Raw genomic sequence first — 57,129 nt, forward strand, 5'->3', positions numbered from 1 at the left:
TAAAGCAATTGCCAGTCTGCGTCCATCTAGGTATCCATTGGGTGAGGTAGGAAAAGGACAAGAGATTGGTGGACTTCATAAAGTTGTTGAACAAATGGGTGGAACAAATAAAGCAATTGCCAGTCTGCGTCCATCTAGGTATCCATTGGGTGAGATAGGAAAAAGACAAGAGATTGGCGGACTCCATAAAGTTGTTGAACAAATGGGTGGAACAAATAAAGCAATTGCCAGTCTGCGTCCATCTAGGTATCCATTGGGTGAGATAGGAAAAAGACAAGAGATTGGCGGACTTCATAAAGTTGTTGAACAAATGGGTGGAACAAATAAAGCAATTGATAGTCTACGTCCACCTAAATATCCTTTCGGTGAAATAGGAAAATCTCTAGATAGCTATAAGAGCCTAAGTCTTAACAATATAGGTTGGGTGCTACCAAAACCAGCTATAGAGCAAGCTTCAAGGTATTCTAATGTTGACCGCGTAAGGAATTCCTTTAAAAAAATACCTAGAAGCCAATATGATATTCTTCCAAGGATTACAGAGGATAGCAGTTCCAATGAAACTGAGTGGGTAGTGAGGAATAAGGAGACAAATGATACAGTTCCGTTTGATGATGTTACCTCCACAATTGGTATTACTGATATCATAGAATCTTTATCCATTGATGAAGTATTTGCATTCTACGATTTTCTAGTCAAATACCCTATGTTAGGTCTAAAGCATGAAGTAGGGAGGAAAATTTTTGATGAAATAGGTAAAGTGAGTCTTACTGAATTTCAAGGGAAGACTCTATTCAGAGCAAGAAAAAGGAACTGCTATGAGAGGCACGCTCCATTTACCGAAATGGAGATGTTCCAAGCTCCGCACGGCTTACCTGTTCAGGGAAGGTTCAACGTCACGGGACACGGTGAACTTTATGCATCTTCATGTGAGGAAACTGCGCTAGAAGAAGTGGATACAAAAGAGGAAGACGATAGATTTGAGATTATCGAATGGATTCTTAAGGAACCGGTTAAACTTATCGACCTTTCTGGCTATGATTCTGCATTATCCGAATACAGTAGCTATGAAAGTATGACACCGAACAACCAAGAATATTTGATACCAAACTTTTTATCTCAGTGTGTCAAAGCTAACAATATAGCAGGTATTAGGTTTAATAGTGTAAAAAAACCTTCAAACAAGAATTATGTCTTCTTTCACTTTCAGCAGAATTGGTTTGAGAAAGTGAATATAAAGATTGGTGTCATGAGCTACGCTTTTCAAAAGCAGAGTCACAATCAGTAACCTTATCTTATCGCATGTGGTGGCTGTCCCCAAAAAAAGTGACTACTGCTTGGGGCGTATGAAATTTGATCAGTATTATAACACCAGGCTAAGAAGTACCCTATGTATAGCAAGTAAGAATTAATAGGAGGGATGCTGTCCCTCTTATATTTGTATGTTATTTACATACCATTATCTAAAAAGAGTAGGTGAACAACTCTTTTTACTAAAGGAGTTTTACTATGATTAAGTTTGGAATCATCGGAACCAATTGGATTACAGAACGATTCTTAGATGCCGTCAAAGATTTAGAGGGTTTTTCATTATCCGCTGTCTATTCACGTACAGAGGAAAAAGCCGCAAGCTTCGCATCAAAATTTGGTGCAGAGCACACATTCACAGATTTAGAGCAGATGGCACAAAGCGATTTTGTTGATGCAGTGTATATCGCAAGCCCGAACGCTTTGCACTGTGAACAAGCGATCTTGATGATGAACCATGGCAAGCATGTCCTATGTGAAAAGCCACTGGCATCAAACACAAGAGAAACGAAAGCCATGATCGAAGCATCTGAGAAAAATAACGTGCTGCTGATGGAAGCGATGAAATCAACGCTTTCCCCTAACTTTAAAATCCTGCAAGAGAACTTGCACAAAATCGGGAAAGTCCGCCGTTATCATGCGAACTTTTCGAAGTATTCGTCCCGCTATGATGCGTATCGAGAAGGGACCGTATTAAATGCATTCAACCCTCAATTCTCGAATGGTTCACTAATGGATCTCGGCGTCTACTGCATCTATCCCATGGTCGTCCTGTTCGGTGAGCCGAACAGCATCCAGGCATCCGGGATTGTGCTGGATTCAGGAGTAGATGGCTCCGGCAGCATCCTCGCCCAATACGAGGACATGGAGGGGATCATGACTCACGGAAAAACCCAAAACTCATCCCTTCATTCAGAAATACAAGGGGAGGAGGGGAGCATCATCATTGATGGAATCTCTACCTTGACGCATCTTGAAGTGAGGTATCGTGATGGGGCATCAGAAGTGATCAGCACCGTACCTGAACATGCTGAAATGTATTATGAAGCGGAAGAATTCATTAAGTTGATTCAGGAAGGAAAAACGATGTCGTCGGTTAATTCGTTTGAGCATTCTTTGGCTACAGCTGAGATTTTGGAAGCGGCTAGAAAGCAAATAGGGGTTGTGTATCCGGCGGATCATAGCTAATTATTGTGGTGCCTCCGAGTTCCTTAACATCATAATAATAGAAGGAGACATTATTAAGGCGCCTCGCCCCCAATCTTTTACATTAGTGAAGCAGTGGGGGCAGGCACCGTTTTTTTGTATCTGATTTTAGAAGGTTACTTTTTCACATTAGAAACGCCTGTAGACAGGCCACCCCGGCAGAAAGCACGACAGGAATTACTTTGGCTAGCGTCCAAGTGCGCATTGTGTCAAATAGTGGGTCGAACGGGTTCTTCGTCGGAGAAGCCAAGTAGTGAACCCAGCGATCTGTACGACTGCGCTTCATTTCAAATTCAGGAATGTCCACCTTGTATTGATCTAATTTCGATTTTAGATGTTCGTTTGGGTCATAGGGATTTTTCTTCATCCATCGGCACCTCCACTTCTTCTTTCAGTTTCTGAATCGCTTTATGCAATCGTGATTTGACGGTTCCTAAAGGAATATCAAGAATGGTTGAGATCTCTGTTTGTGGAAGGTCGTGGTAGTAATATAAGAGAATCACAGCCCGGTGAAGCTCGGGCAGCTTAGCTACGGCCCCCTGAATGGTCATTTTGTCTTCTGCTGAGAAGGAGTCTGTCGTTTGGGGTGCCAGAAAAGGCAGAAGGGACTGCCACTTCTTACGGCGGTTCAGCTTATTGATCATAATCCTGTACGCAATCTGAAAAAGGTACGCTTTGACGGTTCCGCGTTCAGCAGAGTACTGGAGCTTATGAATTTGAAGTTTTACAAAGGTATCTTGAACAACATCAACACTGACATTCTCATCTCTGGTATAGCGGAATATGAAAGAGTACAAGGGTTCCCTGTACAACCTATAGAGGTGCTCCAGTGCTTCTTCTTCTCCATCCTGGTACGCAGTCATCCATTGTTCGGCCGTTCTATTCAATGTTTTCTCCAAAGCGGGCGTTAATCGTTTTTAATGTGATCGAAAGTCTGAAGAACAAGTAAAGGAACGCCACAATCGTCCAAGCCTGGGACTGGTTCGTAAAAAACTGGACGTAGACATTCTCAACCGATTCACCTGATGAAATCAGTAAATTGAGAGCCTGAACGCAAATGACGGTGTAGATGACTAAACAGAGTGTCAACGTATCAAATACATTCCACCTCAAGAAAATCTTCGTTTGATGATAATCTATTTTTCCGTTTTTTCTCACCAAATGCTTTCTTTGCATGGGAATCATTATGGACAAAATAACCACCATCCAAATTCCTACGACAATCAAAGAGACAATCCAACCAGTATCCATCTCATGCACCTCCAATGAGTCTTTACTAACTATACCAATAACTTACATCTTTAGTTCACATAAAAAGAAAAATATGGATTTGTGATTTCTCATCTGATGAAAGAAGGAGCTCGGCGAAGTCGAAAATCCATTGATCAAGGTTAAAGGAAGGAATTCTCTCCAAAGGCGAGAATGGTACCCTTATAGGGTGAGAGTAAATATGGAATTGATTCTGTTATGCAGCATCCTTTTTGTACTTCCATCTCTTTGCTCAAAGGCGAGTGTTCCCTATACATAAAACAAAGGAGTGTGTCCTACATGAGGGAAGAATTGTTCCAGCGCCACACAGATATTCGGTGTGTGCTGAGGGAGATGTACCGATTAAGACGTTTTATGAAGGAATCTTCCGTGAGGTCTTCATCTTTTTTCATCCTTTTATCAAACCTGTATCGATTGATCCGGAATTATTTTACCCTGATACCTATCCGGATAAATTCCAGATCATCGAGCATTGTGAACGGGTGAAATGGAGTGAGTTTCTGTCCCTTAGTGGCATCAACAGTTATGAGGAGTTGGACGTTGCCCTTCGTACGAGCATTCTGGGGTTGAAAAAAGAGTTCGCGGATCAAAGGTTGGCGGATAAGATGAAAGAGACGTATGAGAGGTATAACCTCGCACCTCCAGCGGAAGGGCTTCTACCTGATTTATTGGTCAATAAGGTGTTGGAAGCTGTAAGGAGTCAGGGGGAGGACTGGATATGGGTCGGGGACGAGTTCGGGACGGTGAGGAAGTTAGAATACATCTTGGACTTGTTGGACGAGGATACCTTATTAGGAAAGAACTTCTTCACTCATGATCATTCAATGCTTATAACGACGCATTGGGACAGTCATTTTTCTATGATTTGTGCGAATGACCGAAATCGTATCGAGCAGATGGTCAATGAGTGTGATTTAGAAGGGTTCTTTTGCAACGATGAGACGAAACTTTATTGGAGTGTACATGCTTTACATGATCGCTAGGTGACACGATTCATTTATTAGGCTGTTAATACTTTTATACGTTCAGCGACTCCTGGTATTTCCTTTGTAGACTCCATCAATCGCTAACGCATCTTTTCTTCTCCCTTCAGTTATCCGGGAACTTTCTTAATTTATTTGGTAAGCCGAAGTCGTGATAAGTATTTTTCAGCATCATTTTTTGCAGATGAATAGATATCAGTGAATAAAGGTGCCAGCTAATGCTCAGTGGATTGACGTTCGTTGTACCTCAATTCATCTTAAAAAACGACATACAAACACTTAATCGTCAAAAATATGAATGAAACCTCTCAATTAAGGGTATAGATAGGAGAAACCTCTGCCTGAATCATGGCACTAACAAAAGCAGAACGGTATTCACTAGGAGGGAATTTCTCATGGCTGATGAAAACATAAGCAAAGGTTTAGTTGATGCTGCGTTTAAAAAGAAACAGCAAGAAGAAGAAGAAGAAGAGAAGAAGGCACAAGAAGGAGAAAAGGCGGGCGAAGGCGATATTATTACGTTTGAAAGAGATGGACAAACGCTTGAAGCGATCGTCACTTCTACGAATCCAGCAAACTCCGTTGTTTGCGACCTGACTATCATGGAGGATTTCCATGAGCGCAATTTGGAGCACGAAATGACGGTTGTGGCTCATAAAAACTATAAGGTTAAAAAACGAAGCGAAAAATAAGCTCGTGACCCAAATAAAAGAGCAGCGCACTTCTTTAAAGTGTGGTGCTCTTTTATTTGGGTTTGTGCATGGAACTACCCAATCGACTGCAAAATGTTGTACTCTTACATATAGAGAAAAGTTCAGAGGTGAGAGATATGAAGAAAGTAACAGCATTAGGGCTGATGATTGTATTAGGTGGGCTGCTGACAGCCTGTGCCGGAACGTCCGAGCCGCCGGACGGTTTTATCACGATGAACAAAGAACAAACGGAGCTTGCGATCGGCTCGTATGAGTGGACGAATGAAGGACTGTTTAGTGAAAGTACAGCCAACGTGGATGCAGGGACGCCTTATCAGGTGGCTGAAAAGGTTGAATCTGCTCCAACTGGCGGTGATCAGACAGCTGTGATCACGTTCAGTACTGGAAAAACACCGGAGCTCTCTGCTTTTATCTGGGACGAGGAAGGCAGACAGGAGGAGCTTCCGATTGAGAATGACCAGGTGACGCTTCCGACGGAACCAGGCAGGCATGTGATGGAAATGTTTGCTGAATGGGAAAATGGAAGTGCTTCGTACACGATGCCTGTACTGATTCAATAGAGGATGAAACCTTATGCCCTTTCCAATCGTAAAGTAGGTAACAATTTTTTATGAGGGGGAAGGGCATGAGTGGAGGCATGTTGCTGCTGATCATTCTGGGATTGCTCGGTCTGCCCATCTTATGGGGGATCGTCCGTGATAAGCTCGGGTGGAATACCAATCGGTTCTACGGAGATGAAATGAACAAGAAGAAGAATAAGGGCAGGGAAAAGGTGTATGAAGAGAATACGAGGCAGGCTGGACCTGGAGATTACCCGCCGTCTGGTGGAACAGGAATCTGATCGTCTGGTCGATGAATCGATCGCGGTGCACCGCTGCTTTTTTTACAAAAATAAAACCCGTCTACTCTTATTAAAGAGCGGACGGGTTTCTTCTATATTACTATTCTTCCACTTCAGTCTTCAACTTCGTCAAAGGCTGTGGAGGGCATGATTTCTGTGTGAGACGAGATACGATGATGATCGTGAGTAGACCACAGACCATCGCTAGTGTACGGAATGGGAAGAGGACGACGCCGTCTTCAATCATTGGATAAGGCAGGAATGCCGGTAGCCCAAGAGCGGGTTCTCCTCCACCGAAACGTAGGAGGAAGGAAACGGTCAGTCCTGCTACAGCTCCGTACGTATTCGCTTTTTTATCGAACAAGGCCGTCGTCAGCTGAGGGAACAGCATACAGTAGACGAGGTCTGCACATAGATACCAAAGTGTGTAGACACTGTCGATATTCAAGGCGACGATTGTCGCGGCTAGTCCCATGATGATGATGGACACACGGATCGTGCGTTTAATGTCTCGACCTGTCGCTTTCGGTTTGATAAGCGGACGGTAGATGTTCCAGGCAGCCATGGATGACGCGGACAGGATGGACGAGTCCATCGATGACATCACGGCTGCGGCTACGGCACCAAGTGCAATGATGGCAATGCCGTATGGTGACATGTAGTTGATGACGTAAGCGAGAATTTCGGAAGCGGCGCCAGGGCCTTCGATTCCGTAGCTCGCCCAGTCAGCTGAGAATCCTGCGACACCGATCATGACGGCTGGTACAGCAAGGACGATACATAGGATACCTGCTGCGATCGACAACCACATCGCGGTTTGTTCATTTTTCGAGGAAAGGACACGTTGGAAATAGACCTGCCACGGAATACCACCGAAGATCAGCAGCAAGGCATAATCCCACCAGTTCCAGTAATAATTTCCCCAGTCCGGGTGATTCCAGCCATCAAGGGGCGGAAGAAGGTTCGCAAACCCGGCCATTCCATCTTTGTACGCGCCCCATGCTTGATCCAGTCCGCCGACTTCAGCAAGGGCGAATGGAACAACGAGGAACATACCGATCAGAATCATGATGATTTGGGCCACGTCTGTGAGAGCGACGGACCACATGCCTCCTACGAATGTGTAGGCAACGGCGATAATTGCGGAAATGATGATGGATGTATTGAAATCGAGTCCGAGAATCAGACCGAATGTAGTTCCGAGTGCGACGAGAATGGCGGCACTCCAGAATAGTTCTCCGAGTAGGGCGGGTAAGTATAGAACTCCGGCCACTTTTTTACCAAAACGGACCTCCAGCGGGTCGAGCATGGTCGTGAATTCGTGCCTTCTCATCTTGCGGGCGTAGAAAATACCTCCAATGATCAAGCTGAGTCCGTATCCCCAAGGGGCTTGGGCCCATACGATCCCTGATGCGAATGTCGTTTCGGCTGTACCTGCGATGTATCCGCCACCGACCCAAGTTGCTGTCATGGTGAACATCGCGACCCAAAGCGGCATTGAACGGCCGGCGACCATCATATCCTTTGCGCTGTCTGATTTTTTTCCAGCGGTGATCGAACCGATATAAAAGATGATGGCGTAAGAGATGAACATGAAGGCTAAGGCTCCCCAGTTCACATCGTTACCGGAAAGTCCGACATAAATGGCGACGATGAGGAGTAAACCTAAGAATCCGAATAATCCTGCTTTTCCTTGACTTTGCTTTTTCTCTGGCTTCTGCACCGAATCACTCCTTATGTTTTATAGTTTGGTTATCGATCTGTCCTCGGTGAGGGCAGGTCGTTTTTTTACGTAAGTTGTGTTGTAGAACCGGTTCTTGTTAATCGCTTTAATACGTTTAAAAAATATTAAACAGAACAACACTTATATACGATAACGTAGAATGAGAGTTTGTCAACAGGCTAACCGGTTAAATAGGAGAAAACGATGTGGGAAGATGCAATCAAAATTGGGATAGATGGGAAAGAAGAAACTATAAATTTAAAGTTTTTCCCTAAATCGACAAATTTCAAACAGATTTTTCAAAAAATAGGGTATATAAAATGGCAAGGCACATCCTATGAGAAAAACCTATGATAAAGCCGTCGGGAAAAATGAGAGTAAATGGACGAATCAAAAAAGGAGGCACAATGATGAAACAAATGTACATCGATGGAGAATGGGTGGACGCCCAATCGAAAAAGGTGAGAGACATCATCAATCCCTTTAATCAGGAAGTGATCGCCCAAGCGGCGGAAGGGGATGCTGAGGATGCAAAGCTTGCGATTGCTGCTGCGAGAGAAGCGTTCGACCATGGCGAGTGGAAGGATACACCAGGAGCTGACCGCGGGCGGAAGGTCCTTCGTATCGCCGAGCTGATCGAGCGGGATAAAGAAGAACTTGCTGAGCTCGAAACGCTTGATACCGGTAAGACACTGGAAGAAAGCCGTGCAGACATGGATGATATCGCAGGCGTTTTCCGATACTTCGCGGGTCTTGCGGATAAGGATGGCGGAGAAGTCATCGAATCCCCGATTCCAAACAGTCAAAGTAAAGTCGTCCGCGAACCGGTTGGTGTCTGCGGTCAGATTACCCCATGGAATTACCCTCTTCTACAAGCAGCATGGAAAATCGCGCCTGCCTTAGCAGCAGGAAACACGATCGTATTGAAGCCTAGTGAAATTACGCCCCTCACGACTGTAAAAGTGACTGAGCTCATGGAGGAAGCGGGATTCCCGAAAGGTGTCGTCAACCTGGTGCTTGGGCCAGGGGCAACGGTCGGGAATGAACTTGCTGAAAGCCACGATGTCGATTTGATTTCGTTCACAGGAGGCATTGAAACAGGGAAAAGAATCATGCAGACGGCAAGCGGCAATATGAAAAACATCGCGCTTGAGCTTGGCGGAAAGAATCCGAATATCGTCTTTGCTGATGCGCATTTTGAAACAGCTGTCGACCAGGCGTTGAACGCCGTCTTTTTCCACGCTGGACAGGTGTGTTCGGCCGGAGCGAGGTTGATTGTCGAGGACTCCATCCACGACCGTTTTGTAGAGGAGTTGAGGGTTCGAGCTGAGCGCATCAAGCTTGGGAACGGTCTTCATGAAGACACCGAATCCGGACCTCTCATTTCCGCCGATCACCGGGAGAAGGTCGAGAATTATGTGGAGATCGGGAAAAAAGAAGGTGCCCATCTGCTTGTCGGAGGCGCACGCCCTGAAGATCCGGAGCTTCAAGATGGATTTTTCTATTTGCCGACGATCTTCACAGAGTGCACGACGGATATGAGAATCGTCCAGGAGGAAGTGTTCGGTCCCGTGTTGACGGTTGAGCGTTTTCAAACAGAAGAAGAAGCCGTAAAGCTTGCGAATGATTCCATTTATGGACTCGCTGGTGCGGTGTTTACGCAGGATATTGATAAAGCAGAACGGGCGGCTGCTAAGATGCGCATGGGAACGGTTTGGATCAACGACTTCCACCCGTACTTCGCCCAAGCGCCGTGGGGTGGATACAAGCAATCCGGAATCGGCCGTGAGCTCGGAAAGCCGGGACTTGAGGAATACACAGAAACGAAACATATTTTCCGTAACGTGAAGCCTGAACCGATTAATTGGTTCAAGTAAGAGTAGACTACAAAAGAATGAAGGAGGATTTTTATGAAAGAAGCATATGATATTGTCATCATCGGTGCCGGAAGTGCGGGGTCGGTCCTCGCTGGTCGTTTGACGGAGGATGGTAAAAAAGACGTACTTGTACTTGAAGCGGGACGCAGTGACTATGCTTGGGATCTACTTATCCAGATGCCGGCAGCCCTGCCTTTCCCAGCGGGTAAATCCCTGTATGATTGGGATTATGAATCAGATCCTGAGCCCTACATGAAAGGGCGTCGGATCAAGCACGCCCGTGGAAAAATGCTTGGTGGATCAAGCTCGATCAATGGAATGATCTATCAGCGCGGGAATCCGAAAGACTATGAGCGCTGGGGAGCGGATGAAGGGATGGAAGACTGGGATTTCGCCCACTGCCTTCCTTATTTCAAACGTCTGGAGAATGCGCTTGGATCTGATAAAGACGATCCGTATCGCGGTCACGATGGCCCCATTAAACTGGAGCGTGGACCCGCGACGAATCCTTTGTTTGAAGCATTCTTCGAGGCAGCTGTTGAAGCAGGCTACTATCGTACGCCAGATGTGAACGGGTTCCGCCAAGAGGGCTTTGGACCTTTTGACAAACACGTCTATAAAGGGCGCCGCATGTCTGCATCCCGTGCGTACTTGCATCCCGCTATGAAACGGGACAACCTTACTGTGAAAACTCGTGCCTTCGTTCAGCACATCGATATCCAAGATGGGAAGGCACGAGGGTTGACCTTTAAGCGAAATGGCAAAGAGCATTATGTGAAAGCGGGCGAAGTCATCCTTTGCGGCGGTGCAATCAACACGCCACAGCTGCTCCAGATTTCTGGTGTCGGGGATGAAGAGCACCTTCGATCTGTAGGCGTGACGCCGAAAGTCCATCTTCCTGGTGTCGGGGAAAACCTACAGGACCACCTTGAAGTGTACATCCAGCACGAGTGCCTGCAGCCTGTTTCAGAGCAGCCGAACTTGAATAAGCTGAAGATGCCATGGATCGGGTTGCAGTGGTTGATCGGACGTAGTGGCCCTGCTGCAACGAACCACTTTGAAGGAGGAGGATTCGCCCGTTCGAACGACGACGTCGATTATCCGAACCTGATGTATCACTTCCTCCCGGTAGCAGTGCGCTACGACGGGCAGAAAGCGCCCGTCAAGCACGGCTTCCAGGTTCATATTGGGCCGATGTATTCTGATGCTCGTGGTTCATTGAAGATCAATTCCAATGACCTGAAAGCCTATCCGAGCATGGTGTACAACTACCTTTCAACAGAGCAGGATAGGCGTGAGTGGGTCGAAGCTGTACGCGTGACGCGAAAAATCATGTCACAGCCGTCGATGAAGCCTTATAACGGGGGAGAAATTTCACCTGGTCCATCCGTCCAGAGTGAAGATGAGATTCTCGACTGGGTGGCAGAAGATGCGGAAACAGCCCTGCACCCAAGCTGTACGGCGAAAATGGGACCGAAGTCTGACCCGATGGCTGTCGTCGATCCGAAGACGATGAAAGTCCATGGTGTAGAGAACCTGCGTGTCGTTGACGCGTCCGCAATGCCTTATGTGACAAACGGAAACATCCACGCGCCTGTACTGATGCTTGCCGAAAAAGCAGCAGACATTATTCGTGGCAGAGAGCCACTTGCAGCCGATCACCTGGATTATTACAAGCATGGTGTTCACCCGGCTGATGCTGGAACAATTCAAGGGTAAAGAGAAAAGATCATAAGCATCAACACGAAAGCAGGGACCTGTACAAGTCCCTGCTTTCGCTTTATATTAGAATGAGAGCGTATTAATCAAATTGAATGCATTAAACGTTTAAAAGGTATGGAAGAGAGAGGAGGCGGTTCTTTGAAGAAAGACCCAAAGGAACGGATAGAGGAAGCAGAAGGGGCCGTCGTCAATTCGATTGCTGAGACGATGGACCTTTATGGCATCACTCCTTCAACAGGAAAATTATTCGCCAGGATGTATTTTAAGCAGGAGCCGATGACGCTTGATGATATGAAGGATGACCTCGGAATGAGTAAGCCGAGTATGAGTATTGCGGTCCGCAACCTCCAGGAGGTCAGCATCGTTCATAAAGTCTGGCAGAAAGGGTCCCGCAAGGATTCCTATATGGCTGAGAAGGACTTCTTCAAGTATTTCTCCCGCTTCTTCGGAAACAAGTGGGAGCGCGAAGCTAAGCTGAACTTGTCTGCCATCGAGTATGCCGAGAAGATTCTCGAGCAGGTGATGGAGGATGAGGAAGCGGACGAAGAGACGATTGAACGAGCGAAGACGAATTACGAGCAGCTGGAAGACTACCGCAAGTACTGCAGGTGGCTCGAGCGTTTGTCGGATTCGATTGACTCGGGTGAGATTTTTGATTTCTTACCTGTTGAGGAACCGGATGCTGATCAATCGAAGCGTAAACGATAGTTGAATGACGATGCCTGTTTGCACTCTTTTCTTAGTATAAAAGAGTGGGGACAGGCATTTTTTTATTCTTTTGTAGCTATGGAGCAACGCATATAGGTGATGAATTCTAAGGAGTTAATAAGCAAGCCTCTTTATTAACGGTGAAACCTTGTCGATATTCCACTAATATGAAGGAATATGCTTACATAAAATCGAATCGTTAGTTATAGGTATTTTTTAGGTTGAATTTTAATAACTATATGTCAGGAGAAATCATTCATGAACTCAAATCTAGTTGCTGAAGAAACGGCACTAAACAAAATATTCTCGGACGATTATATATTCACAATGCCAACTGTTCAAAGACCCTACTCTTGGTCTACTGATGAAGTAGGTGAACTTTTGGACGACTTAGTAGACTTTATTAACCATTATGAGATTACAGAGAAATCCTTTCAAAAAATCAGCGAACCCTATTTTTTAGGCAGTATAGTACTAGTCAAAGGTGAGGGACCTGAAGCGCAAGTACTGGATGGTCAACAGAGGTTAACAACCTTAACAATACTCTTAGCGGTTCTCAGAGACTATTTAAGTGATGAAGAGATTCAGTCAATGATTCTGCAAAAAGGAAAGAAGTTATTTGGTACAAAAGACACTCACAGATTACAACTAAGGCCAAAAGACAATGACTTCTTTAAAGAATATATTCAAGAGAAAGGATCTACGACCAAATTGAGCGCTGATACTAGTGTTTCAACAGATAGCCAGAACCATATTGCAGAAAATACACTTTATTTATATGAAAGGTTAAACGAGTTAGATGAAGAAGTAGTTCAGATTCTACCGAGTGTTATTGCAAATCTGTGCTATCTAGTAGTTGTATCAACTGGGAGTTTCGATTCTGCTTTTCGTATTTTCACAGTACTTAATGATCGTGGACTTGACCTTATGACAAGTGACATTTTAAAGGCAAAAGTTGTCGGTGAAATACCCGATGAAAAACAAGAGAAGTACACAGCTAAATGGGAAGAGGTAGAAGTAACTTTAGGAAGGAGTAGGTTTAATAAACTGTTTGATCATATTAGGATGATCATACAAAAGAGAAAAGGCAGTGCGAATATTAAAGATGAATATGAAGAAATATTCCAGGAGATAAGTGGGGCTAGATTTATTGATGATATATTAATTCCATACAGTGAAGCATATATGAAAATTGTAGACTTTAGGTCTCATTTTAATGGTGATCCTGAAATTGTTAAGGTATTGAGCTTATTAGACCGAATTGATAATAGTGATTGGATACCAATTGCAATATATTATATGAATCATTATAACACTAACTTGAAGGAATTCTTAAAAGAGTTAGAAGTTTTAGCTGGAACTAGTATGGTATTAAGGAAAAATTTCAATTGGCGTATGTCTAGGTATGCACAAATATTACGTACTATGTCGTCTGATAAGGAGGCTTTTGTTCCAGGGAGCTCTCTTTTAGTCAAAAAAGACGATAAAAAGAAGTTATTAGATTTATTACAGGGAGACGTTTATACAGAACTAAAAGACTCAGCTCGCCGATATGTGTTATTACGACTTGACTCTTTATTGACAGAAGGACAGCCTTATTATGATCACAAGGTTATTACAGTAGAGCATATACTGCCTCAAACTCCAAAAGAGGATAGCCATTGGATAGAGAAATTTGGCGAGATTGAAGAATATGTTCATAAGTTAGGTAACCTAGTTTTATTAACTAGGCGCAAGAATGCTCAAGCTAGAAATTATGAATTTGATAAGAAAAAGAAATCATATTTTCAGAGTAAAAATGGAGTTACCTCATTTGCTATAACTTCACAGGTTATACAAGAAGACGATTGGACACCAGACACTCTCTTAAAAAGACAAGGTAAATTAATTTCCTTGCTTCAAAATGCATGGAAACTGGATGAGGATAACCTGGTTGATCCAGAAGCAGAGAAAGTGGAGTTTTATACAAGTGGCCCGAGAGGTGCTTCAGCCATAGGCACAATAACTAAAAACGGGTTTTTGGTTAAAAGAGGATCGAGGATTGCAAACGGTGTGAGTAATTCTTTTGGAGATCATCAACACCGAAAAAGAGAAGCACTAATAAATAATGGTTTCATAATTGTGAAAGAAGACGAATTGATTTTAGAAAAAGATTATATCTTTGATAGCCCTTCACTTGCTGCGTCAGTGGTGCTTGGTCGAAGAGCTAATGGAAACACAGAATGGAAATCTGCTGAAGGTTTAGGGCTGGAGAATTATTTAACTGATTAATATTGAGGTGAAAAAATGAAGTATCAATGGTACTTTCCGCAGAATGCTGAAGGAGGACAACCAGAGGGTTTAAATGATTCTGGTGTTGAGAGCTTCAGGGGTAATCAAATTGAGTCACTTGCTAGAGAGATAATCCAAAACTCTACAGATGCCATAGTGGACAAACAAAAGCCAGTAACCGTAACCTTTGATAAAATTACGGTTACTCCAAGCGAGTTCCCCCACATAAAAGGTTTAACTCGATCCTTTAGAAGTGCTCGTGATTATAAAAGAACACCTGAACAAGCAAAGCAATTCTTCTCCAAAGGATTAGAAATCCTTGAAAATGAAAAAGATTTTACGTTCCTAAAAATAAGTGATTACAACACCTCCGGGTTAAGTGGAGTAAATGAGGAGGCAAGTGATTGGGAGAATCTTGTAAAATCAATTGGGATAAGTAATAAAGGTGGAAGTTCTGGAGGTTCGTTTGGTATTGGAAAAAGTGCTCCTTTTGCTTGTTCAAATTTACGAACTGTTTTCTATAGCACTTTAAACCAGCAAGGAGAGATAGGATTCCAAGGGGTTTCAAGACTTGCTTCGCATAGTGATGACAGTAATTATGAAACTAGAGGTACCGGTTTTTATGGTATTAAGAAAAACACAAAAGCAATTACTGACCCCAAATACATTCCGAATTTTTTTAATCGTTCAGAACCAGGAACGGACGTAGTGGTAGCTTCGTTCCTAGAAGATAAAGAATGGCAAGAGAAAATAATTAAAGCTGTAATTGAGAATTTCTTCTTTGCTATTTACGAAAATAAACTTGTGGTCAAGGTTGGTAGTGTTGAAATAAATAGTAACAATTTAAAGAGTTTATTAGATAAATATATCAAGCCTCATAAAGCGCATTACGCCCATGAATACTTCTCTGCAATAAAACTAGGGGAAGTGTATGAGAAAGAAATTAATGATTTAGGGAGCGTAACATTATTTATACGAACAGATGATGATCTATCAAAGAAAGTTGCCATGGTAAGGAATACTGGTATGAAGATTACTCATTTAGATAGGTTTAGAGGGGGGACTAAGTTTTCAGGAGTGTTATTTATTAATGGTAGTAAACTCAATGAGCTCCTAAGGAAAACTGAACCGCCTACACATGATAAATGGGAACCTTCTAGGTATGAAGATGAAAGATATGCAAAAAAAGTAATTGAGGAAATTAAACACTTTGTTAGAGAAGTAGTGAAAGAGCTTAATAAGGTTGAAGAGTCTAACAAAATTGATTTCAAAGGGTTTAATCAGTTTCTACCCGACCACCTTAATGAAGACGAACCTTTGGAGGACAAAAAAACTGAAGACGTGAACACGTTTGTTCCAAAGTCCATGAGAATTAAACCACGTAAAATTAAGAAAGCTTCCAGAACTTCAATTGTAAATAAAGGGTTGAATAAGAAACCGAAGCAGAAAAAGAATGTGACTTCAAAAAAGAATACTAAAGGTCAAGGTGGAAAGAAACAAAATACGAAGAGTCTCTCAATAGCAAAAGTTAGATCAATATTGGTGGATCAAAGTCAAGGTGCATATGATGTAAGTGTTACAACATTATCTGGAGGGAAAGGGTATCTCACTATAAATTTCGTTGGGGAAGACGCAAAAGCATACGACTTGATGTTGGATTCAGCGTTAGACTCGAAAAACAATATGTATCATACAGTAGAAAAAAATACGATTGGTCCAATAATTTTTGAGGACAATGAAAAAAGGGTATTTAGGATTCAAACAAATGAGAAATTCAGAGCATCTTTGGAGGTTCAGGTCAATGAGAGTTAAAGAGAGGCACTTTCCGTACCCTGTTTTGGCGGACTTCTCAGATGATTACAAGAAAGGTTCATATGAGACAGAAATAAGCTATGACGTTACTAAAGATGAATTCATTTTAAGGGTTAAGCATAGTTTGGATAGTAAAGAATTATACAGTGATATTTTGCGGGGAAGAGCAATGTTTTGCGTTCACATCGAATGTTCAAAAACACAAATGCGAATCCTTTCTAAGTCTAAAGAAGAAAAGCAAGAAGTTAAGGTGAAAGCAAGTGATATTGATCAGAGAATAGACGTCTGTACATTTGTGATAGCAAACGAAGATATTAAAGGGTTCTCCAATGAATCATTTGATGATGATTACAAAGGGTACACCTTTGAAGTAAGCAAGGGGGATATTTTGGCTATTGGCGATGACTATCTTATCAATATTGAGAAAGATAAATCGAATGATTCAGAATCCATCCTGCAATTGGAGAAAAGTTTAGAAGATAATCCAAAAGAAAATTTCTCACTAACATTTGCTACTGATAGGATAGTAGTTACGCTTAATCAGGAAGACTACAAAACGTATAACGAATTAGCAAACACTGAGCAATTATTACCCATTTTACACGCGTTAATTGGAGTCCCAGCACTATCAGCAGCTCTTCAGCTAATAAGTCAAGAAATGAGCGATGCAAACGAAGATGAATACTCATCTTATCGCTGGTATAGAGTGTTGATGGAAAAAATTGAATATTTAGGTTTGGATCCGTATGATGAGAAGGTTTACGAAGAACCTATTCAACTAGCACAAAAGATTCTTGACAACCCACTTTCAAAATCATTACTGTCTCTTTCAAATATCTACGAGGGGCTTTATGATGGGATGGAGGATGATGATGAAGACATTTAACGCTAGCTTTTTGAATAAGTTAAAGAGTAATGTTGAACACAACAAGGAGAGGTATAAATTAAAAAAACCTCCAATTGAAAATTACGATGAACTACTGGACGAAGAAACAATGGAATGGTTTTCCAATATAAAACTGGAAACACAGCCATCTAAAAATGAGAAACTAGACTTTTCAAATTCAAAACGTCTTTACAGTAAAACAATAAAATTGACTCCAGCGGAAGCTTCTGATGAAAAGTTATGGGCTTTTATGACTCACATTACTCATTGGAATTATATGAGAGAGCGGTGGCCCGTTGAAGAAACTAAAGGCAAAGAAGAGAATTTTATTCTAGATAGGTATTTCTTTAAAAACAGGCCTATCTCTAGGAACGGGCTAGCAAGATTATGGTGGGCTTCATACATTACCTATAACGAAAAATTTGATGATCCTTTTTATCTTACAAGTCTAATGATGAAAAATGAAGATCAAGATGTTGGTAGGATTATTTTGGAAACGCCAACTATTTGCAGGAATAAGAAAATGGTTGAAGTTACGCTTACATCATTAGACGAATTAAAAAGTAATCATGATCTGAGAAGTCGAGACTATATTAGGTATGCTGCTAGGTACATTAATTTAACAGGTAGTGTTACTCTCTGGGATTTTTTGAGTGATAGTGAACTTAGAAAAATTATAGATGACATGAAAGACAATTGGTTAAAACAAAATAGTCAACAAATTGTTCTTAACTTAAATGAGTAAAAGCCTTCATGTGATGGAGGTTTTCTTTTTAAAGTGGCTACGATATAATATAGTTTTATCACTATTGAAATTTAGTAGGAGAAATACTATGACTTATAGAATAATGGATTTGTTTTCAGGAGCAGGTGGGTTAAGTAACGGGTTTGTACAAACGAAGCAATATGAGGTGGATGTTGCAGTCGAAAAAGATGCAGATGCTAGAAGAACTTACGAAGAAAACCATGATGAGGTTTTGCTATTTAAAGATATACTAAACATGGACTATTCGTCAAAAGAAAAGCTAGAGGATATAGACATTATCATAGGCGGGCCCCCATGCCAGGGATTTTCTAATGCAAACAGACAAAAGAATTCTTTGGTATCCGGTAATAATCAATTAGTAAAAGAGTTTTTGCGTGCGGTTGAATTTCTAAAACCTCGGGCATTTGTAATGGAAAATGTCCGTACTATGGAATCTAAGAGTCATAAGTTTCTATTAACTGAAGACGATCAAGCAGATGTAGATAAACTCAATTTGAATATAAAAGAGGAATCAATTTCTATTGGGTATTCTAATTTTTTTGTTAACAGTATCATAGAGAAAATGGATTTTAAGAACGACGATTTAACTAAATATATTATAGAGAAGCCTCTCTATTCAAAACTCAACACCTTGATGAAAAAATTGGAGAAAGGCGAATCCGAAGCCCTGTTATATATAACAAGGAACAATAATAAAAAAGTACTTATTAAATACTTAACTAACTGGAGCAACCATGGACAGACTGCATTCTCAAAATCATACGAAGAAGAGTGGAATAAGTTAGGGAACATGATTGATGAAATAATTAATTCAGGAGTATTAGAAGATGGGATAAGTTCCACCCTGAGTAATATACTTGAAATACAAAAAATCATAAATAAACTTAATGAAGTCAAGAAGCATAGAATAATCCATGAAGGGATTACCTTTGGTGAAGAAAGCATCGTACTCAATACTTATTCCTACAATGTTTTCGCATTTATTCTTAAGAAAATAAGATCTCTTGGATATCACATTAATGAGGATGAATATATCTTTAATGCTGCGAACTACGGGGTTCCACAGAAAAGGAAGCGTCTAATTATCATAGGTGTTCATGATGACTATCTTAAGACTGACAAAGTACAGGTCCCTCAAAAAATATTTGGTGATGAAAATTGTTTCTTCACTATTCATAATGCAATAAGTGACTTGGAGCAAATTGAGCCTGTGACATACGTGAGTGAACAGAGTCAACCTAAGTTGAAAAAAGGCAGTAACCACTGCCTTACTAACTATTTAAATGGGGAGATTCCAGATATTCATAACCACATTGTCACTAATAGTACTGCTATAGCGAAAGAAAGGTTCGCTGAATTAACGCAGGGACAAAATTTCCATAATTTAAGTGATAAACTTAAGAGTAATTATTCAGATTATAAGCGCACACAAAACACAGTCTACAAAAGGTTAAGTTACTATGAGCCTTCCGGAACCGTAGTAAATATCAGAAAGTCAATGTGGGTACACCCTGTGAAGGACAGGGCACTCAGTATCAGGGAAGCGGCAAGGTTACAGTCTTTTACAGATGATTATATATTCTACGGCAGTAAAGATTCACAATATCAACAAATAGGTAATGCGGTACCTCCTTTATTAGGTAGAGCAATTGCAGAGAGCTTATTACTCTCCTTGGGTGAACAAGTGGACAATCCTATAAGTAATATTCTTAAAGCAGAATCACTTACTAACGAAATTCAAAATGCTTAAAAAGAAGCAAGGGGCTCTCTTGCTTCTTTTTTTATATAATACATACCTAGCACAGAGTAGTATTGACTAGACGTACGAACCTCTATATACTTAACGACTATGTGTGAAAAACGACAGATTTCGACTTTTTCATATACTCGACGATAACTAGGGGGAAAATAATGAACGACGAATCAAGTAGTAGGATGAGAATTAATTGGATTACCTTTTCCATTAGCGGAGGCTTTCTCGTACTATTTTTACTTATGTCTCTGTTTAACAAAACGCTGATGGGAGAATGGATCGCAAGCTCATTTGACTTTTCGGTCGTGTTTTTTGGTGCCTTTTGGCAAGTATTACTTTTAGCTACATTTGCGGTGGGCATAGGGCTTGCCGTTTCTAGATATGGTCATGTGAAGCTCGGGAAGTTGGATGAGCCTGAGAATGGGTGGTTCCGCTGGGTTTCGATGATTTTGTGTACGTTGTTAGCAAGTGGGGGTGTCTTCTGGGCGGCAGGGGAGCCGATTTATCATTTTCTGACGACTCCGCCTTTGTTTGCGGATGAAGGAATGACGCCTGCGGAAGCGGTTGTTCCGGGACTTGCTCAGAGCTTTTTCCACTGGGGATTTACAGCTTGGGCTTGTTTAGGGACGGTTGCGACGATTGTGTTGATGTATGCCCACTATCATAAAGGGTATCCGCTGAAGCCGAGAACGATGCTTTATCCGATGGTCGGCGAGAAGATTTTTCATAAGCGTAGTGTGCTTGGCGCGGCTGCGGATATTGTTTCGATTATTGCAGTGGCTGCGGGGACGATCGGACCGATTGGCTTCTTAGGCCTGCAGGTCGGATATGCGCTTGAGTACTTATTCAGTGTGCCGGACACGCTGATTACGCAGGCGATCGTGATTATTTTCTTAGTGACGATTGCGGCGATTTCTGCTTCGTCCGGTGTCGATAAAGGGATTCAGTTGATGAGTCGCTTGAATGTCGGGCTGGCGGTTGTGCTGATGATCGGTTTGTTGATTCTTGGGCCGACGATGTTCATCATCGATTCATTCCTTGGTGCGGAAGCTTTCCAGATTCAGAACTTCCTGCGCATGAGTCTTTATCGTGGTGATAGCGGCTGGCTCGGCTATTGGACGGTCTTTTTCTGGGGATGGTTCCTAGGATTCGGTCCGGCGATGGCGATGTTTATCAGCCGGATTTCGCGTGGTCGCACGATCAGAGAATTGATTCTTGCTGTTGCGATCATTGCGCCGATTGTGAGTAACTTCTGGTTTGCGGTTGTTGGAGGAACGGGCTTGTTCTATGAACTGGAAAGCCCTGGCGCAATCTCTACCGCTTTGAATGAGACGGGGATGCCGGCAGCGGTCATGGCGATTATGGAACAGGTTCCGTTCGGCATGGTCATGGCGACTGGTTTCCTCATTGTAACGGTCGTATTCGTTGCAACGACAGCCGACTCGATGTCGTACTCGGTAGCCGTCACGATTACGGGGGATGTGCATCCGCCGAAGTGGCTCCGTGTCTTCTGGGCGCTTCTATTCGGAGCGATTGCGGCAACGCTGATCGGAATCGGCGAGAGCAGTATCCAGACGCTGCAAAACTTCATTGTTGTCACAGCGGTTCCGGTTTCGATCCTTCTGCTGCCACCTGTGTGGCTGGCGCCTAAGGTTGCGAAGCTGATGGCGATCGAGCAGAACATTGTGACGCCGAAGGGAAAAAAGAAATAGATTGGTTAAAGCACGTCCTAGAAATGGGGCGTGTTTTTTCTGCAGTAGATTGTACTTAGCTTTCTTAAAACCCTCATGTTGTTCTGCCTTTATAGTTTGGCTTATTCGTCCGTTTTTTTCATCTTGTCTTTCATGTCCCCTTCAATCATGATAGTCGTCGCGATTAAGACTCCTCCTCCCAGCCCCATGCCAATGGTGGCGATGCTGGTATGACTGCTTGTGATCAGCATGAAGCAAATGACTACGATGATGAAAGCTGCTACTCTGAGTGCCTGGTATACATTCATATCATTCTCCTTTAACCACTCCATTTCCATACATTTACCATTTAGGTGTAAAATTTAAACCCATTCGAAGTGATTGATAGTGAAAGTCTTTAAGAAGAGAAGTTCCAACTATAAGATAAAGGGGATTACTACAGATAAGTAGAAGTATTGTATAGAAGCAATTCTAAAGGAGGAGACGAAATGGATTTAGGAGCATTTTCCGTAAGTTTGAGCGTGAAAGATATTCACCGGTCGAAAGAGTTTTATGAAAAACTAGGGTTCGAAGCAACAGGTGGGGACGTTAATCAGAACTGGCTCATCATGAAAAATGACGATAAGGTGATCGGGCTCTTTCAGGGCATGTTCGAAAAGAACATCCTGACGTTCAACCCGGGGTGGAATAATCAGGCGGAGGAGCTGGAAGGCTTTACGGATGTCCGCGATTTGCAAAAGGAACTGAAGCAGAAGGGCGTTGAACTGACTCGTGAGGCAGATGAAGCAACAGAGGGTCCTGAACATATCACATTGGAAGACCCGGATGGCAACCCGATTTTAATCGATCAGCACCGATAGAAGGTACAGCCAGCCAGCCGTCTTTGGCTGAGACGTTGCTTGTCTCCTCAGGTTCGCGCCGAAACTGTGAGAGGCAGGCAGCGTTATTTTTTTCTCCCGCATCGCAAACTCTTCGCAAGGTGGTATGTGGGGAGTTTATCTTTTATAATAGAAGAAATTGCAATAGGAAATGGAGTGCTTCTATGACACACAACGATGAATATTTCATGAAACTAGCGATTGAGCAGGCATCAAAATCGAGAGCAGAAGGAAACGAACCGTTTGGCGCTATCCTGGTCAAAGGTGACGAGATTGTAAAAATTGCCGTGAACAAAGTACATACCCACTCAGACCCTACCTATCACGCAGAAATCGGGCTGATCAGGGACTTCTGTTCTGAGAATCAGTTATTCGACTTGCAGGACTATACGTTGTACACGAGCTGCGAACCTTGTGTGATGTGTTCCGGTGCAATGGTGTGGTCCAATCTTGGTAAAATGGTTTACAGCGTGACCCACGATCAGCTGGCGGAAATTGCAGGCGATAACATCATGATTTCCTGTAAAGAAGTCTTCGGCAAAAGTCCGATGAAGCCTTCTGTAGTAGGAGAGGTGCTGAATGAAGAGGGCTTGAAAGTATTTGATGGCTATACGTTTGGATCATAATTCTTAATAATGTGCAGTGCCCCCAATGTCTTACTCTTGTAAGAGGTGGGGGCATTGTTTTTTTGTGGAAAAATTATGAAACTGATGTCTCCAATAACTCGTAACTTAACAAAGGAGGCATCATGATGAGAAATCTGATGATCGGTTGTTTAGCGTTGTTCTTGATCATCGTCGGATGTGAACGTTCAATTTCCAAAACTGACGATCCGGTTAAAGAGCAAGGAAATGAAGAAGAACGTTACATAATCGAATCCAATGCAGAAGACGGTCAATCTCTACAAGTTGTATCCGCCTATAAATACGTGGAGAAGTATGTGGAAAAGGCGGAAAAAACGGAGGACCATGAGGAGCGGAAGGTGCTGTGGAGAGAGCTTGTCATGAATGAGGTTCGTGATTCGTGCTTGAATGGGCCTTATTTTCACCTTGTGCAGGAGTATGTTCTTTCACCTCCGCAGGATTTGGAAAACTTGAAAGATGAAATCGAGGCGCTTCGGGATTCTGGGTCGGAAGAGGTTGTACTGGAAGCACTGGAGAAGTCTGCGGGCGCCTTGCCGGGACCTGACACAACGGTCTGTCTTCTGCCGCTCGGGGATTTGGAGCTGGACGTTTCGGGAGTCACGGTAGGTGCGGGTACGATATCGATTGTGCATCAACCTTACACGACTCATCAATCGATCAGGCAGGTCGTCGCGCATGAGTATCATCACAGCGCCTGGACGGCGGATTCTTTCAATGGGGAGAAAATGGATCTTTTGGATGCAATCATATTTGAAGGGAAAGCCGAGTATTTCGCTGATTCGTTATATGGTGAGCCACTCATTGAACCGGGGCGTGTAAGTGAGGAGGAGGTGAAGAAGTTGTGGAATCGGGCGAAAGAGTCTCTCGACACAACAGATGACCGAGAAGTTCGGGAAATCCTCTATGGTGGAGAGGATGGATTCCCTTACGGTTTTGGCTATGTTGCGGGTTATCGAATTGTGCAGGAATACGTGAAAAGCCATCCTGATACGACGATGGAAGAGCTAACGAGGCTGAACGCTGAATCTTTATATCAGAAGAGTGGGTATGATTCTATTCAGTGACTGTTCGTGTCTGCTTTTGTTTTAGAGAGTGGTCCTTTTTCATTTGTAACTACATCGATGGTTATACATCTCCAATCAAAATAAAGCGTCTGCCTTCACTTGGGCAGTCGCTTTATCTGGTTATTTTCATTCGTCAGTTCCTCAAAATAATGTAAACAAGATAGACAACATACGTACTGAACAGAACAAGGCCCTCTACCTTCCCGACTCGGTAATCCGTCCTTGAGAAAATGAACAACAACAGACTCAACGCAATCATGATGATGACATCCATGAAGATTTTCCCGTTCACGGCTAAAGGTGAAATGGTCGCTGAAGCGCCGAGGACGAACAGGATATTGAGGATGTTGCTTCCTACCACGTTACCAAGCGCAATGCCGCTTTCTTTTTTCATGGCGGCGGATACGGAGGTGACGAGTTCCGGCAGGGAGGTTCCAAGGGCGATGATGGTCAGCCCGACTAACGTATCGCTCATGCCGAGGCTGAAGGCGATCTCTTTTCCATTATCGACGACGAGGTCTCCGCCAAAGATGATGGCGATCAGACCAGCGAGTGTCAGGGCGATGTTTTTGCCCCATTTCACGTCTTCGGGGACAGCTTCGTCGCTGGATTGCTTTCGACTTTTCATCCCGAGTTCAATCAAGTAGTACATGAAGATGGACAAAAAGAGGATGAAGATGATCCCGTCACTGCGTGTGAGCGAGTTAGTTCCTGATCCTTGCAGCGTGACGTCGCTCATCAGGACGAGCAGGGCTACGCTTGCGAGCAGGATGAAGGGAATCTCTTTTCTAGTTGTGTCACTCTCGACCATTAACGGGGAGAGGAAGGCGGTGATGCCGACGACTAAAGTGATGTTAAAAATGTTGCTTCCCACAACATTACCGAGAGACACCTCTGCGCTTCCCTCCAGAGCCGCGATGATGCTGACGGTCGCTTCCGGAGAACTGGTCCCGAACGCGACAATGGTTAACCCGATTAATATGGACGGGACCCGGAGCAGCCTTGCGATGTTGGAAGACCCATCAACGAAAAGGTCCGCGCCTTTAATAAGTAAAATGAAGCCGACAATCAATAGAATGTATGCCATCGTTGGTCCTCAGACTCCTTTATATTTTAATAAATCATACCCGTTTTGGTTTGATTTGGGAAGGGCGAAAACGCTAATTAGTATGCGCGCAAGTGGGACAATATAAACGAGTCTTGAGGCAGAACTTACTTCAATTTTTTCGTATGGATATATTCAGACACGACAAAAGCCAAGTCGTCATTTCCATAGATCGATAAAACTTCAAGCAGCGTCTCGGAGTCAATGTGGTCCGACTCCTTCTTCGTGACGGTCAGCTCGAGCGCATTGATCAATTCTTTATTTTCAGCTTGGTAGGGATAGGCTTCTTTATAAATGGTGACAGGGTCCAGGTCGTGGTTGATGCACCACTGGGCAAAAAGCAGGATCATCATTTTTTCGCCTTCCTGGTAGTTGCGGATCACTTCTTCTTCACGGCTTCGATCCATAGGGAAAGCCTCCTTCTGGGTGTGTTTATCATTCTATGATACACGGCATAAAAAAGGTTTGGAAGATATTCTCCCAAACCCATTGTTTATTTTTTCTGGATCAAACTATAAAGCAAGTATTGTAATGCCAGGAACACGACGCTTAAGAACACTAGATTGAGGACGATGAAGTTCTGTTGGAAGCTGAAATGCTGGTTTAGTGCAACAAACGCTCCGGCATGGATATAAGGACTGCTGAAGCTGTACAGCAGGCTGATGATGAACAATAGGGTGGATTGAATCTTCTGTGTTTTGGTGGGAAATGCGTTGTTTCGTTTGATGACCCTGTACAGAATGAAGGTGGCAATCAGTTGGAACGCAATAAATCCACCTAGATACATATCAGACAGAAAGACTTGTTGAAATGGCATATAGGGTTCACACCTTCCGAGTGGTTTTCATAGGTCACTGTATCTTATATGAGTTATGGATTCAATAGAAGGATGTCTGACCATAGTATGAATCTCTATCCCTTTTTTTGTATAATGAGGGTAGAGTAAATGGTAATTCAAGGGGTGTATGATGGATGTTGACGTGGAAAGCGGAACTAGATCAGATGATTAGAGAAAACTATGAACAGATGAGCAATGGTACGGACTTGGAGGCAGTGCTGAGATCTTGGGAGACGACATGGGAGTTCATGAAAGGCGTAATGGATAAGCAGGGCTATCACTCGATTGAGCAGCTTCAGAGACGTTTCTCTCTATCCGTTTTCTTAGGCAACTGGTTGATTGATTTCGAAGGCTTGATGGATCGGATTCCTTCTGATGAAGAAGCGGCTCGTTACCGGATTAAATATTTTCAAGATATTGTGGATCACATGAGTGAAAATGACAGCAACGTAATGGGATTTAAGCGATCGGTTGCGGAGGCTCATTTTACAATTGGTGAAAAGGACAAAGGGGATGCACTTTTCAGTGAAATCGTTCAGAAAAAACCGACGTACGGATACGGTTGGATTGGCTGGTCGGATATGTACGGAGGGTTTGCGACGAAATCGAATCGTAATCTTGACCGAGCCATTGAAATTCTGCATCAAGCGCTTGAGGTCAAAGGAATTTCTGATCGCGAGGATGTGTTGTTGCGTTTAGAAGAGCTGCTGAAAGATGCAGGGCGTACGGACGAGGCAAAGGAAGTGAAGCGGGAACTGAAGAAAGACGCGCCTGGTCGAAGCGTCATGTTTATGGAACCAAAAAATCAAGTGAAGGCTGACAAGATTGGACGGAACGATCCTTGTCCTTGTGGGAGTGGGAAGAAGCATAAGAAGTGTTGTTTGTAAAAGACGGTCTCGAGGTTGAATCTACCGAAGCTTCAGCCTCGAGACGATGAGTTTCATGATAAGGGAAATCGGTGAATCGCTTTTTTTAATAAAGTGAAATAAAGGTCGACAAATAGTAACCCCACTACATATGTAAGAAACGTATAGGATATATTCCATCCTTGACTGTATTCCACTTTTTCAAAAAACAGAGCTGTCATTTCTGCCCCGTTTAAAAAGATTATAAATCCAAGATAAACAATCCATCGCTTCCATTTAAGAAAGTAGATCATGTACGTAAAGATAAGACCAGTGGCTGGATTAAACCCCATGTCGATGTTGATCGAGTTGAAAATCAATAAATCCGTCTGAGGGTTAAGGGTCCAAAATCCGGCTGCCATTCCGATTTGATTACAGGTGATTGAGATAAAGGACATAACAGGAGCAACGGTTAAAAACAACATCGGAACGCGACGGCACAATAGGATGGCGATTGACCAAGGGATTATGAACCCGATGATAAAATTGAAAAACATGGTACTCCCCCCCATTTTTGTATGAGTATTATGTGTGTTCAATGGATTCTTATTCTTGAGATCTGATAAGAAATGGATGATTTTGAGATGTTTTTAGAAGGAGGGAGATGGTGCTTTGAAAAGGATGCTTATCGGGGTAGGGTTCGCTGCTGTCATAGGATTCACGTTCTATGAGTGGCAGATTAAAGAACCTTTCTCGAGTATGTTGAGGGAGGACATTTATAAGATAGAAGCCGAAGTAGCCGATGGCGAAGGTCCTCGCATTTATTCGACAACTGATGAGGGTATGATTTCCCTTTTTGAAGAAGAAATGAATGATATGTCATGGAGGGAAACGGATCAAGAAAATCCGAGCGTTTTTCACAAGGCATTCGCCTTGTACGCAGAAGATGGTTCTGTGATAGCAGAGGTGGTTTTTGTTGGGGAGAATATAGCACATATGAAGGGGGAGTATTTTGTAGTAGATGAGGTTGATTTGGTGAGTTTTACAACGATATTCTTTGAGGAGGAATATAAGCAAGATAACTTTTCTGGATCCGCAATTACACTTTACCCCCCACTCATAATTATAGAAGACGATAATTTATACTAAGTCAAATAAAGCCTGATTCCAGTCATCGTACAATTCATGACTGAAATCAGGCACCAAAGGATCATTCTTCTACATGTTCTTTAAAGTAATTCCCCCAATGAGGCTGCGTTCCATCTGCATCTTTGAAGTCATAAACCTCAGACAGCTCCCACGTGCTTAACGTTCTGCCGTTGAATCTGTGCACGTCTTCATCCATCGCCAAGTGCTTGACCGCTTCTCCTATATAAAAAGGCGTTTCGGATGCGATGAAGTGAGGGTCGACGTTGACGCCTTCTTTCCAGTTCTCTTCTGTGACGCCGAAGTATTCGAGCATCGCTTCTGAACGAAGGAAGCCGGGTGTGAGCGCAACGGCTGTAATCGAGTAATCCTTCAGGTCTTCAGCCATCGCTTTCGCCATGTGGATGTTGGACACTTTGGCTAGGCTGTAGTAGAAGTTCTGGCGGTAGTTATAATCGGTTCCGTCTGTGATTTCGATGATCAGGCCGCTCTTGTTTTTCTTCATAATTGGGACGGCGTAATGAGCGGTGATGATATGAGCGCGTACAGCCTGGTCCTGCATTTGCAGTCCTTTGTGCAAGTCGTGGTCAGCAATGTCTTTGCCCCATTCGGTCAGTGGGTCGCCACCCCAGATATCGTTGATGAGAATGTCGAGCTGTCCGTTCTGCTCGTCCTTGATTTTTTGGATGAGTTCTTTTACCTGGGCTTCGTCGGTGTGGTCGACTTGTACGGCGATGCCTGTGCCGCCTGCTTTTGTGACAAGCTCTGCGCTGTCTTCGATGGTTTCTTTTCGTGACATCGGGGATTGTTCACGGCGTGTCGTGCGTCCTGTGACATAGACGGTTGCGCCGGCTTCACCTAGCTTGATCGCCATCGCTCGTCCGGCTCCTCTGGTGGCTCCGGCAACGAGGGCGATTTTATTTTTCAGGTTCATTGTTTATCATCCTTTCTTTATGTCTATTCTTATCATAAATTAAATATATGACACATGCTGTCATGATTGAAGGAAGGAGGAGAAAAAGTTGAAGGCAGAACGGTTGATTAGGATTTTGCTTTTCCTGCAACACGGAGAAAAGGTGTCGACGAGGGAATTGGCTGAGGAACTTGAGGTTTCGGAAAGGACGATACATCGAGATATGGAGTCCCTCAGTACAGCTGGCATACCTGTCTATGCAGAAAGAGGAGCCGCGGGGGGATGGAAGCTCATCGATAATTGGAAACAAAAATTGAGCTGGCTGAAGGAGAAGGAAGTACTGGCACTCTTTCTGCCTCAAGCAGAGAAGATCATAAGTGATTTGAACATGGACACGTCTTCGACCGACATACGCGATAAGCTCCTCTTATCCATACCGAATGGTGCGAAGGAGAGTGCCGAGAAGCTATGGTCAAGGATTCACGTTGATATGGGAACGTGGAAAGGCGGATCAAATGAATCACTGCCTGCGCTGGATGTCCTGAAGGAAGCTGTCTTGAATAATGGTATAGCGATGATTCTGTACAAAAAAGCGAATGGGGATCAGAAGAATGTGAGGATCAAGCCTCTTGGGCTGGTTGCTAAATCGAGTGCGTGGTACGTAGTTGCGATGAATGAAGAGGATGAGTTCCGGAGCTACAAGGTGAATCGAGTAAAGGAATGTACAGTAACAAATGAAACCTTCGAGAGACCGGCAGACTTTGTTTTAGCGGAACATTGGGAATCGTCTAAGAAACAATTTGTGAAGAATCTTCCTGAGTTCCAAGTCAACGTAAAAGCTTCCCGCTTTGCTCAAGAGCGTATTCACTTCACTGGTCGGTTCGTGTCATCACAAAAGGTTAAGAAAGAGGCAGAAGGCTGGGCTGAGCTTGCGTTGACGTTTAATTCAGAAGAGGAAGCGGTCAATTTCATCGTAGGATTCGGAAATCAAGTAGTGGTCTGTTCTCCACATTCATTAAGGGATAAGGTGACGGGAAGGGCAAGAGAGATTTTGGAGCTCTATGAATCCTAGTCATACATGCTTCTGAGTTCTGTGAAATCTTAATAGGATTGGCAAGCAAGCTGGAAAAGGATCTTCCAGCTTTTTTAACCTGAATTTTTATGTATCTTTCATTTTGAAAATACCTTCAATCCTAGGTTTGAGCTGATCGCTTTAAATATCTGAATGTGTAGATGGATGTTCCGAACGTCAGGGTCAGCATGAGCACGATCCATAAGATGATGGAAAAGGCAGAGCCGTAAAAGAGTCTGTTGAAGACGGGATTTAATAGGTGATAGAACAATAGAAAATTGCCGCACACACTTATGTAGAAAAGGATTTTCTCTTTCATGTTTTGACACCTCCGTTACGTTTAGTAGATGCTTTTGTAATGCACTTTTCATTATAAATACTATCAAATTTATTTCCGTTTAGTTATATAAAATAGCTCCACCTTGGTCCACATGAATAGGAGGACCGGGGATGCACTTGAAATAGGAGCGTCAGAATTACAAAGGGAGGCCCCCTAGATTTTAAAAACAGAGGGGGTCTCGTATGCCATTACTCTAAGGCGGAACGTAAGTCTTCAGGGTTGTAATAATGAACCCTTGTGACTTTTCCTTCATCATTCGTGTTGATGAGCCCTCTTACCTCCACCGTTTCACTCTCGCTGCTTTCGCCCTTCTTATAGGACGCTTCTACAGTGAAGTTGTACGAGCCTTCGGTTTCTTCGCTCTCTTCGAATGTGATGGTTTCCGCTTTTATCTGATAATCATTCCGGTAGGCGGTCAATAAGAACACTTCGCCCCCGTTCGTGTTCATGAAGTTTTCAAAGAGGCGTTCGCTCATATAAGGTTTGAATTTTTCCTTATAATACTGAACGCGCTTCTCCGCTGCCTGTTCGAAGTTTTCTTCGTCAGCTGATTCGAAGCTTTCATTTGCTTCCTGGAGTTGATTGTCTGGTCCGGTCAAGAGGTTCTGTAAAACGGTGCGGATATTTTCTTCGCTTGCGTCTTCCGTGGATTCCGTACTGTCTGTTGGATCCGCTTCATCTGCAGACTCGTTTGTATTCTCTTGATCATTTACAGATTCATTGGCGCTTACGCCTTCATCTTCGGCAGTTGTGCAGCCGGCTGCTAGTATAAGTACGGCGGTCAGGGCCATAAGTAAAAAGGTTCGCGTGAATGTCTTCATGTTGTCTCGTCCTCCCAAATAGTTCTTCTTAGTATTCTGTACGAAGAGGGGGGAGGGTGGGTTTCAATAAATTCCCTTTTAGGGTGCTGCTCAAAACAGTGATGCCTGCCCCGCTTGGTCCGGAACAGGCATCGAGTCCATATTTTAGATTTCTTCTTCGCGTTCTTTATTGAGTTCCAGCTTTTTCTCTTCTAGCGTTACCTTTTTTTCTTCGAGTTCTAATTTCTTCTTTTTGTAATCGTGACTCAACACAAAGTACAAGAAAACGAACGTCAGGGCAACAATAACTGAAATAAAGATAAACAAATCCATATTTAATTTCCTCCTAATTGAATGGGCTTATAGTATTTACTTGCGAAAAAATCACATTACCTCTTGATCCAGGCACCACCTCCACCTTTCCTGTTCTGCTATACTGAAAGCATAACGACCACTCCCAATACGCGAGGTGACGATGATGAAAGAGGTCCTAATCGAGTATATGAAACGCTTCACCGATTTAAGTGAAGCCGAACTAATCGAACTGACGGCCGGTATTCCTGTCTCTACCTTTAGAAAAGGAACCATTTTATTGAATCAAGGAGATGTGCCGGACAAATGCTATTTCGTGTTGAAGGGTTGTGTCCGCCAGTACGCCGTTGATGAGCATGGAAATGAGAATACGTTCAATTTCTTTACAGAAGAGCAGAGTGTTACGATTTTCACAGATAAAGGTTCTCCGTATTCGCTCAGCTGTCTGGAAGACTGTACGCTGATTGTCGGTGATTTGGCTACAGAGCAGGCGTCTTATGATGCTCATCCGGTGTTGGAGGCGATGACGCGCAAAATGATTCAGGAAGACATGGGTGCGATGCGCGATGATTTCTCTTCCTTCATTTCTTCCTCACCAGAAGAGCGTTATCACGATTTAATGGAAAAGCGGCCGGGTCTTGTCGATCGGGTTCCACAATATCAACTGGCAAGCTATCTCGGCATCAAGCCGGAGTCTTTGAGCCGGATTAAGAAACGGTCAGGGGCGGGGCATCTCAGAATCGTGGACTAGAATCTTCCGCCCCTTGATGAGCAACCAGATCCCGAACCCTAATTCACCGACGAACATCGGAGCGTAAAGAATCATCTCGATGATGGCCGTGACAGAGTCGGCTTGTGGGAGAAAGCTATACATGAAGTGTATGAATGAATAGCTGAAACCGGCGATGACCACAAGTATGCTGATGACTCTTGGAATTTTCCTTGTCTTCATGGCTGTCCAACCGACTGCGATCAGGTGCAGTCCGAAGATGATCAGCCCGAACGACCAGATGTCTTCAAAAGCTGAGATGGCCTTCATCATTTGCTGAGCAAGGCTCGGTGATGCCGCTTCTAATGATGCCCGGACGATATTCTCAGCCACAATGAGCTGTGATACGGCAATGGCGAGGACGGCTGTATAGAGCAGGCGGAGCCACCCGGCCAACAGGGCGTACCCTGGATGGAACGGCTTCAGAAATAGATAGAATCCCCATGATACGATGACGTCCGTCACGATAATGATCAGCCATCCAAGGATCTCCAGTCTGAACAAGCTGAGGGATTCTTGGATGTTTTTTAATGTGGCGGCCTCGTCTCCTGCGATGACTAACGAGCTGTGAACGTATCCGTAAGCAAAAAAGGCAGCCAACGTCATCACGAGTAAGGCGGCGCCGGAGAAGACGGCGGCTTTCTGTTGCATGGTTTGATTTGTTGTTCTCACTTCGAGAACCTCCTTGAGTGTGATTTCATATTAATTGTATGTCTTCTATCAGGTTCCTTCATTGACTTAAATCAAGAAAAGAGTTTTTTTACAAGGTGATGATCACATTACCTTTTTTTCGCCCTTTCTCCACATAGCTGTGTGCTTCTTTAATTTGTTCAAGCGCATAATACCTGTCAATGACCGGTTGATACACTTGTGATTCGATAAGTGTGTTCACGAAGTGGAGATCCTGCACCTTCTTTCTATCCGCTCGCAAGCCTGTAGCAGAGAACTTTGATTTCTTTCTTCTTAGTATGTTGGAAGCTGTCGGGATGGTTGTCAGATAGACGCCCTTTTCTGTCAAAAGGTTTTTGCAACGTCCATAGGAACTTTTGCCGACAGCGTCAAAAATAATGTCATAACGATGCTTAGTTTCCGTGAAATCTTGTGTAGAGTAGTCAATCACGTTATCGGCACCAAGTCTTTTTACTAGGTCTATATTGGACGTGCTGCATACACCTGTTACTTCGGCTCCAAAGGATACAGCCAATTGGACGGCTGCCGTTCCAACTGCTCCAGACGCACCTAGAATGAGCAGCTTTTGCCCTCTTTTAATTTTTCCTAGGTCGCGTAAGAAGGGAAGAGATGTTAAAGCGCCATTCGGTATGGATGCCGCTTCAGCATAGGTGATGTGGTCAGGTTTCTTTACGATTGCTGCGCTCTCTGGCATGCATTTGTACTCTACGTAGGTTCCCAGGAGACGAAGCCCTGTATTGCCATACACCTGGTCTCCAACTTGAAAACGTGTCACTTCTTTTCCGACTTCCTCCACTTCACCGGCTAAATAAAATCCTAATATCGGGTGCTTAGGTTTGCGTATGCCGTTCAGTCCTCTTGAAGCACGCATGCCCGGATCTTCAGCTGCTACAGTAGCCGCATGGATTCGAATCAGTACTTCATGATCCTTGGGTTTAGGTTTTGGCAGATCTCTGACTTCCAGAACATCGACAGATCCGAATCTTTCGTAAACGACGGCTCGCATTGGGGTTCCTCCTCTTCATCGTTTCTATCCTTATCATACGGAGAAGCTGTAGGGGGAGCATTGACTTAAGTTAAGGAACAGTATTTTTTTGGAGAATTAAATATAAGCTCGAATCAAAGAGCCTTACTCGAATGAGTAAGACTTTACGCAAAGGTTATAGCAAGCCGAGTTCTCGCGAGCGAGCTACGGCTTCTGTCGTTCTTTGAACCTCCAGCTTAGAAAAGATTCTCCGATTTCCCTCTTTAAAAGCGATTTTGGGTCTAGCCTAGGGGGCAGAGCCAATTGGAGGGCAGCTTTCACGTTTCCTTTTTCGAGATATGCGTGTACTTGATGGTCTGAAATGAGTGGCAGTAGACGTTCGAAATGCGGCTTTTTAGCAAGTTTGTGGGCTTCTGCCAATCCCCTCTTTGCGTGCTGCCAGACTTGATCCAATTGGTTCGATTCGTAGGTGTGCGCATCTATTATAAAGACTCCATGTGATATAATGGGAGCATGTATATGCCAATTTTGACTACTAAACTTTATACGCCATCCCTCCAGCCAAAATTTGTACAGCGCCCACATCTGATTGAGCGGATGAATGAGAATGCTCATAAAAAAATGACTCTTGTTTCCGCACCTGCAGGATTTGGAAAAACATCACTGATCAGCGAGTGGATCGCTGAATGCATGCTTCCTGCTACTTGGGTTTCGCTCGACGAGTGGGACAATGATCCAACCCGATTTTTCACTTACCTTCTTACGTCTTTGCAGAAATTAAAAAAGCATGTAGGAGAAGGGTTATTTGATATGCTTCAATCTCCTCAAACAACACCGTCTGAAATGTTCCTTACCTCCTTACTGAATGAAATCACTACGATAGAAGATCCCTTTGTTCTTGTCCTTGATGATTATCATATGATCGACTCCAAACAGGTCAACAATGCTTTATCTTTTCTTATCGATCATCAACCGCCACAGATGCATGTGGTCATTATTACTCGTGAGGACCCTGGTTTATCTTTGACTCGCCTTCGTGCTCAAGCTCAAATGACGGAAGTGCGTGCCTCCGATTTACGTTTTTCTTCCAATGAAGTGAAACAATTCTTAGACATAGTCATAGGGGTGGAACTTACTAATGAAGAAGTTGCCGCTTTAGCTTCTCGTACGGAAGGTTGGGTTACCGGTCTACAGTTAGCGGGGATTTCTATGCAGGGACATAAAGATACGAAGCGATTTATTGAGACCTTTACAGGCAGCCACCACTTCATATTGGATTATCTTCTTGAAGAGGTTTTGCAGCAACAGCCTGAAACGATTCAATCCTTTTTGCTTACCACCTCCATATTGGACCGCTTTAATGGACCTTTGTGTGAGGCGGTGTTACGGGATGACGCGATTCCAGTCCAAGAAACTTTACGATACTTGGAGCGTTCCAATTTGTTTATCGTTCCCTTAGATACCGAGAGGAATTGGTATCGCTATCATCACCTTTTTGGAGAGCTGCTTAAACAGCGGTTGAACGCTTCGGGCAAACAGGTGACCCATTTACATAAAAGGGCGAGCGAATGGTATGAACAAAATGGACTTGAACTTGAAGCTTTCTACCATGCGACGCTTGCCAATGACTTGGAGCGATCGGAACGTTTAGCGGAAGGGAATTCTCTCCTTTTCCGAGGAGCGGTCACCCCTGTGATAAATTGGTTGTCTTCATTACCGGAAGCGATATTGAATCAGAGGCCATCCTTATGGGTCATGTATGCTTATGCTTTAATGATTGCCGGTCAGAATTCAAGTGTTGAACAAAAGCTGCATTCAGCTGAAATGGCTTTAGAAGGTGAGCCTCTTAATGAAAAAAACAGAGACGTTGTTGGAAGAATGGCTTCGGTTCGAGCGATTGCAGCTGCCAGCCAATACCAGACAGATCAAGTCATTACAGAGTCTAGTCGTGCTTTAGAGTACTTGGATGAGAACAATTTGTATGTCCGTACCGTAATCACTTGGACACTTGGATATGCTTATCGGATGCAAGGAGAAGCTCTGAAAGCCAGGAAATCTTTTCAGGAAGCCATCTCAACCAGTCAAGCGTCCGGCAACGATTTCGTTCAGATGTTAGCCATTACAGGTTTAGGGCAAACTCAAGAGGAAGCAAACGAGCTCTATTTAGCAGAGGAAAGTTACAAGCAGGTCCTACATCTGGCTGGTGAACCGCCGAAGGCTACTGCTTGTGAAGCTTATCTCGGGCTCGCTCGTTTACATTATGAATGGAACGACTTAGACGCGGCCGAATCTTACGTGAAAAAAGGAGTAAACTTGGCTCGTCAAATTGAAGGGGTGGATAGTTTCGTAGCCTGCGAAATCTTACTTGCTCGAATTCAATTGGCAAAAGGCAGCCCAGAAGAAGCAGCCTCCATTTTGAATGATGCTTTAAGATCTGCAAGAAAACATGACTTTACGTATCAACTCCCCAAAATATTTGAGTTAAAAATCATGATTATTATTCATAACGGAAACCTTCAGGAGGCTGAGCGACTTGCTCAAGCAGAGAAGCTCTTGATGAGCGAAGCCAGGGTTTATCAGGCAAAAGGCCACTCTTCTAAAGCGCTGCAGTTATTAGAAGAAGCGGCTTTTCAAATAGAAACAGAACCGCTCCGTGTCAAGGTTCTACAAGCGGTACTTCTTTACGAGTGTGAAAAGAAAGAACAGGCGATTCAAGTCTTGCATCAGGCGCTGATTTTGGCGGAACCATTTGGGGGGATTCGTACTTTTACGGATGAAGGACCCTCGATGCAACGTCTATTAACAGAAGCATCGGCTCAAGGGGTCATGCCGAATTATGTAGAGAAGATATTGGATACTTTTTCTGTAGGGAAAATGTTTACGCATCCAACTACTTCTAGCAAGACTTTGGTTGAGCCATTAAGTGAACGCGAGTTAGAGATTTTGACCCTCATTGATTACGGACTCTCAAACAAGCAGATTGGAGAGCGTCTATATCTTGCTTTGAGTACTGTAAAAGGACATAACCGTAATATTTTTGACAAACTTGGAGTGAAAAGGCGGACAGAAGCGGTCGCTCGTGCACGGGAGTTAAAGATATTGTCTTAAGACAAAAGTAAATAAGGAATGAAGCTACAGGTTACGGTTACCTGTAGCTTTTTTGTGCGCTCTTTTCAATACCACAACCATACTTTCAACCATACTTAAGTATCTTCCTGACAATACCTATTTGAAACTATACTACATTTACACCAACGGTACAGTTTTCCGTATTCGGAAGGAGGGATGGGATGACAGAAGAACAGAACTCACTGAAAGAAGACCAAAGAGACACAATTTATCAAATTAGGGTCAAGGGTCATCTGGGGAGTGAATGGATCAACTATTTCCACGGATTTACAATTCATTGTAGAGAAGCAGGAGAAACGGTTTTGACAGGTCCCGTAATGGATCAGGCTGAGTTGCATGGCTTAATCCGAAGAATACGCGACTTAGGGTTGCCTTTAATTTCGATCATGCGAAAAGACAATAAGTAGGAATAATGAGGAGGAACGATTTTGACTAGTTTAATAAACAATCAATCACCTATGAAGATGGCAAGAATTGCAGGTGTGACTTATCTTGTACTTTATTTAGCTGGAATGTTTGCCGAATTTTTTGTCAGGTCAAGTCTTTATGTGCAAGGAGACGCAAGTGCTACAGCCAGTAACATTATGGATTCTGAACTATTGTTTCGATGGGGAATCACAAGCGACGTGGTGATGATCATTAGTGACATCACTTTAGCTGTCATTTTTTACGTATTGTTTAAGCCTGTCAGCCATTATCTATCCACATTCGCGGCTTTCTTCAGAATGACGCAAGCCTCGATTTTAGGGGTCAATCTGCTGAACCTGTTCATCATTTTACACCTTTTGAGTGGCGCTGAGTATCTCTCATCTTTTAGCAATGAACAATTGCATTCACTTGTGATGACGTTTGTCCATGCTCATGATGTCGGGTATTCGATCGGGTTAATCTTTTTCGGAGTGAGTTTGCTTTTCTTCGGAATTCTTGTAATGAAGTCTGCCTATGTTCCGAAGGTTCTAGGATTCATGTTGATCATTGCTTCTATTGGATATTTTGTTGATAGTTTCGCAAAAATTCTCATGCACGACTACGAAAAGTATGCTGCCATTTTTGATAGCGTGGTCTTCATGCCTGCTGCCATTGCTGAGATGGCATTCATTTTATGGTTGCTTATAAAAGGCGTAAACGTAACAAAATAAATAGGTTATGGAGGAAAAATCATGAGAGCGATTGTGTACACGAAACGTAAGCATCCTGATGTGTTACAAGTATCAATGGTAAACACACCGTCTCCGAAGAGTAATGAAGTACTGATCAAAGTCCATGCCACAACTGTTACCTCTGGGGATGTGGCTAAATTATATTTGTTTAATGGTTTACTCACACGCAACGGAACCATTCCAGGTCAAGAGGTAGCCGGAGAGATTGTAGCAGTGGGAAAAGACGTCCAGGCGTTCAAAGCAGGAGATGAAGTTTTGGGTATCACGACTTCCGGGGCACAAGCGGAATTCGTATGCTTACCTGAAGATGCTCCTTTAACCCTTAAACCTGAGGGGTTGTCCTATGAAGAAGCGGCCTCGATATCTTTTGGGGGATCCGCTGCCCTGTATTTCTTGTCTGAAATGGCTAACATTCAAAAAGGGGATGCTGTTTTGATCAACGGAGCTTCTGGGGGAGTCGGTACGTTTGCTGTACAGGTTGCTAAGTACTTCAGGGCTCATGTAACGGGTGTTTGCAGTACTGGAAATGTAGAAAAAGTCAAAGCTTTGGGTGCCGATCGAGTGATTGATTACACAACCACTAGTGTGATCAAAGCCGATGAAACGTATGACATTATTTTTGACGCAGTTGGGAAATTGCAATTCAAAACTAGTAAAAATGCTTTGCGTAAAAAAGGGGTTTTCGTAAGCACAAGCTTCAGTCTTCCCCTTCTTATCCAGAAATGGTGGACATCCAAGCTGACCGATAAAAAAGTCAGGATAGGGGTGGTTCCGAACAATGCAAATCGATTAGACACCCTCAAAGGTCTTATTCAAGAAGGGAAATTACGGTCCGTCATCGACCGGGTGTACACATTAGAGCGAACTCCTGAAGCTTATCAATATGTCGCGAAAGGGCATAAAACAGGAAATGTCGTCATCAAGATGGATCATTCATAAGAAGTGAGTGTTCTATGATAAGTGGCCTGTTGGATCGTATTGAACGTCGTCGTTGTAATTGGAAAACAAAAAAGTGCCTTCCCATTCCGCTATCGCTTTGCGGGTGAGGGGTGGCACTTTGTTCATTCACCTTTAAAAAAGAAGACTTCCTCGACTTTTTCAACCAGTTGCTTCTGAGTAGCATAAATGACCTCCTTTCTTGAGTATTCCTAGTTATTTCCTTACAATTAATGTTAATTAAAATGAGTTCATATTACAGAATAGTTTAGAAAGGGAGGTGAAATAGTGGTAGTCATCAAAAGAGCGTCTGTAGAACATGTAGAAGGAATCTCGAGAGTGTGTCGTGAAGGATGGGAAGATACGTACCAAGGCATCCGAAGCAAGGATAACATCGAAAGAATGAAGCAGCTTTTCTACAACCATGAGCGGATTTCCGGTGAAATAGAGGAGTCGGATGGCTGGGATGGTTATATCGTTGCTGTCGATGGTTCGGAAGTCGTCGGAGCTATTGGCGGTGGGATGGTCGGAGAAGAGAAGAGCGAGGTGTTCGTTCTTTATTTGGACCCAACCCGTCGCGGAGAAGGAATCGGGACGCAGCTGCTTGAATTCTTGACGGATATCCAACGGGAAAAAGGAGCTCGTGAGCAGTGGGTTTCGGTGCAGAAAGGCAATGGCAAAGGCATTCCTTTTTACGAAAAGCGGGGATTCACGAAGGTGCGGGAGAAGGCGGCTTACATGAATGGGGAGGGGGAAGCGTACATATCGATTACGTATGTGCGAAAGATCTGAGGCATATCGGGAAAAAGAGAATGAGTACTGGCTTCGACGCAATGGTGTCGGAGCTTTTTTGTAAAAAATAATTTCCTTAATGTCATTTATAATTGACATAATGTAAAGTGTAGAATACTATAAGATAAGGAGGAGGATAATTATTGAAAAACAAGAAAATGAAGATAGCCCGAGCTGAAGCCGATGTATCTCAAGAAAAATTAGCAAAACTCGTCGGAGTGACAAGACAGACCATTAATTTGATCGAATCTGGGAATTACAACCCCACCTTGAATTTGTGTACGGCCATCTGCAAGGCATTAAATAAAACATTAGATGATTTATTCTGGGAGGAATAATTTATGAGTGCTGAAAAGTTAGTGAAGGAAACAAAGTTAATCATCGGTGTATCCCTGTTTGCCAGCTTAGCCCTTTTGATCACTTGGACCACTGTTGAACTGATGAACACCTCTTTTGGAAATGACAAAGCCTTGTTAGCTTTATCCATTATTCCTCTAAGTGCAGCGCTTGCTTCGTATTTGAAGCTTATAAAAATAAATAAAGACCCGCAGAAAATGGTTGCAGAAACAGATGAAAGACTTGTAGCCGAGAAGAATGAAGCAGATGCGAAAGCGCTGAAGCTGCTTCAAGGAATATTGTTCCTGACCTATATGGGCTACACCTTTATCTTTCCTGAAGAAACCTTTCAATCATTAGGATGGTGGGTAACATTAGGGATTCTTCTTCTTTCTCTATTCGCCCCGGTCATGATTCGCCATATGTTAAAAGAATCCTGAAGGCAGCAGAGGAATTCTTACGACGGAGGCGCATCGGGAAAAGGGGATTCCTTGTACAATATATCCCTCGTGTTACAATGACTGTAAATTGACTCAAGGAGTGATCGGATTGCGTTTGTCTCATTATGAACGGTTAAACCTGGTAAACCAGTATCAAATCCTAAGTAAGGTGGATGCTGAGAACAAGGAACACTATGAAACGAAGATCCATATCCTTGAGGGTGGTTATGAGCAGTATTACGCTGAAATCTTCGGTTCTTTGAAAGAAGAATTTCCGGAAGAAGAATCAGAGGAAATCGTAAAAGTCCTCTCCATGTACCGCGCGTTGCACCAGTCCTATGACAGCCTGGCCGATGGAGAGAAAGCAGAGGTCGACGAAAGCGGGCTTGCGTTCAAAGGCTTCGATCAGGAACAGGAAGAAAAGGAATATGCTTTTGCAACGTTTGTACTCGAGGAGCTGGGGCTGTTCCGTGAGCTGCAGCACGAAGACGGGTACGATGCTGACTTCGCGACCATGCCTACGTATTCGAGGATGGTGACGAAGTGGGTGGAGTTTGATAAGAGTGAGTCGCTGAATAAAGAACAGATTCATGACATTGTGAATGCCTGACAAATAAGTGCGTGAAGCGCGGGGACGGATCTTTTGCTTCTTTCATTGGAAGCAGTAGATCCGTCCTCGCGCTTCTTTTTTTCTTATTCAATAGAGGAAAGAGGGAATGTCACGTCAATAACCGTGCCTTTTCCTTGGTGAGACTCTACGTCGATCTCCCCATTGTGAGCCTGTACAATCGCCTTCGATATGCTCATGCCCAATCCACTTCCATCAACATGATCTTCTGTGTTCGTCCCTCTGTAATAGCGTGTGAACAAGTTCTTTTGAGTTTGTTCATCCATTCCTTTGCCGTTATCCCGAACACGCAATATGGCGTTATGATCAGATGCATGGACAGAGACTGTGACGTTGATTGGTGCAGGATTATGTTTAATCGCATTATGAATCAAGTTATCCAGTAAACGCTGGATCCACTTTGAGTTTCCCTCAATGAGTACAGGCTGCTCATTGACTTGGTACTCAACAGGTTGCTGCTCCCTTCTCACATGAGATGAAATCAGCTCACTGAGGTTCAGTGTTTCAAAGTGCACAGGCACATCTTTCTGCTTCAGTTGGGAAATAAGGGAGAAGTCCTGAATGAGGTCCAGCATATAATCCCCTTTTTCCCGGATGGTATGGCCCATCTCTTGAAGCTCTTCCTTTGTCCAGTCGTACTGGGCGCTTTCGAGCATATGCCCGTAACCCTGGATAGTGGATAGGGGCGTTCTTAAATCATGGGAAATGCCACTCATCCATTCCTCACGCTTTTGGTCGAGGAGGGAGCGCTCTTTCTCTGTCCGGTTCAATTGAGCGGCCATTTCATATACTCCCTGTATCACTTCTTTGTACAATCTGAATCGGAAGCGGATCTTGTGTTTCTTCGTAAATAATTTCTTTCGTTCCTTAGGTGTGAACACTTCTTCGTACTCTCCATGTCTCATTCTCTCTAGCCAGCTTATAAAGAGGAGAAGCGGCTGGCCGTATCGAATCCCCTGCCATACTGACAAGAGGATAAGAGTGAGGAGGACAACACTTCCAATCAGAATAAGGGTGAAAAGGATCCTTTTTATGGTTGGTATTTCCGTGTTTTCCTGCTGCTTTTTTGTATGTAGAATCCATATTGTGTCTTGGGAGGTTTCCTCGAAAGTAGCATGAGTATCATAATTCTGGTGTTCGACCTCCCGAGTGACCAATTCAATCGGCTCGTATTGGTTCTTATTCGAAGGCGCGTCCCCGAATGTCTGAAGGACTTCGCCGTCTTTGTTCACAATGTGAAGGTACCCGTCTAGCTCCTGAAGAGACTCGTCCAGTGCAAGTGGCTTTCGGTTCGGAATCGTTCCGTCTTCATTGTAGAGGTTGATCCATTCTGTCAGTAAGTTCTTCTCAAGAAAGTGGTAACCCATCACGAATAAATAGGGACCATCAAAGAAAAGAGACTCGTGGTAAGTCGCAACGTCATAGCCATGCCATGACTCCTCTTCGGATAACTCAAGTACTTCCTTAAAGCGATATCGGTTAGGTAGGTCATCCGGCTGATTGATACTGTGAATGGCTTCCCCTTGCTCGTTAATGATTTGCAGCCACATTCTTTTATCCTTAAGCTCTTCGTTCCAACTGGATGGCAGGTCCACTTGGCCATTATCTATGGAGGCTTCTGTGGCAATTGCGCTCAAAGCACCTTCGGGATAATCCTGGTCTATTTCTTCGTTCATAATGAGATCAATGATTAAGAACAAGGCGACCAGAAATACCGTGATGACAAAGGCGATAATAAAAATGATTTGTATGGAGAAATGGAAAGCGATCCTTCGTTTAATGGCTCTCATTCTCTTGCCGCCTTCACCAGCTTATAGCCAAGCCCGCGTATGGTGATCAGGAATTGGGGACGGCTGGGATCGGGTTCTATTCTTTCTCGGATTCTTCTAATGTGAACCATAATGGTGTTGTCATCTACGATATGATCCATCCCCCATACGGCATCAAATAATTCGGATTTAGTGAACACCTGGTTCGGGTGTTTACATAGAAATAACAGCAGCCGGTAGACTAAAGCCGGGCAGCTTACCGTCTGGTCCCGAACGATGAGTTCTTTCGAGATTTCATTGACTTTAAAGTGCCCGAAATCATGAGTGGACGTAAAGGGTTTGTCTTCGATTCGCGATGCTGGCATTCTTCTTTGTACGGCTTTGAGTCTGGCCACAATTTCCAGTGGATTAAAGGGTTTCGTTACATAATCGTCCCCACCTACGGCAAATCCAGTTAACACATCAAAGTCAGACGTCTTGGCTGTCAAATATAAAATGTGGGCGCTGCTCTTTTCTCTGATCTTCGGGCCGAGGTCGAATCCATTCCCATCAGGAAGCATGACATCCAAAACAATAAAATCAAACGTATAAGCGTGTATCTTAGTAAGAGCTTCCTCTGCCGAGTATGCTTTCATGACAGAGGTAAACCCTTCTTTCATCAGCATCTTCTCCAACATTTCCACAATGGATCGTTCATCATCTACAATTAGAATTCTCATATTTTCCATATTTTTCACCCCGGAATCATCCTATCATATCAACCTTACGACAACCTTAATGAACAGCCGAAAAAAGTAAGGTTCTGGTAGAGATAAAAGAGATATGAATGTTTAGTATAGAAACTGTATCCATGTTCTGGAATTTGGAATTTGAAAGAATACATAGTGAACCGGGGGTAATAAAGTGAATGAACGAGTAAGGGTAGTCGATGCATTAAGAGGTTTCAGTTTATTAGGGATCCTTATAGCCAACATGCTGATTTTTCAATTTGGCTTGTATGGAAAAGATGAGCTTGATTTGTACGATGTTTCTCAGTTCGACCATGTGGCTCATAACATCTTGAAGGTGTTTGTTGAAACAAGTTTTATGCCGATTTTCGCTTTTCTATTTGGGTATGGCATGATCAGGATGAAGGAGAGTCTGGAACGTCGGGATCTAAAGGTGAAGCGTCATTTTTCAAGGCGTTTTGTTCTGTTGGTTCTGCTCGGGTTCCTTCATGGAGCTTTTTTATGGGAAGGGGATATCCTTCTGGCTTATGGGATGACAGGATTTCTACTGCTTCTATTTATGAACCGTAAGAAAAAGACTTTGATGATCTGGGGAGTGACTCTTTTAGTCTTAACAAGCTTATTAGGCTATGGAAGTAATGAGTTGGCGGTCACAGACCAAGAGATTGAAAGAATGAATGAATATGTGCTCCAAACCATTGACGTGTATGGGAGTGGAACTTACGGGGAGATTCTTGATCAACGTATGAATGAAGACCCATTGATCCTGCCAGACGAGGCTTATCTCATCCTACTTGTCCTGGCCCCTCTGTTCACACTCCCGTTTTTCCTTATCGGGATGTATGCTGCAAAGGCTGAATGGTTCAGAAATATCCATCATCATAAAAAGCTCTGGTTAAAACGAGGCTTACGATTCAGTACGGTAGGTCTTGTACTGAAAGGAATGATTGTGTTCTTACCAGAGTTTAATGGGAGTGGCATCGCCTACTCATTAGGCGGAGGAATTCTGGCTTTGGGGTATATCTTTCTCTTCAGCTTTTTCCTGGAAAATACAAATGCATGGGCATTCAAAGGTTTTGAAGCAGTAGGGAAACTGTCCTTGTCCAACTATTTGGCTCAAACCCTTGTCTGCACCACACTGTTTTATGGGTATGGGCTTGGACTATTTGGGAAAGGCTCTGTCCTTTTAGGTTTCAGTCTTGCGCTCGTCATCTACAGTCTGCAGGCCGTCATCAGCTATATGTGGTTGAAGCAGTTCAGGACAGGAATGTTCGAAAAGGGGTTGAGAATGTGGACATATTGGACGCTGAGCGGGAGACCTAGGAAAAAGAAAGCTGAGCATGAGAAAGGGCTGCATGAAAGGGTGATGTAAAGAGAAATCCACGCCTGAACCAGTTTTGGGGACGGGGTGGATTTTCAGATTTTCCATGTTGCATAGAAGGATCAATGGCTTTTTGACTGGATAGAGCCTTTTAGATTGCATGTCTTTTTGCGCATTTGGAGAGTTGAAGAGTGACTTTTTCTTTACATAAAAACCACTCTTCTGTTCAACGGGGGACAATCGAACCATTTTCGCAACAATTCCGTCATAAACCTGTAGGAAATTCCCAAACATCGTTGTATAATGGAAAAGGTTTTTTAAAAGAATTGGAGATTTTTTGAAACTTTTTTGTGTGCCACCTACGTATAGGTAGACAGAAAGATAAATAGAAAGGGAGAGATCTATGAGTGAACAACCGAAGAAAAAAGGCATGAACAAATGGCTTCTTATCACATTGATCGTTGTTGGCGTTGCGGCGCTCGGAGGTACAGGATACGCTGTATTGAAAGAGACGAATCCGATGGTGATGTATGTCGATGCTTTGAACAACACGATTAATGATCAGACGGAGCGCTTGTCTGAATACACAGAAGGCCAGACGGAACTGGCAGAGCGTCAATTGGAGGAAGCGTATAAATCTGAGGGGACATTGACGATGGATGCAAATGTCCAGGGCGATCAAATCCAGCAGATGCTTCCACAAGTCGCGATGGTGCAGGGCATTCTGTCTCAAGTACAAATCGATATGGACAGCAAATATAATCCGGAATCCAATGAGATTTACGGAGCGATGGACGTTCAAATGCAGGGCAACAGCCTTGCGAACGGGAATTTCTATCAAAATGAAGATACGTTTGCCGCTCAGGCTCCGTTCGTATATGACCAGTATTTCGCGCTTGGCAATGAGCAGCTTGGAGCGGTGATGGAGAAATTCGGTCAGCCTTCTGAGGGCCTTGAGGAAGTGCCGAACTTCGTCGAGTATGCCCAGTCACAGCTTACTCAAGAAGAAGCGGAAGAAATGTTGAAGGACTACGCGATCGCTTTAGGAAAAGAAATGAAGCAGGAGCAGTTCTCTCTTTCTGAAGGAGAGTTCGAAGGGGAAACCTACGATAAAGTAACAATCGAAATCAGCGAAGAAGAAGCAAGACAGATGGTTGCGACGCTTCTTGAAAAAATCAAGAACGATGAGCGCATCCAACAGCAGCTGGAGCAGCAGGCTGCGATGCAAGGAAACGTTGAAGGTGTAGCCGGCGTTGAAGATATGCAGGCCGAGCTGGACAAAGCGATTGAGAACATCGACCAGCTGAAGATTCCTGGTGGCATTACAGGCGAAGCTTACTTGAAGGATGATCTTGTCGCGCACCAGACGTGGAGCATGGACTTCGCTCCAGAAGAAGAAGAGGCCGTGGCGTTTGAGATGGCCAATAGCTACATGAAGGAAAGTGACGACGTGTACACGTCCACATTCCAAGTGAATATCTCACCTGAAAGCAAAGAAGAAAGCATCACTGTTAATTACGAAGAAAAAGGCGAAGCGAAGGAAGATGCGCTTCATGTCGATTACACAATCGGTATGGCGGGTGACTTCGAGCAGGAGAGCTTCAACGCAGACCTTTTACTGAACACGGTATATCAGCAGAACAGCATGAACACGGACTTCGAGCTTCAGCTTGACGGCGAAACCTTCGCCCAGCAGCCTGTTCCATCCATTTCCGGATTCTTGAACACGGCTTCTGAGAAAGACGGCGACGATCAAGTGACGCAGACGACAGACTTCGGCTTGACGCTCGGTATGGATGACCCGAATATGGGCACGATCTCAGCGGATCTTGAGTTCAACTTCGAGAACGCGCTGACGTTCACGGATGACCTTGAATTCCCTGCATTAGCGGAAGACAACACGGTTCAGCTGATGGACGTATCAGAAGAAGAGATGAACAACATCGGAACAGAAATTCAAATGAACTTCCAACAGCACATCAGCTCGATGATGGGCGGCCTCGGTGGCCTTGGTGGATTCTAATCCGATGAACACAAAAGAAAGGAGGCGGGTCGTATGAATGGTTTCTCCTTATGGCGTTATGAGATGAGGGCAGCTGCCAAACGGCCTGCCCCTCTTTTTTTATCCATTATTCTTCCCCTCGTGATCCTCGGACTTGTATTCCTCGTGCTTCAAGGCTTTGTGGAGGAAGGCAGAGAGCCTGTTGAGGCAGCGGTCGTCGACGAGGACGATACGTTCCAGACGAACGCCCTCATCAATCAGCTGTCAGCAGAAGAACGGCTGAGCCAGGCGCTGAACCTCATTCCGATGGATGAAGAACAAGCGGAAGCGGCTTTTGAAAATGGCGAGCTCGCCGGTGTCATGACGATTCCGGAAGGCTTCACGGCAAGCTTGATGAACGGAGAGAATGACCCGATCGATGTGATGACAAGCGCGGACGATCCACTCGATGCGACGATGCTCGAAGTGCTCTTAGACAGCGGCGCCAACTACATATCCGCTTCACAAAGCGCCGTCAACACCGTCTACGACTTACATATTCGGGACCTCCCCCAAGACGAGCGCAGCAGCCGCCTGCAGGAGACGATCATCACCTACACCCTCTTCGCCCTCGACCGCGGCGACCTATTTTCTGAAGAAACCGTGACCACAGGCGCGAGCATCGGGTGGGAGAAGCACGCCTACCTCGCCGCCCTGATCACGTTCCTCTTCTTATTCCTCGTGATGTATCAAATGCTTGATGGAAAAAAAGCAGACGGATCGATGGTCATGCGGTGGAGAATGGTCGATGTGACCTTCGTGCATTGGACAGTGGTCAAGCAGCTCAAGTGGGGACTGATGACGTTGGCAGTGCTTGAGCTGCTCGTTTGGGTGGTCGGCCGGACCGACGCTGCCTTCACGTCATCGCTGACCCTTCATCTCAGCCTCCTCTTCACGGCGGTCTGGGTGTCGGCGTTTGCCGGCTTCCTGTATTCGATGCAGGTGCCGCCGGGACTCCGGTTCCTGTTCTTTTTCGTCGTGACGATTGTCGGACTGCTTAGTGCGGGAGCGTGGGTTCCGAGCCTTTATCTGCCGGAATGGCTGTCGGTTGAGTGGAGTCCGTATCAGCTCACGTACGACGGTTTGCGTGCGGGGATGCTGGATGAGGACGAGCGGGGACACCTATTTGGACTTGCGCTTTGGGGCGTGGGTCTTACCAGCTTGTCGATTTTGATTGCGTTAGGGAAGGAGAAACGGGATGCTTACATATCTATTCTTACATCTGAATAAATGGAAGAAGCGCCCGTTCTTGTACGTCCTGCTGTTTACGTTTCCGCTGCTTGCGACCGTGATTCTCTATCCTTTGTTGAAGAACACGGCGGACGAAACCGCGGTTCCGGTCGCCATCGTCGATCAGGACGACAGCGGCTACTCTGAAACGATCCTCGAGCGTATCGGGAACAGTGAGCGGATTCGTTTTACGGTGATGGATGAATCAGAAGCAGAGGAAGCGGTGAGAAAAGGGAGCATGGAAGCGGCGTTTGTGCTGGAAGATGGTCTTGAGTCTGCGCTGAATGAGGGTGATGTGGACGACGTGATCACGTGGATCCGGGCTGACGAATCGCTGTTTGATGTGTATGCGAAGGAAGCGGTCGGCGCTGAAGTGATGCGCCTTGCGATGAGTGCGAGGGCCGGTCTCAGGGTCGAACAGGAGGGTGGCTCGTTCGAGGAGGCATTTGATTATTCCGAACAGTACTGGGAGCCGGAGCCGCTCTTTCAAATGAGCTTTTCTGAGCGTTCGCCTGAGAATCAGGCCGTGGAAGCACCGAAGCTCGAGTCGTGGCAGGTGCTGATCATGCAAGTGTTCTTCCTCTATGGATGGGTGCTCGCGATCTTCTTCCTTCGGGCGGTGCAGGACGATGAGCGGGAAGGACGATTGCAGCGAATCGAGCTCGTCCAGCAGACGAAGGTCAACTACTTCATCAGTCACTTCCTCCTCTTCGGGATCGTCGGGGCAGGCAGTTTTCTGCTCGGCACCTCTGGTTTATTTTACATAACGGGTACGGAACGTGAGCTTGTGCTTGCTTGGCTTGGCCGTGGTGTCGTTGTGATGGCGGTGACGTTGTTTGTGACGTGGTGTTTGTTTATGGGTGCGGGCCGGAAGCGCTGGGTGGTGCCGGTGTTGGTGCTTGTTGCGCTTGCGTCGTTCATGCTGACGGTATCGGATACGGGCTTTACGGGGCTGTGGCCGCACTGCCTGCTTGAGAAAGGGGGATGAAGATGATTGAGTTTGACCAGGTTTCGAAAAAATATAGGCGGAAAGAAGTGCTCGAGCCGTTCTCGCTGACGATTCGTGAGGGGAGCGCGGTCGGGATCGTCGGGCCGAACGGGGCTGGGAAGTCGACGTTCTTGAAGCTGGTCGCCTCTCTCGACAGGCCGACGAGTGGGAAGGTCTTGTTTGACGGGAAACCGTATGAAAAGGTCGTGCGACAGGTCCGTTCTGAAATCGGCTATGTGCCGCAGGATATTGCGTTGTATGAAGACTTGACCGTGAAAGAGCAGATTGCGTTTTGGCGGAGGCTTGAGAAGAACAAGGTGGATGAGGATTTCCTTGAGAAGATGGTCGGGATGCTCCGGCTTGATGAGGTGTACGACCAGCGCATCGATCGGCTTTCGGGCGGCTGGAAGCGGAAGGTGAACCTGTGCATCGGGTTGATGCGGAATCCGAAGATCTGTCTGCTGGATGAACCGACCGCGGGGGTGGACCTGGCTGCGAAGGAGGATATCCTGGCGTGGCTGAAGCAGCTTCACAAGGAAGGGCGGACGCTCGTGTATATCAGTCATGACTGGTATGAGTTGAAGGCACTGAGTGATGAGTTTTTGTTGTTTGCGGAGAAGAAGCCGATTTTCCAAGGTTCGCAAGGGGAATGGCTGGAGAAGCGGGAAGAGCTGCTTGGGCGTTATGAAGATGACCGGGAGTTGAGACGGATTCTGGAGTTTTCGTAACGTGTGGGTGCTCTTTGGTGAAATTGGTACAGAACCTCCATCGTGTGGGGTTCTTTTTTTGATAATTAATGGTAATTTTTTGAAACGATAATACGAGTGGACTCGTAGAAGAGGGAGGGGAATGATTTTAAAGGATGGAGGAGGGGAGTTATGAGCGGTGGCATCATCATTACGTTGATTCTTTTGGTTGGAGGTCTTTTTGCTTGTCTCGGGTTTTTTATGATCTACAAGTTTTATCAAAAGTCATGACTATGGACGATGTCGGCTCTTGAATAATGGACGGTGACGGCTTCGCGAAGTGTTCTTTGTGAAATCCGTCACCGTCCATTTCAATATTCCTCGTACGAGTACTGCTGGGCGACGGAGAAGTATTGAAACCAGAAGCGGAATTCATCGAAGAACACATCTGGTGACAACTCCATATGATCGAAGAAGTCCTCAAGCAAGCTTTCGTCCACCTCATCAAGCAGGCCCGTCACGTACAGTGGGGTACGGAACCTTTCGAACATGTCACCGAATCCATAGGTCTCAAACACGTCTTGCAATTGCTGTTCTGTCATCGTGCACACACTCCTTTGTTATAGGGTGGCAGGATGGGGTGGAAGATATTCCTTTTTCTAACAAAATGATTAAAAAAGACTTCCTGGTTGAGGAAGTCTTTTAGGCTTGGAAAAGGAAATAAGAAATGACGAGATACATCACAATCATCATCAGCGAAGGCAGCATGTACCGCCATTGACCAGACGAGCGGTGGTGAAGGTGGACCCGTCTCAGCAGGAGGTAAATGACGAACAGGGTCATCGAAACGCCGAGCAGTACAATGTAGAGATGATTTTCCTGGATCGATTCTAAGATCGGTCCTTTTCGGTATAGGATATCGGTTAGAACGAGCAGGTTGATGTTGAATAGGTTGCTGCCTAGAATCGAGCCGATCGCCATGTTGTAGTTGGCGAGCTTGAATGCGGCAAGGACGGTCACAAGCTCGGGGAGGGAGGTGGATACGGCGATCAAGAATCCTCCGATGAAGCTTGAGTCCAGTCCGGATACTTCTGTGATGCGGTCCCCTGCGAGGGAAAGGATGCTTCCAGATAAAAAAACGACGATGGCAGCCACAGAGAATAGTGTAACGGCACCGCCGAGGCTCATGTCTTTGGCGGGAAGCTCCTCCTCTTCCTGTTCACGGTTCGTCATGTACCGGATGTAGACGATATACAGCATGACGATGATGAACATCTCGATTCCGATGCCTGAGAAGGGAATGGAAACCGGAGACAACAGGGCAAGCAGAATAATCAAAAGAAAGCAGAGTCCGACCAATGCTGGCGGGATGCTTTCTTTTGGATTGATGCGCTGGTAGAAGCGGTGTTTCCGGTACACGACGTCGACCATCGCGAGAATCAGCAGGTTGAATACATTGCTGCCGAGCATGTTGCCAACGGCAAGGTCCGGGTTATCGATATAGATGGCGGTCAGGCTTGTTGTCAGCTCGGGTAGGGACGTGGCGCCGGCAATGAGGAACGTGCCGACGACGGCATCGCTGAGCGAAGACTTGCGGCTGATGACATCGCCCGCCTGACTGAGAAAAACGGCTGCCGAGACGACAAGTGCTGCGGCCAGGAAGAAGATGATGTAGATCATATAGGGGCCCCTCTCTATGCTTGTGAGTTCTCATTGGTTTTCTGGTTCATTCCAATGTATGCTTGTCTACCCACCAGCATGAGGGAACCACATAAAAAAGAAGCGCGGGGACGGATCTACTGCTTCTTCATTTGGAAGCATCAGATCCGTCCCCGCGCTTCAGCGAGGTTAGTAGTATGGCGAAATCATCAAGTACACGAGCACACCCGTCAAGCTGACATAGAGCCAGAGCGGCATTGTCCAGCGGGCAATTTTACGGTGCTTCTCGACTTTCATCGTAATCCCGCGTGCAAAGGTTAACAGCGCAAGGGGTACAATGACGGCAGCGAGCACGATGTGTGTGATGAGAATGAAGTAGTAGATCGTCTGCATGATGCCGTCTCCACCGTACGACGTCGAGGACGCCATCGAGTGGTAGGTCAAGTAGGATACGAGAAATAAGGCCGTTGTGGTGAAAGCCGCATAGATGAAGCGCTTATGCCACGTAATGTTTTTTTTCAAAATCATATACAAAGCCGCTAATAGGAACACGAACGTAAAGGAATTGAGTACGGCGTTCAACAGCGGTAGGATCGTTACATCGAAACCGGTCTGAGGTTCGAATTTAGGTATGAACAAAAGGGCGACGACGATGGCGTTGATCGCAATCGATAAGCCGACAACCCAGGGTACGTAGTTGAATTCTTTCTTCGTTGTCACAGTCATCCTCCATCTCTATGAAGTTATTCCTTCTTAGTATAGTAAATTTGACCGTGGAATTCATCTTTAGAGCTGTGACAGATTTCGTAACAATGTGCCACAAGGCAGCATCTGTTGTAAACTAGAGGAAGAAAATAGATGCGGAGGGAAGACGGAAGTGAAGCTGACAATTGAGATAAGCAAGCCCTTCTATGCTCAGATGAAAACTGTACGGGACGCGATTCCACGTTCATTGTGGAACCGCGTTCGCGGGGAGGTTCATCTGAAAAGCGGGGGGCAATGTGAGCTATGTGGGACGAGCGGGGAAGAGAAGCTCCACGCGCATGAGGTGTGGGCGTATGATGAAGAGAATTTCCTCTTGATTTTGACCGAAATTCAGTCACTGTGTAAAGCCTGCCATGACCTGAAGCACTTCCATCATGCCGTTCTTAGAATCAAGGACAGGAAACGGAAAGAGCGGGTCATGAAGAAGTTGAAGAAGCATTTTATGACTGTGAATGACTGCACGGAAAAAGAGTTCATCAGGCATTACCGGAATCAGCTGGCGAAAAGCGGCCTCGATCCAGCGGAAAGGTCGCTTGAGGATTTGGTGGACCGGAGAGAGCAGTTGGAGAGGGAAGAATTTTTGATGGAGCAGGATTGGCGGTTTGTGATTGGGGAAGGGATTCCTTTTGCGGAAGAGATCAAGTTGAATTTGAATGGAAAAGGTTTGCTTTCCTTGTGAAGCCATTCGTATTTAAGTAAGCAGGGTTCTCTTTAAGATTACAAATCACGTTGTCTACTGTTGTTCTATTAGGTCTTATGGGACTAGCAATGGCTGAGTGTTCATATGGGATATTATGGTAATTTGTGTAGAGTTGCGGTCATGATCATTTGGTACAAGCTTGAAGGAAATCGTACAGAGAAATCGATAGAGTGTGGTGCGAGCGGAAATCCTGTGTCAGGGTTTCCGCTTTTCTGTTGGAGAGAGCAAAATATGTTATCTTTGTTGTATATATTTCCATTCCATCGAAGGAGGACTCGGGTGCATAAAATCTACTTATCTATCATCGCACTGCTGGTTTTACTTGTCGCATTTCTATGGACGTCACCAGAGGACACCCCACCTGTTGAAGAGGAGGAGACTGCTTCTGGTGAAGTCGATCCGCTTACCTTTTATGACGATTATTTTTCGGGAATCAAGCCAAAAGAAGGACTATTTGCGAACCGGAAGTCGGCGGCGATTGATCTCGATTTAGTTCCGTCTGAAGAAAAGAAGTCCTATGCTGCCGCGCTTTTGTTAGAGGCTAGAGTTTCGATGAACGCAGAACGAGAAATCGTATTTCCTACCCAAGATCAACTCGCATCTTTATTTTCTCCGACGGACCTTCAACTGCAAAAGCTTCAAGAAGATGAAAACTCCGAGCTCGCTGAAAAAATTGCTCAAAGCTACATTCAGGTGAGGCAGGCCGGTAAGCTGGTGGAGGACGACCGGCTCCGTGAGCATCTGTACGCTCTCTCCAAGCAGTTCTCAGAAATCGAGCCTTATCGAAAAGAAAACCTTTATGATTTCAGTGTTGCTTTCTATGAATATAGGGATGCCGTGGAGCAGCTTGTGCTTATAACGGATTCTTTTGATGAGGGAAAAAGTGAAACGGACTGGTGATGAAATGCGTATGTAAGGAAATGGGTTTTCCTGTTTCTGGGTTGTGGGAGTTTAATCGACGTTCTGAGCTCTGGAGTCGGTTGAAAGGTCGAATATATTGATATAATCGACGTTTTGAGAGGTTGAGAAGTTCGAAACGTCGATAATATGGTTTTTATCGACGTTCTGAGCTCTAGAGTCGTGTGAAAGGTCGTATATATTCATATAATCGACGTTTTGAGAGATTAAGAGGGAAGAAACGTCGATGATCTAGTTTTTATCTACATGATGAGTCCAGTAGGTGAAGAAAAGGTCGATAAAAAGGAGGAAGGTTTGTGCTGTACACGATTCATCCGAAGCGGCTGTATTTGGTGGCTTCGATCTTAGGTCCATTTCTTTTCATTACCTTTGGATGGGGCGAGGCTTCACTGGCTTTGCAAGTGGCCGTCATCGCTGGCGTCTTGATCGGGACGGTGATGATTTCGCTGGTTCGCTTTTCCTGCGAGATCCAGGCGCATTCGCTCTATTATCGTATCTCTTTTTTGAAAAAGACGTTATTTGAAAAAGAGATCAAAGCTGAGGACATCTCCAGTATCAAATTTTTCCGATCAGGGATGAATGAGAAAGCGGCTACGGTTTATCGGGAAGGAGGCAGAAAGGTCCGCTTTGTGGTGTTCAAAGTGCATCATGCCTATGACCTGCTTGAGGCTTTTGGTGATGTAAATGATGTGAAAATGATGAAAACGAAGAACTATATTATGCTGCAACGTGCCGGGTAAACGTGAAAGGAAGGATAGCGTGAGTGGAAGTTGTGGATGTTTTGCCGTCGTTCTGAATGAGAAGGGGCAGGTCCTGCTTGTGAAACGAAAAGACTATCCTGTCTGGGATCTGCCGGGTGGAACATGGGAAGAAGGAGAGTCATTGGAAGAGTGTGCGATTCGGGAAACGGAGGAAGAGACAGGGTACCTCATTTCCATTTTGCATAAAACGGGTGAATATAATCTTCCTCAAGACGATGACCGGCAGCACGTTTTCAAAGCCGGAATTGTCGGGGGACAAGCAATCTCAGATGGACCGGAAACGGAAAAAGTGGAATGGTTCTCACCTGACAGGCTTCCTATTCTTATGATTCCTCATCGTAAGAAACAGATTAAAGACGCTTTAGAGGGTGGGTTTGTAAAGGAGACGCTCGAGGTGTCTCCGTGGAAGCTCTCCCTGTTAAAAATGCTGGTCAAAGGTTTTCGAAGAGTTTTATAAAAATGATGAGGTGATACTATGAGTACGAGATTTGCGATGCCGGTTGCGATACATATCTTTTTTGTGCAGGAAGATCAGATCCTTTTATTGAAAAGGTCGAATACCGGATATGAGGACGGAAAATACAGTGTGGTGGCGGGTCACTTGGATGGCGATGAAGAAGTCCGGGAAGCGGCTCAGCGCGAGGCGCGCGAAGAAGCGGGTGTGGAGATAGGGCTTGAGGACGTGGAGCTGACAAGTGTGATGCACCGGAAGTCTGAAGAAGAGCGGATTGACTATTTTGCCGTTGTAGAAAAATGGAGCGGAGCTATACAAAACATGGAGCCGCATAAATGTTCAGAGCTGAGCTGGCATGCGTTGGATGCTCTGCCGGATCCGATGATCGGTTATGTGAAAGAGGCGATTGGTTCGTATAGGAGGGGCGAGCGTTTTCTGAGTTATGGATTCTAGTATGTGAACGGTGGTTTTTAACTTTCAGGGTGCGATTCATTTGTTCTTCCTCTCTAATCATAGCGGCACCTCCATTTATTTCACGAATCGAAATATTTCAGTTATTATACATAATATACCATACTTCCGATAGAAGAATAGAAAGCAGAATATCCAATCTGGGGGAGAAAGAAGAGGTGCCGTTGTGAAAGAGAAAATAGAGAAATGGCAAATGGATGTGAAAGAAAAATTCGGATTGACTGATTATACGCTGGGTAGGTCTCATTTTTTCAGAAGAATAACGACCGATCAGCTGACACAATTTACATATACGATGGAGTGGTTTCCGTCAGGGATTGAGCATATCGATGAGGACAATAATCCTGATGGTACGGCATCGATTGAGGTGGATGCCCATACAGGAGAGTTGCTCTCATTCATAGCTGTCGGTGGGGTGCTTTATGCAGATTCTATAAAGCTTCAAAATGAGCAGGAAGTGAGAAGCTGGGTGGAAAGAGAATTGGGCATATCGCTTTCCGCTACGGAACTTCGCAGAGGAGATGACGGAGAATACCGTTTTATGAACGTGGTAGATGGTATTTCGACGACCCCAGGGGCAGACATCAGGGTTCGTCTTGATTCGGAAGGAAGGCTCCTTTTCTTTTCACAGTTCGGACTTTTGACTACGCCTGAGCAGGTTGAAGAAGAGAGGTTTACCTTAAAGCTCGAGGACGTTAAGGAAATCGTCATGAAACAGCTTAAACAAATCGATTACCCCATTGTAGAAGAAAAACGCAACGTCTCTGTTTTTGCCATAGAAGAGATTTATATCACGAATGACGGCAAAATGACGATCCCATTCCCTTTGGAAAACTTGAAAGCGGGGATAGAGAAGGTGATGACTTATACACCGTCGCCTGGTGAACCGTTTGAGGGAACAGGGCTCAACCTTTCTGAAGAAGTGACGATGGAGCAGGCGGAAAAAAGAGAGTCGCACCCTGGACTGGAGCCGATTACGTCAGAACAAGCCGCCCAGGCAGAGGCAGCGGTATTACGTTTTCTTCGCACCGAGTATCCTGAGGACAGTGGGAAGTGGACGTTGAAAACACTGGAACGGGAGCACGGACATTTGATGGCTCTTCTGAAACAGAACAGCGAGGGGACTGGTTTGTTCGAAGGAAAGCTGAAGGTGATGCTCTCCGAGGACGGGGAGGATGTGCTCAACTACTTAGATTCAGCTGTTTTTCAGGAAATAACGAAAGAATTTACTCCTGCCCTCGAGCCGCAATACACGAAAGAGCAGGCCTTCGACCGACTGAAAGACCACTT

At 44.6% G+C, this 57,129-nt stretch carries 62 protein-coding genes (1 of these 62 only partly in view); 42 read left to right on the plus strand and 20 right to left on the minus strand.

Annotation, left to right across the window (positions count from 1 at the left end; all coding sequences use genetic code 11):
- Positions 1–1,285 (plus strand): RES family NAD+ phosphorylase (locus tag LCM20_RS08575; protein ID WP_225195036.1); only part of this gene is annotated, 1,285 nt, incomplete at its 5' end.
- Between the two features lie 221 nt (positions 1,286–1,506).
- Positions 1,507–2,493, plus strand: a complete 987-nt coding sequence (locus tag LCM20_RS08580; protein ID WP_225195037.1) for a Gfo/Idh/MocA family protein — start codon at positions 1,507–1,509, stop codon at positions 2,491–2,493.
- Positions 2,494–2,635: 142 nt separating this feature from the next.
- Here the strand turns inward: LCM20_RS08580 and LCM20_RS08585 are convergent, their stop codons facing one another.
- From LCM20_RS08585 to LCM20_RS08595, 3 genes are read right to left on the minus strand one after another with little or no spacing between them, the layout of a single operon-like run.
- Positions 2,636–2,818, minus strand: coding sequence for a hypothetical protein (locus LCM20_RS08585; protein WP_225195038.1), 183 nt, complete (start codon positions 2,816–2,818; stop codon positions 2,636–2,638).
- A gap of 40 nt (positions 2,819–2,858) precedes the next feature.
- Positions 2,859–3,374 carry an RNA polymerase sigma factor gene (locus tag LCM20_RS08590; protein ID WP_225195039.1) on the minus strand — a complete coding sequence of 172 codons (516 nt, stop codon included), beginning with the start codon at positions 3,372–3,374 and terminating at the stop codon, positions 2,859–2,861.
- A gap of 16 nt (positions 3,375–3,390) precedes the next feature.
- Positions 3,391–3,762 carry a group-specific protein gene (locus tag LCM20_RS08595; protein ID WP_225195040.1) on the minus strand — a complete coding sequence of 124 codons (372 nt, stop codon included), beginning with the start codon at positions 3,760–3,762 and terminating at the stop codon, positions 3,391–3,393.
- Positions 3,763–4,097: 335 nt separating this feature from the next.
- Between LCM20_RS08595 and LCM20_RS08600 the strand changes: the two genes are divergently transcribed.
- The 4 genes from LCM20_RS08600 (at position 4,098) to LCM20_RS08615 (ending at position 6,317) form a co-directional block, all read left to right on the plus strand.
- Positions 4,098–4,763, plus strand: a complete 666-nt coding sequence (locus tag LCM20_RS08600; RefSeq protein ID WP_225195041.1) for a DUF2711 family protein — start codon at positions 4,098–4,100, stop codon at positions 4,761–4,763.
- Between the two features lie 395 nt (positions 4,764–5,158).
- On the plus strand, positions 5,159–5,455 hold the full coding sequence (locus tag LCM20_RS08605; RefSeq protein ID WP_225195042.1) for a YkvS family protein: 297 nt from the start codon (positions 5,159–5,161) through the stop codon (positions 5,453–5,455).
- Between the two features lie 137 nt (positions 5,456–5,592).
- A complete protein-coding gene (locus LCM20_RS08610) occupies positions 5,593–6,036 on the plus strand; it encodes a hypothetical protein (RefSeq protein ID WP_225195043.1) in 444 nt (147 codons plus the stop codon).
- Between the two features lie 65 nt (positions 6,037–6,101).
- Positions 6,102–6,317, plus strand: coding sequence for a hypothetical protein (locus LCM20_RS08615; RefSeq protein WP_225195044.1), 216 nt, complete (start codon positions 6,102–6,104; stop codon positions 6,315–6,317).
- Between the two features lie 100 nt (positions 6,318–6,417).
- Here LCM20_RS08615 and LCM20_RS08620 read toward each other — a convergent pair whose 3' ends face one another.
- Positions 6,418–8,040, minus strand: a complete 1,623-nt coding sequence (locus LCM20_RS08620) for a sodium:solute symporter family protein (RefSeq protein WP_225195045.1) — start codon at positions 8,038–8,040, stop codon at positions 6,418–6,420.
- Between the two features lie 204 nt (positions 8,041–8,244).
- Here LCM20_RS08620 and LCM20_RS08625 point away from each other — a divergent pair, with 204 nt between their 5' ends.
- From LCM20_RS08625 to LCM20_RS08670, 10 genes are all read left to right on the plus strand, one after another.
- Complete coding sequence (locus LCM20_RS08625) at positions 8,245–8,394, plus strand: hypothetical protein (protein WP_225195046.1); 150 nt, start codon at positions 8,245–8,247, stop codon at positions 8,392–8,394.
- A gap of 53 nt (positions 8,395–8,447) precedes the next feature.
- Positions 8,448–9,917 (plus strand): betaine-aldehyde dehydrogenase, encoded by a 1,470-nt coding sequence (betB, locus tag LCM20_RS08630; protein WP_225195047.1) that lies wholly within the window; start codon positions 8,448–8,450, stop codon positions 9,915–9,917.
- Between the two features lie 33 nt (positions 9,918–9,950).
- Entirely contained in the window at positions 9,951–11,636 is a 1,686-nt protein-coding gene (gene betA / locus LCM20_RS08635) for a choline dehydrogenase (RefSeq protein ID WP_225195048.1), read from the plus strand.
- 117 nt (positions 11,637–11,753) lie between these two features.
- On the plus strand, positions 11,754–12,347 hold the full coding sequence (cudC, locus tag LCM20_RS08640) for a choline uptake/conversion transcriptional regulator CudC (protein ID WP_318247304.1): 594 nt from the start codon (positions 11,754–11,756) through the stop codon (positions 12,345–12,347).
- Positions 12,348–12,605: 258 nt separating this feature from the next.
- Positions 12,606–14,618 (plus strand): DUF4357 domain-containing protein, encoded by a 2,013-nt coding sequence (locus LCM20_RS08645; RefSeq protein ID WP_225195050.1) that lies wholly within the window; start codon positions 12,606–12,608, stop codon positions 14,616–14,618.
- A gap of 15 nt (positions 14,619–14,633) precedes the next feature.
- On the plus strand, positions 14,634–16,430 hold the full coding sequence (locus LCM20_RS08650; protein ID WP_225195051.1) for a hypothetical protein: 1,797 nt from the start codon (positions 14,634–14,636) through the stop codon (positions 16,428–16,430).
- Complete coding sequence (locus LCM20_RS08655; RefSeq protein WP_225195052.1) at positions 16,420–17,316, plus strand: hypothetical protein; 897 nt, start codon at positions 16,420–16,422, stop codon at positions 17,314–17,316. Before LCM20_RS08650 ends, LCM20_RS08655 begins: the two co-directional genes overlap by 11 nt.
- Entirely contained in the window at positions 17,303–18,061 is a 759-nt protein-coding gene (locus tag LCM20_RS08660) for a DUF6339 family protein (RefSeq protein WP_225195053.1), read from the plus strand. The genes LCM20_RS08655 and LCM20_RS08660 overlap by 14 nt, the downstream gene beginning before the upstream one ends.
- Positions 18,062–18,149: 88 nt before the next feature.
- Positions 18,150–19,832, plus strand: coding sequence for a DNA cytosine methyltransferase (locus LCM20_RS08665; RefSeq protein WP_225195054.1), 1,683 nt, complete (start codon positions 18,150–18,152; stop codon positions 19,830–19,832).
- A 185-nt stretch (positions 19,833–20,017) separates the two neighbouring features.
- Positions 20,018–21,547 carry a BCCT family transporter gene (locus LCM20_RS08670; protein ID WP_225195055.1) on the plus strand — a complete coding sequence of 510 codons (1,530 nt, stop codon included), beginning with the start codon at positions 20,018–20,020 and terminating at the stop codon, positions 21,545–21,547.
- A gap of 101 nt (positions 21,548–21,648) precedes the next feature.
- Here the strand turns inward: LCM20_RS08670 and LCM20_RS08675 are convergent, their stop codons facing one another.
- Entirely contained in the window at positions 21,649–21,834 is a 186-nt protein-coding gene (locus tag LCM20_RS08675; protein ID WP_225195056.1) for a hypothetical protein, read from the minus strand.
- Between the two features lie 180 nt (positions 21,835–22,014).
- Between LCM20_RS08675 and LCM20_RS08680 the strand changes: the two genes are divergently transcribed.
- The 3 genes from LCM20_RS08680 (at position 22,015) to LCM20_RS08690 (ending at position 24,112) form a co-directional block, all read left to right on the plus strand.
- Entirely contained in the window at positions 22,015–22,386 is a 372-nt protein-coding gene (locus tag LCM20_RS08680; protein ID WP_225195057.1) for a VOC family protein, read from the plus strand.
- Positions 22,387–22,568: 182 nt separating this feature from the next.
- The gene (locus LCM20_RS08685; RefSeq protein WP_225195058.1) at positions 22,569–23,030 is read left to right on the plus strand and encodes a nucleoside deaminase; all 462 of its coding nucleotides are present in this window, start codon (positions 22,569–22,571) and stop codon (positions 23,028–23,030) included.
- A gap of 125 nt (positions 23,031–23,155) precedes the next feature.
- On the plus strand, positions 23,156–24,112 hold the full coding sequence (locus tag LCM20_RS08690) for a DUF2268 domain-containing protein (protein ID WP_225195059.1): 957 nt from the start codon (positions 23,156–23,158) through the stop codon (positions 24,110–24,112).
- Between the two features lie 133 nt (positions 24,113–24,245).
- Here the strand turns inward: LCM20_RS08690 and LCM20_RS08695 are convergent, their stop codons facing one another.
- The 3 genes from LCM20_RS08695 to LCM20_RS08705 all read right to left on the minus strand — a co-directional run bounded on the left by LCM20_RS08695 (position 24,246) and on the right by LCM20_RS08705 (position 26,034).
- On the minus strand, positions 24,246–25,199 hold the full coding sequence (locus LCM20_RS08695; RefSeq protein WP_225195060.1) for a calcium/sodium antiporter: 954 nt from the start codon (positions 25,197–25,199) through the stop codon (positions 24,246–24,248).
- Positions 25,200–25,324: 125 nt separating this feature from the next.
- Positions 25,325–25,624 carry a hypothetical protein gene (locus tag LCM20_RS08700; RefSeq protein ID WP_225195061.1) on the minus strand — a complete coding sequence of 100 codons (300 nt, stop codon included), beginning with the start codon at positions 25,622–25,624 and terminating at the stop codon, positions 25,325–25,327.
- A gap of 86 nt (positions 25,625–25,710) precedes the next feature.
- On the minus strand, positions 25,711–26,034 hold the full coding sequence (locus tag LCM20_RS08705; RefSeq protein ID WP_225195062.1) for a hypothetical protein: 324 nt from the start codon (positions 26,032–26,034) through the stop codon (positions 25,711–25,713).
- A gap of 155 nt (positions 26,035–26,189) precedes the next feature.
- On the opposite strand from LCM20_RS08705, the gene LCM20_RS08710 reads away from it, so the two are divergent.
- Positions 26,190–26,942 carry an SEC-C metal-binding domain-containing protein gene (locus tag LCM20_RS08710; RefSeq protein ID WP_225195063.1) on the plus strand — a complete coding sequence of 251 codons (753 nt, stop codon included), beginning with the start codon at positions 26,190–26,192 and terminating at the stop codon, positions 26,940–26,942.
- Between the two features lie 53 nt (positions 26,943–26,995).
- Here LCM20_RS08710 and LCM20_RS08715 read toward each other — a convergent pair whose 3' ends face one another.
- A complete protein-coding gene (locus LCM20_RS08715; RefSeq protein ID WP_225195064.1) occupies positions 26,996–27,457 on the minus strand; it encodes a hypothetical protein in 462 nt (153 codons plus the stop codon).
- A 115-nt stretch (positions 27,458–27,572) separates the two neighbouring features.
- On the opposite strand from LCM20_RS08715, the gene LCM20_RS08720 reads away from it, so the two are divergent.
- Positions 27,573–28,049 (plus strand): hypothetical protein, encoded by a 477-nt coding sequence (locus LCM20_RS08720; protein ID WP_225195065.1) that lies wholly within the window; start codon positions 27,573–27,575, stop codon positions 28,047–28,049.
- A 61-nt stretch (positions 28,050–28,110) separates the two neighbouring features.
- On the opposite strand, the gene LCM20_RS08725 is transcribed toward LCM20_RS08720, so the two are convergent.
- Positions 28,111–28,980 carry an SDR family oxidoreductase gene (locus LCM20_RS08725; RefSeq protein ID WP_225195066.1) on the minus strand — a complete coding sequence of 290 codons (870 nt, stop codon included), beginning with the start codon at positions 28,978–28,980 and terminating at the stop codon, positions 28,111–28,113.
- A gap of 88 nt (positions 28,981–29,068) precedes the next feature.
- Between LCM20_RS08725 and LCM20_RS08730 the strand changes: the two genes are divergently transcribed.
- Positions 29,069–30,031, plus strand: coding sequence for a helix-turn-helix transcriptional regulator (locus LCM20_RS08730; RefSeq protein ID WP_225195067.1), 963 nt, complete (start codon positions 29,069–29,071; stop codon positions 30,029–30,031).
- A 121-nt stretch (positions 30,032–30,152) separates the two neighbouring features.
- Here the strand turns inward: LCM20_RS08730 and LCM20_RS08735 are convergent, their stop codons facing one another.
- The 3 genes from LCM20_RS08735 to LCM20_RS08745 all read right to left on the minus strand — a co-directional run bounded on the left by LCM20_RS08735 (position 30,153) and on the right by LCM20_RS08745 (position 31,504).
- Complete coding sequence (locus LCM20_RS08735) at positions 30,153–30,350, minus strand: hypothetical protein (RefSeq protein ID WP_225195068.1); 198 nt, start codon at positions 30,348–30,350, stop codon at positions 30,153–30,155.
- Between the two features lie 209 nt (positions 30,351–30,559).
- Positions 30,560–31,192, minus strand: a complete 633-nt coding sequence (locus tag LCM20_RS08740) for a hypothetical protein (RefSeq protein WP_225195069.1) — start codon at positions 31,190–31,192, stop codon at positions 30,560–30,562.
- Positions 31,193–31,336: 144 nt separating this feature from the next.
- Positions 31,337–31,504, minus strand: a complete 168-nt coding sequence (locus LCM20_RS08745) for a hypothetical protein (protein WP_225195070.1) — start codon at positions 31,502–31,504, stop codon at positions 31,337–31,339.
- Between the two features lie 145 nt (positions 31,505–31,649).
- Here LCM20_RS08745 and LCM20_RS08750 point away from each other — a divergent pair, with 145 nt between their 5' ends.
- Positions 31,650–32,234 (plus strand): Crp/Fnr family transcriptional regulator, encoded by a 585-nt coding sequence (locus LCM20_RS08750; RefSeq protein ID WP_225195071.1) that lies wholly within the window; start codon positions 31,650–31,652, stop codon positions 32,232–32,234.
- On the opposite strand, the gene LCM20_RS08755 is transcribed toward LCM20_RS08750, so the two are convergent.
- Together LCM20_RS08755 and LCM20_RS08760 are read right to left on the minus strand one after the other, a co-directional pair.
- Complete coding sequence (locus LCM20_RS08755; RefSeq protein WP_225195072.1) at positions 32,202–32,924, minus strand: DUF4386 domain-containing protein; 723 nt, start codon at positions 32,922–32,924, stop codon at positions 32,202–32,204. The two genes, LCM20_RS08750 and LCM20_RS08755, sit on opposite strands and share 33 nt — an antisense overlap.
- Before the next feature lie 88 nt (positions 32,925–33,012).
- Positions 33,013–33,948, minus strand: coding sequence for an NAD(P)-dependent alcohol dehydrogenase (locus LCM20_RS08760; RefSeq protein WP_225195073.1), 936 nt, complete (start codon positions 33,946–33,948; stop codon positions 33,013–33,015).
- 498 nt (positions 33,949–34,446) lie between these two features.
- On the opposite strand from LCM20_RS08760, the gene LCM20_RS08765 reads away from it, so the two are divergent.
- The 8 genes from LCM20_RS08765 (at position 34,447) to LCM20_RS08800 (ending at position 41,330) form a co-directional block, all read left to right on the plus strand.
- Positions 34,447–37,035 (plus strand): LuxR C-terminal-related transcriptional regulator, encoded by a 2,589-nt coding sequence (locus LCM20_RS08765; protein ID WP_318247305.1) that lies wholly within the window; start codon positions 34,447–34,449, stop codon positions 37,033–37,035.
- A gap of 182 nt (positions 37,036–37,217) precedes the next feature.
- Positions 37,218–37,463 carry a hypothetical protein gene (locus tag LCM20_RS08770; protein WP_225195075.1) on the plus strand — a complete coding sequence of 82 codons (246 nt, stop codon included), beginning with the start codon at positions 37,218–37,220 and terminating at the stop codon, positions 37,461–37,463.
- A gap of 21 nt (positions 37,464–37,484) precedes the next feature.
- Complete coding sequence (locus tag LCM20_RS08775) at positions 37,485–38,195, plus strand: DUF4386 domain-containing protein (protein WP_225195076.1); 711 nt, start codon at positions 37,485–37,487, stop codon at positions 38,193–38,195.
- 21 nt (positions 38,196–38,216) lie between these two features.
- Positions 38,217–39,155 carry an NAD(P)-dependent alcohol dehydrogenase gene (locus LCM20_RS08780; RefSeq protein ID WP_225195077.1) on the plus strand — a complete coding sequence of 313 codons (939 nt, stop codon included), beginning with the start codon at positions 38,217–38,219 and terminating at the stop codon, positions 39,153–39,155.
- A gap of 285 nt (positions 39,156–39,440) precedes the next feature.
- Positions 39,441–39,944: a GNAT family N-acetyltransferase gene (locus LCM20_RS08785; protein WP_225195078.1), complete on the plus strand. Its 504-nt coding sequence runs from the start codon at positions 39,441–39,443 to the stop codon at positions 39,942–39,944.
- A gap of 143 nt (positions 39,945–40,087) precedes the next feature.
- Positions 40,088–40,282, plus strand: coding sequence for a helix-turn-helix transcriptional regulator (locus LCM20_RS08790; protein WP_225195079.1), 195 nt, complete (start codon positions 40,088–40,090; stop codon positions 40,280–40,282).
- Positions 40,283–40,285: 3 nt separating this feature from the next.
- Positions 40,286–40,720 carry a hypothetical protein gene (locus LCM20_RS08795; protein WP_225195080.1) on the plus strand — a complete coding sequence of 145 codons (435 nt, stop codon included), beginning with the start codon at positions 40,286–40,288 and terminating at the stop codon, positions 40,718–40,720.
- A gap of 109 nt (positions 40,721–40,829) precedes the next feature.
- Positions 40,830–41,330 (plus strand): YfbU family protein, encoded by a 501-nt coding sequence (locus LCM20_RS08800; RefSeq protein ID WP_225195081.1) that lies wholly within the window; start codon positions 40,830–40,832, stop codon positions 41,328–41,330.
- 83 nt (positions 41,331–41,413) lie between these two features.
- Here LCM20_RS08800 and LCM20_RS08805 read toward each other — a convergent pair whose 3' ends face one another.
- Positions 41,414–43,138, minus strand: coding sequence for a sensor histidine kinase (locus tag LCM20_RS08805; protein WP_225195082.1), 1,725 nt, complete (start codon positions 43,136–43,138; stop codon positions 41,414–41,416).
- A complete protein-coding gene (locus tag LCM20_RS08810) occupies positions 43,135–43,845 on the minus strand; it encodes a response regulator transcription factor (RefSeq protein WP_225195319.1) in 711 nt (236 codons plus the stop codon). The genes LCM20_RS08805 and LCM20_RS08810 overlap by 4 nt, the downstream gene beginning before the upstream one ends.
- A 175-nt stretch (positions 43,846–44,020) precedes the next feature.
- Here LCM20_RS08810 and LCM20_RS08815 point away from each other — a divergent pair, with 175 nt between their 5' ends.
- The 5 genes from LCM20_RS08815 to LCM20_RS08835 all read left to right on the plus strand — a co-directional run bounded on the left by LCM20_RS08815 (position 44,021) and on the right by LCM20_RS08835 (position 50,153).
- Positions 44,021–45,217: a DUF418 domain-containing protein gene (locus LCM20_RS08815; RefSeq protein ID WP_225195083.1), complete on the plus strand. Its 1,197-nt coding sequence runs from the start codon at positions 44,021–44,023 to the stop codon at positions 45,215–45,217.
- 352 nt (positions 45,218–45,569) lie between these two features.
- Complete coding sequence (locus tag LCM20_RS08820; RefSeq protein WP_225195084.1) at positions 45,570–47,189, plus strand: DUF6583 family protein; 1,620 nt, start codon at positions 45,570–45,572, stop codon at positions 47,187–47,189.
- Positions 47,190–47,222: 33 nt separating this feature from the next.
- Entirely contained in the window at positions 47,223–48,437 is a 1,215-nt protein-coding gene (locus tag LCM20_RS08825; protein ID WP_225195085.1) for an ABC transporter permease, read from the plus strand.
- Complete coding sequence (locus LCM20_RS08830) at positions 48,406–49,425, plus strand: ABC transporter permease (RefSeq protein ID WP_225195086.1); 1,020 nt, start codon at positions 48,406–48,408, stop codon at positions 49,423–49,425. Before LCM20_RS08825 ends, LCM20_RS08830 begins: the two co-directional genes overlap by 32 nt.
- Before the next feature lie 2 nt (positions 49,426–49,427).
- Positions 49,428–50,153, plus strand: a complete 726-nt coding sequence (locus LCM20_RS08835; RefSeq protein ID WP_225195087.1) for an ABC transporter ATP-binding protein — start codon at positions 49,428–49,430, stop codon at positions 50,151–50,153.
- A gap of 329 nt (positions 50,154–50,482) precedes the next feature.
- Here LCM20_RS08835 and LCM20_RS08840 read toward each other — a convergent pair whose 3' ends face one another.
- The 3 genes from LCM20_RS08840 to LCM20_RS08850 all read right to left on the minus strand — a co-directional run bounded on the left by LCM20_RS08840 (position 50,483) and on the right by LCM20_RS08850 (position 52,496).
- Positions 50,483–50,713: a hypothetical protein gene (locus LCM20_RS08840; RefSeq protein WP_225195088.1), complete on the minus strand. Its 231-nt coding sequence runs from the start codon at positions 50,711–50,713 to the stop codon at positions 50,483–50,485.
- 100 nt (positions 50,714–50,813) lie between these two features.
- Complete coding sequence (locus LCM20_RS08845; protein WP_225195089.1) at positions 50,814–51,791, minus strand: sodium:calcium antiporter; 978 nt, start codon at positions 51,789–51,791, stop codon at positions 50,814–50,816.
- Between the two features lie 168 nt (positions 51,792–51,959).
- Complete coding sequence (locus tag LCM20_RS08850) at positions 51,960–52,496, minus strand: DUF420 domain-containing protein (protein WP_225195090.1); 537 nt, start codon at positions 52,494–52,496, stop codon at positions 51,960–51,962.
- 193 nt (positions 52,497–52,689) lie between these two features.
- Between LCM20_RS08850 and LCM20_RS08855 the strand changes: the two genes are divergently transcribed.
- The 6 genes from LCM20_RS08855 to LCM20_RS08880 all read left to right on the plus strand — a co-directional run.
- Positions 52,690–53,214: an HNH endonuclease gene (locus tag LCM20_RS08855; protein WP_225195091.1), complete on the plus strand. Its 525-nt coding sequence runs from the start codon at positions 52,690–52,692 to the stop codon at positions 53,212–53,214.
- 300 nt (positions 53,215–53,514) lie between these two features.
- Positions 53,515–54,135 (plus strand): hypothetical protein, encoded by a 621-nt coding sequence (locus LCM20_RS08860; RefSeq protein ID WP_225195092.1) that lies wholly within the window; start codon positions 53,515–53,517, stop codon positions 54,133–54,135.
- Positions 54,136–54,449: 314 nt separating this feature from the next.
- Positions 54,450–54,893 carry a hypothetical protein gene (locus LCM20_RS08865; protein ID WP_225195093.1) on the plus strand — a complete coding sequence of 148 codons (444 nt, stop codon included), beginning with the start codon at positions 54,450–54,452 and terminating at the stop codon, positions 54,891–54,893.
- 19 nt (positions 54,894–54,912) lie between these two features.
- On the plus strand, positions 54,913–55,371 hold the full coding sequence (locus LCM20_RS08870) for an NUDIX hydrolase (protein WP_225195094.1): 459 nt from the start codon (positions 54,913–54,915) through the stop codon (positions 55,369–55,371).
- An 18-nt stretch (positions 55,372–55,389) separates the two neighbouring features.
- Positions 55,390–55,821 (plus strand): NUDIX hydrolase, encoded by a 432-nt coding sequence (locus tag LCM20_RS08875; protein WP_225195095.1) that lies wholly within the window; start codon positions 55,390–55,392, stop codon positions 55,819–55,821.
- Between the two features lie 184 nt (positions 55,822–56,005).
- Positions 56,006–57,129: the 5' portion of a hypothetical protein gene (locus tag LCM20_RS08880; RefSeq protein ID WP_225195096.1), read on the plus strand. It continues 115 nt past the right edge of the window; only the first 1,124 of its 1,239 coding nucleotides appear in the window; the start codon lies at positions 56,006–56,008; the stop codon falls past the right edge of the window.

It is taken from the genome of Halobacillus litoralis, assembly GCF_020171725.1.
Classification (GTDB): Bacteria; Bacillota; Bacilli; order Bacillales; family Halobacillaceae; genus Halobacillus; species Halobacillus litoralis_F.

Excerpts from the sequence above, each read along its gene's own strand:
- LCM20_RS08580 (WP_225195037.1), top strand. The coding sequence starts at position 1,507 with ATGATTAAGTTTGGAATCATCGGAACCAATTGGATTACAGAACGATTC.
- LCM20_RS08590 (WP_225195039.1), bottom strand. The coding sequence starts at position 3,374 with ATGACTGCGTACCAGGATGGAGAAGAAGAAGCACTGGAGCACCTCTAT.
- LCM20_RS08595 (WP_225195040.1), bottom strand. The coding sequence starts at position 3,762 with ATGGATACTGGTTGGATTGTCTCTTTGATTGTCGTAGGAATTTGGATG.
- LCM20_RS08605 (WP_225195042.1), top strand. The coding sequence starts at position 5,159 with ATGGCTGATGAAAACATAAGCAAAGGTTTAGTTGATGCTGCGTTTAAA.
- LCM20_RS08610 (WP_225195043.1), top strand. The coding sequence starts at position 5,593 with ATGAAGAAAGTAACAGCATTAGGGCTGATGATTGTATTAGGTGGGCTG.
- LCM20_RS08615 (WP_225195044.1), top strand. The coding sequence starts at position 6,102 with ATGAGTGGAGGCATGTTGCTGCTGATCATTCTGGGATTGCTCGGTCTG.
- LCM20_RS08625 (WP_225195046.1), top strand. The coding sequence starts at position 8,245 with ATGTGGGAAGATGCAATCAAAATTGGGATAGATGGGAAAGAAGAAACT.
- betB (WP_225195047.1), top strand. The coding sequence starts at position 8,448 with ATGATGAAACAAATGTACATCGATGGAGAATGGGTGGACGCCCAATCG.
- betA (WP_225195048.1), top strand. The coding sequence starts at position 9,951 with ATGAAAGAAGCATATGATATTGTCATCATCGGTGCCGGAAGTGCGGGG.
- cudC (WP_318247304.1), top strand. The coding sequence starts at position 11,754 with ATGGAAGAGAGAGGAGGCGGTTCTTTGAAGAAAGACCCAAAGGAACGG.
- LCM20_RS08645 (WP_225195050.1), top strand. The coding sequence starts at position 12,606 with ATGAACTCAAATCTAGTTGCTGAAGAAACGGCACTAAACAAAATATTC.
- LCM20_RS08650 (WP_225195051.1), top strand. The coding sequence starts at position 14,634 with ATGAAGTATCAATGGTACTTTCCGCAGAATGCTGAAGGAGGACAACCA.
- LCM20_RS08655 (WP_225195052.1), top strand. The coding sequence starts at position 16,420 with ATGAGAGTTAAAGAGAGGCACTTTCCGTACCCTGTTTTGGCGGACTTC.
- LCM20_RS08660 (WP_225195053.1), top strand. The coding sequence starts at position 17,303 with ATGAAGACATTTAACGCTAGCTTTTTGAATAAGTTAAAGAGTAATGTT.
- LCM20_RS08665 (WP_225195054.1), top strand. The coding sequence starts at position 18,150 with ATGACTTATAGAATAATGGATTTGTTTTCAGGAGCAGGTGGGTTAAGT.
- LCM20_RS08670 (WP_225195055.1), top strand. The coding sequence starts at position 20,018 with ATGAGAATTAATTGGATTACCTTTTCCATTAGCGGAGGCTTTCTCGTA.
- LCM20_RS08675 (WP_225195056.1), bottom strand. The coding sequence starts at position 21,834 with ATGAATGTATACCAGGCACTCAGAGTAGCAGCTTTCATCATCGTAGTC.
- LCM20_RS08680 (WP_225195057.1), top strand. The coding sequence starts at position 22,015 with ATGGATTTAGGAGCATTTTCCGTAAGTTTGAGCGTGAAAGATATTCAC.
- LCM20_RS08685 (WP_225195058.1), top strand. The coding sequence starts at position 22,569 with ATGACACACAACGATGAATATTTCATGAAACTAGCGATTGAGCAGGCA.
- LCM20_RS08690 (WP_225195059.1), top strand. The coding sequence starts at position 23,156 with ATGAGAAATCTGATGATCGGTTGTTTAGCGTTGTTCTTGATCATCGTC.
- LCM20_RS08695 (WP_225195060.1), bottom strand. The coding sequence starts at position 25,199 with ATGGCATACATTCTATTGATTGTCGGCTTCATTTTACTTATTAAAGGC.
- LCM20_RS08700 (WP_225195061.1), bottom strand. The coding sequence starts at position 25,624 with ATGGATCGAAGCCGTGAAGAAGAAGTGATCCGCAACTACCAGGAAGGC.
- LCM20_RS08705 (WP_225195062.1), bottom strand. The coding sequence starts at position 26,034 with ATGCCATTTCAACAAGTCTTTCTGTCTGATATGTATCTAGGTGGATTT.
- LCM20_RS08710 (WP_225195063.1), top strand. The coding sequence starts at position 26,190 with ATGTTGACGTGGAAAGCGGAACTAGATCAGATGATTAGAGAAAACTAT.
- LCM20_RS08715 (WP_225195064.1), bottom strand. The coding sequence starts at position 27,457 with ATGTTTTTCAATTTTATCATCGGGTTCATAATCCCTTGGTCAATCGCC.
- LCM20_RS08725 (WP_225195066.1), bottom strand. The coding sequence starts at position 28,980 with ATGAACCTGAAAAATAAAATCGCCCTCGTTGCCGGAGCCACCAGAGGA.
- LCM20_RS08735 (WP_225195068.1), bottom strand. The coding sequence starts at position 30,350 with ATGAAAGAGAAAATCCTTTTCTACATAAGTGTGTGCGGCAATTTTCTA.
- LCM20_RS08740 (WP_225195069.1), bottom strand. The coding sequence starts at position 31,192 with ATGAAGACATTCACGCGAACCTTTTTACTTATGGCCCTGACCGCCGTA.
- LCM20_RS08745 (WP_225195070.1), bottom strand. The coding sequence starts at position 31,504 with ATGGATTTGTTTATCTTTATTTCAGTTATTGTTGCCCTGACGTTCGTT.
- LCM20_RS08750 (WP_225195071.1), top strand. The coding sequence starts at position 31,650 with ATGAAAGAGGTCCTAATCGAGTATATGAAACGCTTCACCGATTTAAGT.
- LCM20_RS08760 (WP_225195073.1), bottom strand. The coding sequence starts at position 33,948 with ATGCGAGCCGTCGTTTACGAAAGATTCGGATCTGTCGATGTTCTGGAA.
- LCM20_RS08765 (WP_318247305.1), top strand. The coding sequence starts at position 34,447 with ATGCCAATTTTGACTACTAAACTTTATACGCCATCCCTCCAGCCAAAA.
- LCM20_RS08770 (WP_225195075.1), top strand. The coding sequence starts at position 37,218 with ATGACAGAAGAACAGAACTCACTGAAAGAAGACCAAAGAGACACAATT.
- LCM20_RS08780 (WP_225195077.1), top strand. The coding sequence starts at position 38,217 with ATGAGAGCGATTGTGTACACGAAACGTAAGCATCCTGATGTGTTACAA.
- LCM20_RS08795 (WP_225195080.1), top strand. The coding sequence starts at position 40,286 with ATGAGTGCTGAAAAGTTAGTGAAGGAAACAAAGTTAATCATCGGTGTA.
- LCM20_RS08805 (WP_225195082.1), bottom strand. The coding sequence starts at position 43,138 with ATGAGAGCCATTAAACGAAGGATCGCTTTCCATTTCTCCATACAAATC.
- LCM20_RS08810 (WP_225195319.1), bottom strand. The coding sequence starts at position 43,845 with ATGGAAAATATGAGAATTCTAATTGTAGATGATGAACGATCCATTGTG.
- LCM20_RS08820 (WP_225195084.1), top strand. The coding sequence starts at position 45,570 with ATGAGTGAACAACCGAAGAAAAAAGGCATGAACAAATGGCTTCTTATC.
- LCM20_RS08825 (WP_225195085.1), top strand. The coding sequence starts at position 47,223 with ATGAATGGTTTCTCCTTATGGCGTTATGAGATGAGGGCAGCTGCCAAA.
- LCM20_RS08830 (WP_225195086.1), top strand. The coding sequence starts at position 48,406 with ATGCTTACATATCTATTCTTACATCTGAATAAATGGAAGAAGCGCCCG.
- LCM20_RS08835 (WP_225195087.1), top strand. The coding sequence starts at position 49,428 with ATGATTGAGTTTGACCAGGTTTCGAAAAAATATAGGCGGAAAGAAGTG.
- LCM20_RS08840 (WP_225195088.1), bottom strand. The coding sequence starts at position 50,713 with ATGACAGAACAGCAATTGCAAGACGTGTTTGAGACCTATGGATTCGGT.
- LCM20_RS08845 (WP_225195089.1), bottom strand. The coding sequence starts at position 51,791 with ATGATCTACATCATCTTCTTCCTGGCCGCAGCACTTGTCGTCTCGGCA.
- LCM20_RS08850 (WP_225195090.1), bottom strand. The coding sequence starts at position 52,496 with ATGACTGTGACAACGAAGAAAGAATTCAACTACGTACCCTGGGTTGTC.
- LCM20_RS08855 (WP_225195091.1), top strand. The coding sequence starts at position 52,690 with ATGAAAACTGTACGGGACGCGATTCCACGTTCATTGTGGAACCGCGTT.
- LCM20_RS08875 (WP_225195095.1), top strand. The coding sequence starts at position 55,390 with ATGAGTACGAGATTTGCGATGCCGGTTGCGATACATATCTTTTTTGTG.